Consider the following 49,344-nt stretch of genomic DNA (forward strand, 5'->3'; position numbering starts at 1 on the left):
CCTCCCTTTGTATGACTTGATCCACAGAGATGTGATCAGCAACTGCTCTCAAGCCCCACGGCCTGGGGCAGTTTTTTTATAAAATGTGCCCCCTTCTTGAGGAGATCCCCCCCCCCTCATTTCTCTTGATGACAATCGGTGCGCTTTCCTTGTTCTTTATAGCACCCTCATAAGCATTCCCTCACCTTTTTCTGTATGACTAATCTTCATACGTGTTCACGCGCGCTCGTGGACAAGCGTGGTGTTTATAAGCTGGGGTTTTCGGTGCACTTTTCAGGAGAAAACTTGGGCAGACAAAAAAGACTTTCACCTTATGTAAAAGGCCTTATGTCCATTCCTTCCATACATGTCTTTACGATCTCACAAAAACAAACACCTCTGCCCTTTTTGTGAAACACACTTTTTTCACTCAGTTTGGCGGCTTTTTATTCCTTGTGCCTTCTTAATAAGGCCATAGAGAACTTTCTGAACACCCTGTGTCTTTTAACCACCCGCTCCTATCATCTCATCACATGTGAGGTCACGGAACATACGGAGTTTAAATGGCTTTTTATGAACGCTAATGCATACCTAGCCTTTTGTGAAGCTTGCATAAAAGACCTCATCTTAGGGGAAAATCATTGCCTCAAAAATGCATAAGGGATAGTTGTGACGCGCTTCTCTCTGCCGCCTGTCACGTGCGCGGGCAAAAAATGAGGGGCACATCTGTGCGCTCTCACGTTTTTACAGCAATGGTTATTTTATAACGGTTGTCTCCCTTGGTATCTAATACATCAGACACAAACGGCACAGGGTTTTTGATCACATGGTAGGCCCCACAAAGAGAAACCACATCGTTAATGGCATAGGTAATGTTAACAATGGTGCTTTTTTGCTTGGTGCCGGGAGCCAGCAGCATGGATTGCCCAAAACCACTTTTTTCGTACACAAGATAATCAAAACGGTCAAACATCTCATAGGCTGCGCACACATCCATTGACTGCCAAAGGCCAAGGCCGCCACCAACAAAAAAACCACCCTGACGCAGGGTGCGAAAGCGAGGATGTCCATTGTTTTGGGCACTTTTTGGATCCAGGCCTGACACATAACGTGTATACTGACCCAACACCTGCACCTTATGAACCCACGCGCTGCTATCTACATGCCAGGTCCACAAACCGCCCAACGCCATCACCTGACCGTGGCGCTTACCATCACCAAGGCCATCAACCCACGTTGAACTCACTTTATTATCTTGAATGGAGACAAACACTTCACTCTCCATGGACGAAGGCAGCCACCTCTGGCCATACAGTGACAAACGCGCCGACAACGTAGGCGTGTTATTGCCCTTACATTGTGGGCTTTGGATGCCGCCTAAATAATGGGCATAGCCTTTCATGGGGTGATTGCCCGAAAACACACCCACCGCGCAACCGATCACATCGTGGTGATAGGTATAGGTGACGCCGCTTAACAGGTCCCGCGAAAGCCAATACTGCATGGGGGCAAACTTAGCATCATCTCCCCAGAAAACCTGATGATCATAAAGGCCCACAAGGTTTTTCATCCGCCCCGCGCGCAGTGTGTGACGCCCCATGACATAACCGCCATAAGCCTCCACAATAGGCACATCGCCTAAAAAGTAAACACGGCTCCCGAGATTTTTATACCAATCAAAATAGACGTTCTTACCATTGATATCCCGCCCTTGGCTGTCTTGACCATAAGTCTCATCACCTTTATCTTCACGCCGGATGCTGTCGTAAATGGGCGCAAAATCGACATGAAAAATCCACCGATGACCCCATGTGTTAACGCCTGAGCCGCCCTGGAGCGGAAAGACCAGCTTTGAAAAGTGAAAATTTTGATGTTCAAGCCCAAAAGAGGCATACACACCGTCGTCATGCCATACACCTGCCTCTGTGTCTGTGCCTAAGCGCACAAAGGCACCGTCAGGACCGTAATAGGCGAGTCCATGACGAGAAAGCCCCCACCCCTCATGACCCCACGCTACCGGCATCGCAACAAATAAAAAAAGACAGGCCGCGAAATATCGATACGACATTGACGCTCACCACACACCGTTAGGATTAGCTTCACTCTAAAAGAGTGTGGGCTTCTCGTAAATACAGATGTGCGTATTGTCGTTATAGGGCCAATACAAACAAGATATTTTCAATTCGTTTTTTTTGCAGCATAACCCATCCTCATTCATGCTTTGTTAAGACAAAAAACACCACAATGAAAGTAGGTAAGTTGTGAATATCGTATTGATGTGGTTCCTTTTTTTTCTTATCCTTTCGTGCCCCCCTGTATTGCATGCGTTTCGTGCTGACCTACCTGAAGGTCCTTACAAAGAAAACAAAGCGTGCACATGCAGCGTAGTACGCAGCACGGGGGCGAAAAAAGCAAACCAAACGCTGAAATGCGCATGTGGACCTCAAGGAAATAGAATTCGCAGCTTTCAAGACCTCAGCACCTGCCCACGTCCTTTTCACATTTGCAACAATAAGCTTCATTGCGGCCCCTGCCCACAGCATTCGAATCGTGCACACCAACAGAACACAGCGGTTCATGCAAGCCGTCATGAAAGGCCCCCCAATAAGACCATGCGGTGAATAATGAAGAGATCAAAAAGAGAGAGAAAGCCCCTAAGGAGACTTAGCACGAATCTTACCTGTGAATTGACCTTGCGTCATGACCCCGAGAAAATAAACCTCTTAAAAAGATCCCGCACAGGAGGTAACAAAAAAAAGATTCACCCAAGGAACCATGTGTAAAGTGGCTTCTTAAGAGGTGCCCGTACAGGAAAAAAGCTCATCAGCGGCCTTTCCCTGTGATCTTGCTCAGTGAGTCTTCTCAAAAGGATGCTCATACAAAAAGTCCACATAAGGTAGAGGCTCATCATGGAACCGCACGCTCACTTTTCTTTTGGATTGACCTTGTATGGCAGGACCTCACAATGAGTGTCTTAAAAGAGAGTCTCAAAAGACACAGCGTCTACAACCCCGCACAAAGGGGCCTCTAAGCATGAAGCTTCTTAACATAGGCTCGTGCAAAAAGGGTGCACCCGACAGGGGCACACATGAACGGAGGACAAGCTCGACGGGCCAGCACACAACAGCCCCCTACAAAAACAGCTGTGTTTCAGCAGGTCCATACAAACAGAGGCGTTCAGCAGGATCATAAGATGCGCTCAGCGTGATCGTATCATAAGTGCTTCTTAAAAAATCCATCATCAGGAATCATAGCGGTGCCTGTCACAAGGGGAAAACCAACCTAGCAGCCATCCTAAAGAGCCTAGAGGCCTAAGCCAGCAGGCACCTCACGCCCACCGTCACCACCGCCAGAGTCATACTTCAACGCCTTCTTCGCGCGATTGACCATAATCACCTTGCCCACAATCCGGTGCCAGTTATCACGCGCTCTGCTATGGGACCTTGACCCTGGGCCGCCGCGCCTAGATGAGGACAGGCCCCCCCCACGTTGACCATTCTCAACGTAGTCGTTACCCCGTCGTTCATGGGCATCACACCTATCCGAAGCCCTGAGCTTAACGTTGCCCTTAAGGCTCGTATCAAGGGGTTGATCAAGCGTTCCTTCTTCTGCCAAATCGATAGCCTCTTTTATGGAAAAACCTCGTCTCCCCACATTCCCTGAGCGGGCGGAGTTTACAGCCCGCGCCACAGCTGCCGTGGCTTCACCGCGTTCTAGCGACCCCTCACGCAAAAGAATCTTCGCATCAGTATTAGACATCGGCGTATAGAAAGGTCTCTCACCACGCACCTGGCGGCGACCACGAAGCAAGAGCCTGAGGTTTTTGTGATGAAAGGCATCCCGCTCGCGACCAGGCTGCACACTTTGGTGCGCCATCCCACGACGCCCACCTGTTACAGATGGCGTTGATGAGGGTTGAGGTTTGCGTTGAGAGTGAACCTGAGCTTGTTTTTTGACCTTGCCTGTCGATGTCAGCGGCAACCCTGTCAATACCTGCGCATTCGAGAGCCCCTCTGTGGATGTGTTGGCTGCATCGTCGGCTCCTTTAGCTTCTTCTGCCTCGGCGACACCGTAGGTCACACCCGTTAAGGCAGCGTCTTCAACCACAACCTTTGGTTTTGAATGGCGCTTTGAAACATTCTTCATCACATCATCTAACCATTTCTGAGCGGGCTGGACATTCTTTTGACGGGACCCCTGATGGCCTTGATGACCTTCTTGTGAGGGTGCCTTCTCGGTTTTTGCTTTGTGGTCAAAAGTGTATGTGGGGAGGTAATCCACATCCCCCGGCCGAGGAGAATAGTACACACCCCCAGAAACTGAATGACCCTCACCCTCCACACGGAAAACAAACATATCATCAAGCCCACCTTGAAAGTGCGATTGATTCTGAGACACGGAGCACTCATCACTCAATGAGGTTTGAACTGGAGGTACCGGACTCATACTTGGATCATGCACCAAGGATTCATTCTCATACATGCTTGCTGACTGAGGATGCCCACCTGCTTGTGGCGGCTGAGAAAGGGATGACGATGGCCTCTGTCCTTCTTCGCTGCCATCTTGATGCCGCATCACCACGGGGAAACCGCGATCCATTGTTCCCTGTTGAGGGAGCATGCTAGCACTTGGTGAGGTTGGTGGCGGACCCAGCTCCTCAAGAATAAGGCCACGCCCCCGAGATTCATCCAAAGATTCCCCTTGAGAAGACGATGTTGCAGAATCGTCCAATGAGCGTGACGTACCATATAGCGCGCTGACATCCACGTTATTATGCTCCTCATCATACGCAGAAACAGAGAGCACTTCTCTTTGTGCATCGCTTGGGGCTGGCTGTACTTGTGGAGAGGGTGAGGAAGAACGAAGGTCATCGGAATGACCTGGCCCTTCATTGTCTGGAAGAGGCGCTCTCCTCAAGCATTCTGGAGAGGCGGGCGGGGACATCCGATGTCCTGCAAACGCCCCATATCTGCGCTCTACCTGTGTGCTGGTGTAAATAGGCGGCTCTGTGGAAATACGCGAAGAACAGAAGGTGTTCAAAGAGGTGTCCGGCATGGGGCCCCCTTCATCGTCACTACCATCAGAGAATGAAGATGAGGATGACGTCGGCTCTGAACGCAAAGCATCACCAGCGTTTCTCGTGCTCCCAGACTCTCTGTCTTGATGAGCTGGAGGGGGGGCAATGCTTTCACCGGGTAATTGATCATCCACAGAAAGAACGCTGGACACGCTGGATCTGCCATCCTCACTGCTAAGCAATGTTTCTTCGCGCGTGCCAAGGGCATCATCTGTGCCACGCGTGCTCCCCGGCCCCTTGCCGCGATCAGGAGAACCTGCAAAGGGAGGAGGCATCCCTGCCAAATCTGTAGAAGAGCGTTGTTTATGAGGTGTGCTGGATGCCCGAGGCGGCGTGTTTGAGTTTTGTTTTAGCGCATCTACAAAAGATTCTGGTGACGCCCCCCGTAATGGATCAGGCGATGAGGATCGACTTGGCGCAGGGGAGGCCCTCTCCTCCGCCCTAGGCAACACAGGGGTTGATGGACGTGTGGGCGACGACACAGAAGGCGGGCGGCGGGAAAGCGGCGGTGTTCCGACTTCGTTAGCTCCTCTTGTTTCTGGTTCATCCCCAGACGCAGGCAAAAGCGGCAATGCTTGCTCTGACTGACCCGCAGGAAAAGGCTCCAAAGGCACAGGCCCCACAGGAGAGATACCTTCTGTGAAAGAAGTAGAACGCATACGCTGAAGAGGGCGACGCCGCTCACCAACATGTTCCTGTTCGGGCATAACAACATTTGAAGATGCCCTCGATGACATAACCAAGCCATCAAGGCCCACCGGTGACCTCTGCCTTGTTGCAGGCGAAGGCAAAGCTTGCATCTCAGGGGGGGGTGTGCGAATCGCCAGTGGACTGACTTTAGGTGAACTTGTTGATTTTGAAGCTGAGGCTGTCTGCAATAAACCTACGCGCCCTTCAACCGAAGAGAAGGAGGATGTACGATTTCTTACCCCATCACCACTACCAGACCTCACCCTATCAAAGGTCGACGGTTGCATGTTTGAAAAAGACTGAGCTGAAGCCGGCGTTATAGACACCGCAGTGGGAGGCATAGAAGAGGACGACACAGAGGAAGCCACAGAAGGGGCCGCAACAGATGAATCTACAGAGGGTTGCGCGACAGGTGACGTTGTTGACCTTTCAGGCGAAGCCAGCACAGTCGGAAGTACAGAGGCACCTGTGCGCGACGGTGCCAAGACCGCAGGGGATGACGACAACCCCGCATTTGGAGATGACGTGATGGAAGGCCTCCTAGGTGAATGCATAGGCGTAACTGCCAACTCCCCAGAGCGCACCAGACGAACCACAGGAGAAGGGAGGTTCCTCGTACCCCTATCTCCCCCCACAGCCAATGACGACCGGGCAGCTCTATGCAACAGCAAACCTGGCAACACACGATTGCCCCACCCCTCAGACGCCGTTTCCTGCGCACGCGCAGCGTTCCCCTTCACCCCTGTCGCAAGATCCCTTTCACGAAAACCTCGCAACTCTTGAGGCCCTTTGAGCAGTGACGGTGTACGTAATGGATCAGCCAAACCGTCTAAGGCATAGCGAACACGATCAAGGAAAGACCTTTTTCCCCCTACAGGCAAAGGAGGCAAAACACCTTCCCCCATAGAAGCTTGAGGGTTTTTAATCAGCAGCAAGAAAGGGTGCTTGGCCTCTGCCCATCCAAAATTCACCCCGCACATGCTCAAAAAAAGCGTGAAAAACAAGCGCTTCACGTGTCCCCCCAAAGTTGTGTCAAAAAAAATGCCAAACGATAGAGCACTTTATACATTGTTTTTAATAAAAAATAAACCTTTTTGAACACAAAAGTCCTCAAGGCTTGCTGTCAAAGGCTTTGACAGCACCTCACATAACGATTGAGCTTTTATTTTATTGTTTTTTTGTTCTTTTTAGAGGATTTCATTACCTTTTTTCTAGGCTTTTTTGAAGACACCGTGGCAGGTTTTGGCTCTACTTTTGAAGATGGGTGTACAGAACGTGTTCCCGCTGCGCTCATCTTCTGATGCAGCCAAAGGTGGGCATGTTCAGACAGTGTTTGCATCTTATCAATCTGGTTGACTTCTACGCGGCCCAACAAACGGCTGAGATGGTCTTGAAGCCGCTTCCCCCAGCCAATCATGCCCGAAGAACAAGCCCGCACAAAAAAAGAGATCGCGATGCCCAGCAAAACCCATAGCGGCCAAAAGTACCAACCCGCCCCCACAAGCCACCACACGAGCAACGCCACAAAAACAATCCCTGCATGAAACAGATCGCGATAAAACCTGTACACATGCCCGTCCGTATCTTTCAACGCGCGTTTTTCCTTCACCAACATAGCATCCCTTCTTTATCTGCCCAAGCTCTGGGCGACACTATACAGAATAGCACAAAAAATATTAATCATTTTTTCACATACATCAAAAAATCTTATGCGCGTGGATTTTTCACGCTTGAATGCGACCTTGCGTAAGCACCAGTGTGCGCATTTGCTGACGAGCAATGTCTTGATTGTGGGTCACAATAAACAGAGCCATTTTATTTTCTTCTGCCACCTGGTGGATAAGTGACACAATGGACTGGCTTGTTTTTTCATCCAAGCTGCCTGTGGGCTCATCGGCTAACAACACCTTAGGATAATTGGCCAACGCACGCGCAATGGACACACGCTGTTGCTCGCCCCCTGAAAGCTCGGACGGCTTGTGCTGAAGGCGGTGACCCAGTGCCACACGCTTCAAAAGCTCGTGCGCTCTGATCCGCGCCTCATGAAGCGGAGTATGCGCCAACAGCTGAGGCAAAATCACATTTTCTTCGGCGCTTAACTCAGGCAACAGATGATGAAATTGAAACACAAAACCAAAATGACGCCGTCGCAGCAACGTGCGCTGATAATCGCTGAGGGTGGACACATCGCGGTCTTCGATGAACACGTCACCTGAAAAAGGCACATCTAAGAGCCCCACCAAATGAAGTAATGTGGATTTGCCTGAACCACTATCCCCCGTCAAGGCCACGGATTCACCGTTTTTGATAAAGAAATTCACCTTCTTCAGCACGGGCACGCGCCCACGACCGATGAGATAATGATAGGAAACGTCACGAAACACGCACGCATAGGGCAAAAGCGAGGCTGGTTTCGGTGCTTTGGAAAGGGGTCCTTGTTCCTTCATCATAACCCTCCGGTTCGTTGGCGTAAGGCATCCAGTGCTTCTTGTAGGATCCACGAAGCCGCCACGCTGTCAATGACCTGGCGACGTTTTTCTCGACTGAGATCGGCTTTGTTTTTCAAAAGATCCAGCGAGGCCTTGGTGGATAAACGCTCATCCCACAAAAGGCAGGGGTAATCCTTCAGGGCAAGGATATTCTCAACCGTGTGCCGCGTGCTGTGGCAGCGCCTCGACTCATCCCCATTCATTAGCAACGGCCAGCCTACCACCACCCCCTTCACATGATACGCATCACAGAGGCTGAGCAACGCCGGTGCATCCACTTTCCATCGCGTGCGACGATGTGTCTTCAAAGGAGAAGCCACACGCCACCCCGCATCTGAAATCGCAAGCCCAAAGGTTTTTTGCCCCACATCCATGCCCAACAAGGATCCCTCCTTCAATGACGCGGCAAAATCATCACATGTGAGTATGGGCACGAAACACACCTATCATCCACATCGTATAAAAAGACAAAATACACGCGCACATCGAGCACGAGGCACACACGTCACCATAAACCCGTCACGCAGCCGCTGAAGACCCGTTTGTCTGCGGGCCGTCGTCATCGTCTCCCTGCTCCTCATTCTCTTCAACAAACCTCACCACAGATGTTACATGCTCGTCAGGGGTGGTGCGGAACAAAATCACGCCCTGTGTTTTGCGCCCAGCAATTCTGATTTGTGATGCTGAAAAGCGCATGATTTGACCTTTATCCGTCAACAGAATCAGCTGATCATGTTGCGTCACCGGGAATGCATCCACCACACGTCCCGTTTTTCTGTTGATATCGAGGGTCGCCACCCCCTGCCCGCCGCGCCCAATGCGACGATAGGCATAGGCAGACGTGCGCTTGCCAAACCCGTGCTCGCTGACGGTCAGGATAAATTGCTCTTCGGCTTCCATGGCCTGAAATCTGTCCTCAGACAAAACCAAACCATGCTCACCGTCTTGGGCATCTTCAAGATCATCCCCGTCAGCCAGCTCAAGACGGCGTTTTTGAGACACCATACGCAAATAGGCTTCTCTTTCTTCGGCCGTATATTGCGTGCCTCCCAAAATGGCCATCGATACCACCTCATCCCCAGCCTGCAAACGAATGCCTCGCACACCTGTGGAGCTGCGGCTTTGGAACAAGCGCAACTCAGACACACCAAAACGAATCGCACGGCCATTTTTTGTGGTCAACAACACATCTTGATCCTCTTTGCACATGTGCACAGACACCAGACGCTCACCAGACTCTTCAAGCTTCATGGCAATTTTTCCGTTGGCACGAATGTTTTGAAAATCACTCAAGGCATTCCGCCGGATATGCCCCTTAGAGGTCACAAAAATCACCGAGAATTCTTCCCACAAACTGGGATTTTCAGGCACAGGCAACAGCGTGGCTACCCGGTCATGGGCCTCGAGAGATCCCAGCACCTGTACAATCGGCTTACCGCGGCTTTGTGGCGTTCCTGAGGGAAGTTCATACACCTTGACTTCAAACGCCTTGCCTGATTTAGAGAAAAACAACAACGGCGTGTGGGTAGACGCTACAAACACTTGTGACACCACGTCTTCATCGCGGGTGGCCATGCCCGATCGGCCGCGCCCGCCCCGCTTTTGCTCACGGTATGTGTCCAAAGACACGCGCTTGATATAACCCTTCAGGCTGAAGGTGACCACCATATCCTCACGCTGGATCAAGTCTGCCAAGTCGCTGTTATCTTCTTCGGCAATAAGGGTCGTGCGCCGGGGCGCCGCATAAATGCGCTTAACATCCAAAAGCTCGTTTTTAATCAGTGCCATCAAGGTATCGCGCGAGGCCAAGATGGCCAGCAGATCCGCAATCTCTTTGGCCAAGGCCTTGAGTTCATTTTCCAGCTTTTCATGCTCAAGACCCGTCAGGCGGTGAAGCTTCAAATCTAAGATGCCCTTGACTTGGTTTTCTGACAACACATAGCCATCGCCTTTGATCTGCGCTTCTCCTTCCGACAACAAATCCAGATAAGGTTTAATATCGGCCAAGGGCCACGTGACTGCCAGCAAGGCTTCTGCTGCGGCCTTGGGGTCACGGGCGCTGCGAATCATCGACACAATACGGTCAATATGCACCACAGCCACCAACAACCCTAACACAAGGTGAGCCCGCTCACGGGCTTTACTCAAGAAAAACCGGGTGCGACGCTTGACCACCTCTTCACGAAAGGATAGAAAGACCCGCAGCATCTCTTTGGTGGTCATCATACGTGGTTGAAGGCCACCATCCAGCGCCAAGAAGTTGGTCGAAAACGTTGTTTGCATTTGCGTCATGGTAAACAAACGCTTCAACACCACATCAGGTTCTGCATCACGCTTAAGCTCAATCACCACACGAATGCCGTCACGATCAGATTCATCACGCAGCTCGGCAATCCCCTCCAGCTCTTTGCCCTGCACCAACTCGGCGATGCGCTCCAGCATGCGCGCCTTTTGCACNNGATAAGGCACCTCTGTCACGATGATGGCTTTTCTGTCTTTACGAATCTCTTCAACATGGGTACGGGCACGCACCACAATACTCCCACGACCTTTGTTGAGAGTATCAAGAATGCCCCGCCGACCCATAATCATGCCACCTGTGGGAAAGTCAGGCCCCGGCAACACAGCCAACACATCCTCATCGGACGCCTCTGGCTGATCAATCAGCAAACAACATGCATCAATGGCTTCCCCTAAATTGTGAGGGGGAATATTGGTGGCCATCCCCACCGCAATCCCGCTGGCCCCGTTGACCAACAGGTTGGGGAAACAAGCTGGCAATACCTTCGGCACCTGAAGAGTGTTGTCATAGTTAGGCTCAAAATCAACAGCCTCTTTGTCATAATCTTTGAGCAGCGCATGATCCGCCAGCTTGGCAAGACGCGCCTCGGTATAACGCATGGCGGCCGGCTTATCGCCATCAATAGAGCCAAAATTCCCATAGCTATCAATGAGCAAAGCACCCATGGAAAAATCTTGCCCCATGCGCACCAAAGATTGATAAATCGCCCCGTCACCATGGGGATGAAATTTACCCATCACGTCACCCACAATGCGGGCACACTTTCGGTGGGGCTTATCCGAGGCATACCCCGCCTCAGCCATGGCATAAAGAATACGCCGATGCACAGGTTTCAGACCATCACGAGCATCTGGCAACGCACGGCTCACGATCACGCTCATGGCATAATCAAGATAAGAGCGCTTCATCTCCTCTTCAATAGGGGTGGCCAGAATGTCTGTGCTCTCCTGCTTCATATAAACCCTCGTTAACCTATGGTGATGTCACAAAACGCATGGGCGCTTTTAAAAAGGAATATCGTCATCAAGGGCGGAAAGCTCGGACGATGCCCCACCCGTACCTTGATCAAACTCAGCTCTGCCTTCAGCAACCTGGGCTGCGCTTTTTGAAGCATCGCGATCAAATGACCCACCATCGCCACGGTCAAGCAGCAACAATTCTCCACGATAGCGACCCAGCACCACTTCGGTCGCATAACGATCTTGGCCCGAGGCATCCGTCCACTTACGTGTCTGAAGTTGCCCCTCGACATACACTTTGCGCCCTTTTTTGAGATATTGTTCCGCCACATCAGCTAGACGCTCATTAAAAATCACCACGCGGTGAAACTCGGCACGCTCTTTCTTTTCGCCTGTGTTTTTGTCACGCCACTGCTCAGAGGTAGCCACCGAAAGCGTCACAATCTTCGATCCCTCATTGCTGTGTCTGACATCAGGGTCACGCGCCAGATTCCCCAAAAGTGTAACTTTGTTCATTGATGCGGCCATGATCATCCCCTAGCTAGGCAACAGATGGCTTCAGTCTAAAAAAAATCAAGACAAAAAGCAAACCCTCCCCACACCTTGGCACGGTGCCTACGTCAAAAAACGATTTTTATCTTTTTCTGCTGACAAAATATTCCTTTGGAAAAAACAGGGTTTTGTTACTCCTGTGTTTGAAGTTTGATCTCCCGCAAGTCCAATGGGCGCTATATTTTTGTTGTTTTTGTTGGGTTTTGTGATGTTGCGTCTTTCCTCTTTTCTATTGGCGGCCTCCACGCTTGTTTTCTCTACGGCCTGGGCCCTTAAGCCGCACCCTTTTATTCAAGGGGGATTGGGGCTTTCGACCACTTCTATCAAACATATGTTTGGCGATTTTTGCACCCACTCACGTGAAGGGTATGGCACCCTTGATGACGGACCAAACCTCGATGGACATATCATCATCGGCGCGCGTTTTGCTGAGAAGCGGTTTTTCGTCAGCCCTTATGCAGAAGTGCGCCTCAATGCCTATAATCAAAAATTTACCGTGCCTTTGGTGTCGGAAGCGACCTTTTATGGGAGAGGACCACGCTTGCAATATTCAACGCATCCCTTTTTTCATATCACCGCTAAGCCCAGTTTTTACACTTTTGGGTTTGGCGCTTATATTGGCTATACGTTTGATGCCCTTAAGCCCTATCTTCGTTTAGGGCTGGCTTCGCAAAATATAGGTTATGAATTTTCCCACGGATTGACACGCTATACCGCTGACAAAATGATGCACAGTTTTTGTTGGGGCGTGGGGGCCACCTATGATCTGACACCTAACCTGTCTTTGGATATGGCGTTGCTCACTTCCAATAAGGTACAAAAAGCCACCGCCCTTCAGCATAAATCGGGGGAGGTGGCACCAGGAAAAATCGAAACAGCGCCTTTCCGCCGCGTCTCTACAGATTTTTCTGTGGGCCTTCGCTATACCTTTGGCGGCTAAGCGCTCACAAGCGAAACGTATCTTTAACTGTTGAGGCACCTTGACGAAGGTGCCTTTTTTTAACCTTCCTTGCCGTTGACGCGGGGCATCCCTTAACAGCTGGGCAAGCCTATGCTTTTTGGTTAAGATAAGCTCAAGATCTGTTATCCCCCCAACACTATGTCCACAGCCTTTCCTTCCCACCAAGAACGTGTGCGCACGTTTTTGAGCACCTTTTTTCAAGACGCTGGCTATCGCCTGGCCTATATGGTGACCTCTTCGAACCAAGGCACACCCAAACTTCATGTCGCTTTCGAACACCCCGACGGCACAGCGCCGTCCCTTGATCTGTGTGTGCGTTTTCATAAACAACTTCGCTTGTTGCTCACCCAAGAAGAGCTCTTTACAGACACCTTGAATCTTGAAGTGTCCTCGCCAGGGCTGGATCGCCCTTTGTTTAGTGTGGAAGACTTTAAACGCTTTCAAGGCCGGGATGTGCAGTTGGTGCTCAAAGCCCCTATTGAGGGCAAAAAACGATTCAACGCCCGCCTTGACAGGGTGGATGACACGTCGATCCACGCGTTGGTTCACCACGAGTCGCTTGAGGTGGCGATAGAGAATATTCACCATTGTAAATTAATTCCAATCTTATAGAATGGAAGGGACAATCCGGAAAATCCCCGAAAAAGGAATCACGTTGACACAAGGTTTGATACGGCAAGAAGTCTTAGTTGCTGCGCAAGAAATCGCCCGCGAAAAGGGCATCGACAAAGACCGCATTATTGCGTCTATAGAAGAAGCCCTTGTGAAAGTGGCGCATCTCAAATATGGGGAAGAAACGCCCATTCGTGCTGCTATTCATCAAAAAACGGGGGAAATTTCGCTCCTTCATGTACGCACGGTGGTGGATGACGTGACAAACCCTCTTGAGGAAATTTCTCTTGTCGAAGCTCAGGCTCAAAAACCTTCTGTGCAGCTTGGCGATACTTTTGAAGAACCCCTGCCTCATATGGATTTTGAGCGCGTTTCTGCGCAGGTGATGCGTCAGGTCATCACGCGGCTCATCAAAGAAGCGTCGCGGGAAAAAGAGTATGCTGAATATCATGACAAAGCCGGAGAAATCGTAAGTGGCACCGTCAAAAGCATTGACTTTGGCAACGTCATCATCGATCTGGGGCAAGCCGAAGGGGTGTTGCTTCCTGAGGACACGATCTCAAGGGAACGGTTTCACCCTGGCGATCGCATTCGTGCCTATGTGCGCGAAGTGAAGCAAGATCCAAAGGGATTCCAAATCTTTCTCTCACGCTCTTGCTCTGAATTTATGATAGCCCTTTTCAAGCAAGAGGTGCCTGAAGTTTATAATGGCGTGATCGAAATCAAAGCTGTGGCCCGTGACCCCGGAAGCCGTGCCAAGATTGGGGTGTTTTCTCTTGATTCATCCCTTGACCCTGTGGGCGCTTGTGTGGGCGTGCGGGGCAATCGTGTTCAAGCTGTGACGGCTGAGCTGCGGGATGAGCGCATTGATGTGATTCGGTGGTCTGACGACCCTTTTACGTTTTTGGTGAACGCCCTCACCCCGGCCAGTGTCACCAAAATTGTCACCGGAGATAAGGAAAATGCTGTGCAAGTGGTGGTACCGGATGATCAGCAAAGTTTAGCCATTGGGCGACGGGGACAAAATGTGCGCCTTGCCTCCACCCTCACGGGCCTGCACATTGATATCGTCACAGAATCTGACGATAATACCCAGCGCACACAATTCACCAATGCCCTTTCTGAGAAGTTTGTGAACGTCCTTGATATTGATGACGTCATGGCACGCTTTCTCATTGCCGAAGGCTTTGAATCCATCGAAGATGTGGCCATGGTGAATGTGAGCGAGCTTGAATCCCTTGAAGGGTTCACAGAAACCCTGGCGCAAGAGCTTCAAAAACGAGCACGTCGCTTTTGTGATGAGGAGATGCAGAAAAAAATAGATACATGGATATCTATGGGGGGGCAACAAGATCTTCAGGAATTAAGCGATCTTTTGTCGCCTGACATGCTCATCAAGTTGGCACAGAACAAAGTGTTAACTCTTCATGATTTTGCTGACCTTGCGAATGATGAGCTTTTGGATATTCTTAAAGAAGGGTTGACTCGTGAGCAGGCTGATCAGCTGATTCTCGAAGCACGCGATAAAACACACGCCTATGATGCACAAAAAGACATAACAAACCACACACCTTAAGGGGAACAGGAATTCATGACCAAAGACGACTCGGAAAGCACGTTGAAAGAGCGGGCCAAGTCACTCACCCTTGAGCTCTCTCCTAAAACCAGAAAACGTCTTGATACCCTGCAAGGTGCCCAAGGCGCCCGGTCAAGAAACGTTGTGGTGGAAGTGAAAAGACGACGCAGTCGTTCAGCACCGCCGCCACCTGCCTCTGAACCTTTGGCCAAAGCACCTTCTTCGGAGGGGCCGGCCGGCCGTCTGACGGATCAAGAAAAAGATGCCCGTCAAAAAGCCTTAAAAACAGCATTGGCCCAAGAGAAAGAAAAAGAAAAAGCCCCAGAGGTGGCGGAAAAACCGATACCTCAAGAAGAGGTTGCACACGGCCCACGCAGTAAAGACAAGAAAAGCGTTCGGCACCATACCTCCCCAAAAACGGATAATGAGGATGCTGATTCTTTTAGCAAAAAACCTGCCCGCAAAAAATGGGAAGAAAAAACCGCAAAACATAACCTTGCCCGTCTTTATGAAGTTGAAGATACTTTGCCCACTTCTGGGGAGGATGAACCGAAAAAAGTGATGCGCACACCCTTGCGCAGCCACACCAGGCGTCAGAAGGTCAAAACAGTGCAACACGTGTTGCTGCCTGAAAAAATCACGGCACGTGAGCTGGCCGGCCTGATGTCAGAAAAGTTGTCCGCTGTGTTAAGGGCAGCATCGACCTTAGATCTCACCCTCACAGACGGCCAATCTTTGGATGCGCACACTGCAGAATTGATTGTGCTGGAAATGGGGCACACCTGTGCGCGCAAAAAAACCCAGGAAGAAGAGCTGATGGATCTTGAAGCCCAAGCCTTGGCGGCATCTTCACACACCCTGTCAAAGCGCCCACCTGTTGTCACCATCATGGGACATGTGGATCACGGGAAAACGTCCCTTCTTGATGCGATGCGCAAAACCAACGTTGCAGATAAAGAGGCGGGGGGCATTACCCAAAGCATTGGTGCCTATCAGATCACCCTCACGTCAGGGGAAAAAATCACCTTTATTGACACACCAGGACACGAAGCGTTCACCCACATGCGTGCACGCGGTGCCCATGTTACAGACATCATTATCCTCCTGGTGGCGGCGGATGATGGGATTATGGCCCAAACCATCGAAGCTATTAACCACGCTAAGGCCTCACAGGCCCCCATTATTGTGGCCATCAATAAAATGGACAAACCAGGCGCAGCGCCTGACCAAGTGAAGCAAGCTCTGCTTTCCCATGACATTGTGGTGGAAAGCCTTGGCGGCGATGTGTTGGATGTGGAGATTTCGGCGAAGACAGGCCAAAATTTAGACACACTGCAAGAAGCCATTTTAGGCCAAGCTGAACTTCTTGAGCTTAGTGGGTCTTTAGATGCACCCGCCAAAGGTGCTGTATTAGAATGCCGACAAGATAAAAAACGAGGCACACTCGCGACTGTTTTAGTTCAAAATGGCACCCTCACCAAAGGTGACACATTTGTGGCCGGCCAAGTATGGGGTCGTGTACGCTGGCTGGCGGATGATCAGGGCAAAAGCATCACCGCCACCTCATTGTCACAGCCGGTAGAAATCTTAGGACTCAGTGAGCCGGCCATGGCAGGCGACGATTTTTTTGTGGTCAAAGATGAGGCCCAAGCTCGTGACATCACACGACTACGCATAGCGCAAAACGAAGAGCAAGAAAGTGCCACTGGCCCTTTGTCACTGGAGCAATTGATCAAAGGGGACAACGCGCAAAAAGAGCTGACGGTGATCTTAAAAGCTGATACCCAAGGCTCGCTTGAGGCTGTGTATACAGCGCTCACCCGCACGGAACACCCTGAGGTGAAGGTAAAAGTTTTGCATAAAGGGGTCGGCGCCCTCACAGAAAGTGATGCGTTATTGGCAAAGACATCTCAGGCCCTTTTGCTTGGGTTTCATATGAAACCGAGCAATGCCTTGCTTGATATGGCACAAAAGCTCGGTGTGGAAGTTCAGACCTATGATGTGATTTATCACCTGATTGAAAACGTCCAAGACCTTATGAGCGGCTTGCTCTCTCCGGAAAAGAAAGAGGTCATCTTGGGCCATGCTCAGATTCGCCAAGTCTTTGTGGTGAAAAAAGCTAATCAAATTGCGGGCTGTTATGTGACAGATGGCATTGTGAAACGCGATGCCCATGTGCGTGTCAAGCGGGGAGACACTGTGCTCCACCAAGGCGTCATTCAATCTTTGCGGCGTGATAAAAATGACGTCAAAGACGTGCGCGAAAAATATGAGTGCGGCATCTGTATCAAAAATTACAATGCGTTTGAGATCGGCGATGTGTTGGAGGTCTTTGAATTCAAAAACGTGAAACGCACCCTTGATCTGTAGCAATCCATGTGCTGACCCTTGGCACCAAAGGCTTTCCACGCGATAAGACCGGCATAAAACGCTGCCCTAGATAAGCTTTGCGTTTTAGAGGAAGACGCGCCATACTTTGAAGAAATCTATCGCTGTTTGATGCTCCTGTTATGACCACTGATGAAAAATCAACCCACCTTAAATCATTGATTGAAAAAATCGAATCTCTTGAAAGTGAGAAAACCGAGCTTCTCAGCCTCATTCGTGACGCATTTGCCGAAGCCAAGTTTGCAGGCTATGACCCTAAAATCATGAAGCAGGTCATCAAGTGTCGCAAGATGGGGAAGGACGCGTATTTAGAGCAAGAGCAACTTCTTGGCACCTATTTAGCCGCCTTAGATCCTTCTTAATGGACGCCATCTTCGTCTGACATGTGTGTATATGACGAACTTATCGGGCATTGTTCACCTCTCTCTCACCAATTTTCGCTCTCATCAAACCTTTGAATGGAGCCAAGAAAACCCTGGCCCCGTATGCATTGTGGGGCCCAACGGCGCAGGCAAAACCAACATCCTTGAGGCGCTGTCGCTTCTATCACCGGGCCGCGGCCTTCGTTATGCTTCATCTGCGGATGTTCAAAACCAAACGCGCTCCGACCCATGGGGCCTTTTTGCTAAGCTCCACAGCCCTCACGGCCCTGTTCATGTCGGCATGACCGCCAACCTTCAAGGAGCCGGACGAACCATTCATATCAATGACGTGCCCCTTCACAAACAGCTTGACCTGCATGATTATTGCCAGGTGCTGTGGATCACGCCCTCTATGGACCTGCTATTTAAAGAGAGCATGTCCACGCGAAGACGTTTTCTTGATCGCCTGGTGATGACCTATGACAAAGCCTATGTCCCACTCTTGCTGGCCTATGAAAAAATTCTGCGCCAGTGGCGCCACCTTGTCAGCCGTGCCTCTCCTCACCCAAGCTGGCTTGAGAGTCTTGAAAAGCTGTTGGCTGAAAAAGGCACGTTGATTCATAAAAAACGCACCACGTTTGTGGCCAGCCTTAATGCCATGCTCCCTGCCTACACTGCAGAAAGTGCTCCCCTTGTGGTAAACCTTACGGGTGAATCAGATGATCTTTATCAAGCAAACCCCACGCACTGGGAAGATGCGTGCCAAGCGCGTTTTGCGGCCGCACGGCACACCTATCAAAAAGGCAAGCCCTTAACCTTCGGCCCGCAGGCAACAAAAATGCATATCACCTTCAACCATGCCCCCATTGAGCAGGGATCGACAGGCCAGCAAAAAGGAGCGCTTTTCTCTCTTGTGCTCAGCGCCTGCCGTCTGCAACTGGATCGCTTTCCTGATAAACCCTGTCTTCTTTTGCTGGATGAGTTGTCGGCTCATTTAGACGCTCATCACACCGCTACCGTGCTCAAGCGCATTGAAAACACCCATCTTCAGATGTGGGTCACAGGCACACAGGCCTTGCCTTACCTCCCCCAAGGCGCTCACACCATCGATCTTACCTCGTTTTCTCGTTCTGCGTGAGGCCCACATGCCCACCTTCATTTTGGCCCTGTGCTGATCTTTTCCGGCCTGGACTTTGACACGTCAGGCGTTAAAAAAAATCACGGCTGTGCTCACCCCCAAAGGGCAAACGCACATGATGCTGGGCGCGGGCCGCCGCTACCCATCCAAAACCCACCATAAATGTCATCAGCGATGTCCCGCCATAAGACATCAAAGGCAACGGAATGCCCACAATGGGCAACACGCCCAGCACCATGCCCACATTCATAAAAATGTGAAAGAAAAACATGGACATCACGCCCACCACCACCAATTTGGTGAACAGGGCGTTGCAGCGAAACGCTGTCCAATACCCATAAACCAAGAGGCCCATGAACAGCACAAACAGCAAGAGCGCCCCCATAAGGCCCCATTCTTCACACAGCAGCGTAAAAATAAAATCGGTCTGCTTTTCGGGCAAAAAATCAAGCTGAGACTGCGTGCCTTGCCCCAATCCTTTACCAAAAACCCCCCCTGAGCCCACGGCAATCTTAGATTGCAGCAAGTGATACCCACCACCTAACGGATCAGAATCAGGGTTAAGAAAGGTGAGGATACGTCGTTTTTGATAGGCCCTTAAAAAGGTCCACGCCACAGGTAAGCTTAAGAGGAACGTGAACCCCCCCGTCACAAACACCCCCCACCATGTGCCGGCCGCAAACAACATGCTCACCCCCACCGCCACGAGGATGAGGGCCGTGCCCAAGTCAGGCTGACGGAGCACCAAAAAAGAGGACGCAACAATAGCCAATACGGGAATCACCAGATTGTCGAGCTTGGGCGCTTTTTCTCCCAGAAAATGAAAATGCGAAGCCACCAACAAAATGAGCGACAGCTTTGTGAGTTCAGACGGTTGAACCTGAAAAAGGTAGAGGTGAATCCACCGCTTCGCGCCCATACCGATAAATCCTAAAAGCTCAACAGCGATCAACAAAGCCAGCGTTAACCCAAAAAGCAACGTGGCGTGGGTAAGCCAAAAACGAAGATCGATATAACTGATCACCACAAAAAGCACAAACCCCACCCCCATATGCACCATTTGTCGCGATGCCCATGGATGCAACCCATTCCCAGCTGAATACAGCATCAACAGGCCCAACGCACACACCGAAAGCAAAAGCAGGCTCAAAATAAAAGGATAGTGGCCGCGCCCAATAAAGCGAAAAAATGGCAGCATAGACATCGTGCATAAAAAGGGTGATCTATAAATAACAGAAAGTCTTTTCTTTTTGCTATATAAAAATCCTTCAACGGGACCACGCCATGCATGAAAGGTGCCTAACCCTTGTGGAAAACGCGTGGTGATCCTTTGCTTTCACCGTCAAAAACTGCTAGCGTGACCCTATGATTGTGTACCTCAAAGGCTCTGTAAAAAAAGCCACGGCTGAAGGCATTGTACTTGACGTACAAGGTGTGGGCTATCTTGCGTTGTGCCCCACGCCCTTAATCCACAAAGCAGGGGCAATGCTGGGTGAGCTGATGGAGCTGTGGTGCGTCATGCAAACCCGTGACGATGCCACCACCCTTTATGGCCTTGAAAGTTTTGAAGCGCGCACCCTGTTTCTTACCATCACACGCATTCCTGGCGTGGGCGGGCGCCTGGCGTTGAACCTTTTCTCACATTTGGGGTTCCAAGGCCTTATAGACGCAGGGGTAAGCGGCGATCATGATGCGTTTCGTCAAGCAGAAGGTGTGGGGCCCAAAATGGCCAGACGCTTATCCTTGGAACTCAAAGGGCAAGAGAAAAAGCTGCTGGAGATGACTGCCGCTTCTGACCCCTTTCATGACGCGTCGGCCTCAGGCGTGCTGACCACCCTTTTGCCTCACCTTCACGATGCGCTCAACGCTTTGGTGGGTCTTGGCTATACCCAGGAAGAAACGCGCCCGCTTGTGACGCATTTGCTTAAAGAAACCCCTGACCTGCCCTTAGAAGCACTTCTGCAAAAAGCCCTGCAACGCTTGGCCACAAAAGTGGGGCGTGCATGACACATCCATCGCTGGCACAGCCCACCTTCACCCCGCTTGATCAAAAGGAAGCACAGCTAAGGCCTTTGGCTTTTGAGGATTTTGTAGGGCAAGCAGCTCTTTGCCGCAACCTCAAAACCTTTATTCAAGCGGCCCACAAAAAAGCGGCGCCTCTGGATCACGTGCTCTTATCGGGGCCGCCAGGTTTGGGAAAAACCACCTTGGGACAAATTATTGCCCACACGCTGGGCACAAAATTTCACATGACATCCGGCGCTGTGATCGCCCGGTCGGGAGAGCTGGCAGCCTTGCTCACCAATCTGGCCCCTCAAGATGTTTTATTTATTGATGAAATTCACCGCCTGAACAAAACCATTGAAGAAGTGCTCTACCCCGCCCTTGAGGACGGCAAGCTTGACCTGATGGTGGGCGAAGGCCCGGCAGCCCGTTCTGTGCGCCTCACCCTCTCTCCTTTCACTCTGGTGGGGGCCACCACACGGCAAGGCCTGTTATCAAGACCTTTACGTGACAGATTCGGCATTGTAGGGCAAATGACATTTTATTCCCCGCAAGACCTCACCAACATCTTGACCCACGCCGCCCATAAGCTGGACACATCCTTTGACGGTGAGGCCGCTCTCTATTTGGCAGAACGGGCGCGCGGCACACCCCGCATTGCCCTCAGGCTGTTGCGACGCGTCCATGATTTTGCTTTGGTGGCAGGGCACTCAACACTCACACAACCATTTCTTGAAAAAGCACTTTGTGAGCTAGGCATCGACAATGAGGGACTCGACACGTTGGATAAACGTTACTTAAGCTATCTCGCGCATCAGTTTGCCGGTGGCCCTGTGGGCATTGAAACTCTGTCTTCCCTTTTGTTTGAGGAAAAACAAACCCTTGAAGATGTGGTGGAGCCTTTTTTAATGCAAAAAGGGTTAATTCAACGCACCCCCCGCGGCCGTACCCTCACCGATGCAGGCTATCGCCACCTTAATCTGTCCCCACCCATGCAGGAAGATAGCTTATGACGGTGTGGGCAGCATTGATCAAAACCTTTGTGACGAAAAGCCTGCGTGCTTTGGCGTGGTTTACCAAAACCTTGGGCAGTGTTGTCGTAGCCTTGGCTATTGCCTCTTATCATCCCCATGACCCCACCCCTAACATGGCCACCCAAGGAGAAACGCTCAATTTGTTGGGCCCCTGGGGCGCCCTTATGGCAGATATGTTCATACAAACCATGGGGTGGGCCACCTATGTGTTAGCAACCCTGTGGCTGTTGTGGACCCTTCAACGTCTTATCAGGGCCGCTGTCTACCCCCCTTTTCTCAGGTGGGCGGCTTTGATGGCCATGATTGCAAGCCTCACATGGTTGAGCGCTTCCCAAAAGGCCTTTGCTGGCGGCGTGTTGGGTGAATGGATGATCCATCTCTGTCCCCCGGATATCTGGATAATCAGGTTATTGATGATGGCCATCACCCTTATCTCTGGCGTGTATGTGGTGTCATTGCGTATGAGGCATCTTGAACGGGCGTTCACCCATATGCGCGTGCTTTATGACTTTATGGGAGTCATCTTAACACATTATGGGAAAAAAATGTGGGGGGTGCTCAAGACCTGGAAAAACCATCTTTCGTTGTTGATTGAGACATACATTCACGTTTCCCCCCCTCCCAGCATCACAGAGAATGTGGCACCTTCAGCTCTTAGCGAACCTACCCCTTCCTTATCTGAAGTGCGCGAAACAGCGCCGCCCCCCAAGGCCACGGTTTTGCCTCATACCCCCCCCAAAACCCGTGAACCAAGCCTTAAGAAGGAGGAGCCGGAAGAAACACTCTCGCTTTCTGACTCTTTTTTGGCCATTAAAAAGCGTCATCATGGATCTGACCCTGCGCCCTGTGTGCCCCATGCAGATAACCTCCCCTCTTTAGATTTACTACATGATGCCGCGGCCCACTTAACGCCCCCCCCTGCCACAGAGCTTGAAGAACAGGTCAAAGCCTTGATGGGCGTTTTGAAGGATTTTGGCATTGCAGGACAAATTCAAAAAGCGCGACCGGGCCCTGTGGTGACGCTTTATGAACTTGAGCTCGCGCCAGGCATCAAATCGTCACGGGTTGTGAGTTTGGCTGACGACATTGCCCGCTCTATGAGCGCCCTGGCCACACGCGTGTCTGTGATTCCCGGACGCAACATCATCGGCATTGAGCTGCCAAACAAAGAACGGGAAACCGTTTTTTTGAAAGAGGTGTTGTCACACAAAACCTTTGTCACCAACAAGGCGCGCCTGCCCCTGGCGTTGGGCAAAAACATTGCCGGCGCCCCTGTGACTGTTGATTTGGCGCAAATGCCCCACCTGTTGGTGGCGGGCACCACAGGGTCGGGCAAGTCTGTGGGAATCAACACCATGATTCTCTCCCTTCTGTTTCGTTTACCGCCTGAAAGTTGTCAACTGTTGATGATTGATCCAAAAATGCTCGAACTTTCTGTGTATAACGATATCCCTCACCTCATCACACCCGTGATTGTGGATCCGAAAAAAGCCGTCCAGGCCTTGAAATGGGCAGTGCATGAAATGGAGCAACGCTATAAATCTATGTCAGCCATTGGCGTACGCAACATTGATAGCTATAACAAGAAAATTGAGGAAGCACGCCGGCAAAACAAACGCCTGACACAGCGCGTGAAAACAGGGTTTGATGAAGACGGCATGCCCATTGTGGAAGAACGGGAACTGCCCGAAACGCCTCTGCCTTATATCGTCATTGTGGTGGATGAAATGGCTGACCTGATGCTGGTGGCAGGCAAAGAGATCGAAGGGGCCATCCAGCGGCTGGCTCAGATGGCACGTGCGGCGGGCATTCACTTGATTATGGCGACGCAAAGGCCCTCTGTGGATGTGTTGACGGGCACCATCAAAGCCAACTTTCCCACGCGCCTCAGCTTCCAAGTCACCTCCAAGATTGACAGCCGCACCATTTTAGGCGAACAAGGAGCTGAGCAACTTCTGGGGCGAGGTGATATGTTATATATGCCCCCCGGCGATCGCATGCAACGCGTCCACGGCCCCTTTGTGAGCGATGCTGAAGTTGAAGCGGTGGTATCCTTTCTCAAATCGACGCAGGCCGATCATCCCGCTTCGGTGGTGTTTGCCCCTGACGATTCAGAAAAAGAGATGGGTGGAGACAGCGCTGATGAGAATGACGATCTTTTTCAAGAGGCGGTGAGATTGGTGCTGCGCGACAAAAAGGCCTCAACTAGCTATATCCAGCGACGCTTTCAAATTGGCTATAACAGGGCGGCGCGCCTCATGGAAGACATGGAGGCACAGGGCATTGTCTCGCCCCCAAATCATGCAGGCAAGCGCACCATTTTGAGGGAGGAAAGCGCATGAAACATATGTGGGCCTTAGGTATCATGATGGTGATGTGGGGTTTGCACGCTTTGGCGCCTGCTCAGGCAGCCGTTGTGATGCCGCAGAATATGCGTAAACCCGGGCAGCCGATGCCCGTCTCCTCTCAAGGGCCTTCTCGAGGAAAATCGCCCGCTCAGCGCCCCACACAAAACACGGCACCCCTCCCTGGGCGCCACACACCGTCTGTCAGAAAAGATGCACGCACCCAATGCCTGGCCAGCCTTAACCGCATTCACACCCTGCAGGCCTTGTTTTTTGAAACACAGAAAACGCGGGCCGCGCAAGGCACGGTGGCCCTTAAGCGTCCCCAAAAGGGTGAACAAGGGTTTGGCGCCTTAAGGCTTACCTACACACGCCCGTCATCGCTTGATATTCTCAGCCGCGGACGTACGCTGACCGTGCACAATAAGCAAACCAACACCACAGAGACCCTGCCCGTCACCTCGACACCGCTTTCGCTTATTTTGCGCAAAGAGCTCAAGCTGGGCCATTTTGTGAAAGAACGGTCTTTTGTGCAGGAAGGTGACCAGCTTTTTTGGACCCTGGAAGAGCCCCGTCAAAACCATGGAGGCTATGTCACGCTTATTTTTCATGCCCACAGCTTTGCCTTTGAGGGGTGGCACATTCGTGATGTTTATGGCAACCTCATTAAAGTGCGACTTGGTAATATTTGTCTCAACAAGCCCATTCATCCAAAACAGTTTGCCAACATAGGAGCGACCCGTGCTTTACGATGATGCCAACATCTTTGCGCGCATTTTGCGCCGAGACATCCCTGCCAAGGTAATTTATGAAAATGACGTAGCGCTCTCTTTTTATGATGTGGCGCCTCAGGCTCCTGTGCATGCATTGGTGATTCCTAAAGGCCCTTTTATCTGTGTCTCCCATTTTTTAGCGCAAGCCGCTTCTGAAGAAATCGCAGGGTTTTGGGACGCCGTATCCGAAACTGTAAAAAAGTTGAATCTTACCCCTGACGGCTTTCGTTTGATCACGAATGAGGGCGCCCATGGCGGGCAAGAGGTGCCGCATTTTCATGTGCATATTCTGGGTGGCGCACCGCTTGGGCCCATGCTGCACACACCCTCATGACACACGTGGGGATTTTTGCAGCTCACACGTTTGAAGGCACCTTATTAGCGGCTCAGCTTCCTGGGTCAGTACTTTACAAAACCCATGACGAGATGGCACGCGCCTTTGAAAAAAAGGCATGCTGGGCCACCATCACACTTGATCGTCACGGTGCAACACTCACCACGGCGCTCTCCACGCATGATGTCAAAAAACCGCTGGTCTTGCCCCATGTGCTGTCTATGATTGAGGAAATGGGGACACATGTGAGCAAAAGCTATACCGTGGGTGATTATCTTTTTGATCCTGAAACCCAGCGCCTTATTGGCCCCAGATCCTGCACCTTATCCGCCAAAGAAACGGCTCTTTTGTTGTGCCTTATTCACGCGCCTTCAGGATGTATGCGCCGCGAAGCCTTGCTGAAAAACATTTGGCAATACACCCCCGATTTTGAAACCAAAACCCTTGAAACCCACATCTATCACCTGCGGCAAAAAGTGGAGACGACCCCGTCAAAGCCTCAGGTTCTTCTGAGCACGCCGTTAGGGTATAAAATTCTCGTTGAAAGAACACCAAAAGTGCCTTACAACAAAGACAGTGATAGTGTAAGGACACCTCGTTATGGCCTCTGATTTCTTCTTTGATCCCACGTCTTCGGCAGGAATATTTCTTCTCGTTGCCGCCTTCAGTGCTTTGCTTTACAGCCTGTGGGTCACCCGCAAAATTATGGCCTTGCCCCAAGGGCTGGCCCGCATGAAAGAAATCGCTGGCGCCATTCAAGAGGGAGCTGAGGCCTATTTGCGCCGTCAATACAGAGCCATTGCTGTGGTGGGCGTGTGTGCGGCCCTGCTTCTTTTTTGGTGGCTCAGCGCTGCGGTAGCGGCAGGCTTTGTTTTGGGCGCTGTACTTTCGGGCAGCGCAGGGTATGCCGGCATGTATATCTCAGTCAGGGCCAATGTCCGCACCACAGAATCTGCGCGGTTAGGCTTGGCGGAAGCGCTGAATGTGGCGTTTCAAGCCGGCAGCGTGACGGGTTTTTTGGTGACCGGCCTGGGACTTTTGGGCATTGTGGGTTTCTTTATGCTACTTTCGTCCATGGGCGTTCCCATGCGTCAAACCATAGAAGGATTGATGGGACTCAGCTTTGGGGCTTCGCTCATTTCCATTTTTGCACGCCTTGGCGGCGGGATTTTCACCAAAGGGGCCGACGTGGGCGCCGACCTTGTGGGTAAGATTGAAGCGGGCATTCCTGAAGATGATCCTCGCAACCCGGCTGTCATTGCCGATAACGTGGGTGACAATGTGGGGGACTGTGCTGGCATGGCAGCTGACCTCTTTGAAACCTATGTGGTGACCATCGTGGCCAATATGCAAATCGCCTTTATTCTCTTTCAAAGCTATGCCTATGACATGATGCTTTACCCGCTGCTGTTGGCGGGGGGGTGTATTCTTGGCTCCCTTGTGGGCACAACCTTTGTGCGCCTGGGAAAGAAACGTCACATCATGGGGGCGCTTTACAAGGGCGTGATTGCTACAGGTTTGGTGTCAGCCCTTTTGGGATTCTTTATCACACGCTCATTCCTTGGCCTGGATAGCCTCATTTCTGTGGGTGATCTGCAGGTCACAGGATTAGATATGTTTATGGCCTCGTTGGTGGGCCTGTTGACCACGGGTCTGTTGGTTTGGGTGACCGAATATTACACGTCTACGCACTATCGCCCCGTCAAAAGCATCGCTCTGGCCTCCAAGACAGGGCACGCCACCAACATTATTCAAGGCTTGGCCATTTCGATGGAAGCGTGTGCAATCCCTGTGTTGGTCATTTGTGCGGGCATTTTGTCGGCCTATGCGTATGCGGGCCTTTATGGCATTTCCTTGGCAGCCACCACCATGTTGGCTTTGTCAGGGATGATCATTGCCCTTGACGCCTATGGACCCATCACGGACAACGCGGGCGGCATTGCTGAGATGGCGGGGTTACCCCCTGATGTGCGTAAGGTCACCGATGCCTTGGATGCTGTGGGCAACACCACGAAAGCCGTGACGAAAGGCTATGCCATTGGTTCCGCAGCGCTGGCAGCCATTGTGCTGTTTTCCTCTTATACGGCGGATTTAAAGGTCTATTTGCCTGATCTGGTGCTTGAGTTTCACCTCAGTGATCCTTATGTGCTGGTGGGGTTGTTTGTGGGCGGGCTCCTTCCTTATCTGTTTGGCGCGTTTTGCATGACGGCCGTGGGCAAAGCCGCTGGCGCTGTGGTGGATGAAGTGCGCCGACAGTTTAAAGAGATTCCGGGCATCATGGAAGGCAAGGCCAAACCTGATTATGGGCGGGCTGTGGATATGTTGACCAAATCAGCGATCTACAAGATGATTGTGCCCTCCTTGCTGCCGGTTACCGCGCCTTTTGTGGTGTATTTTGTGATGGCGTCCTTTGCAACACAAAGCCAAGCGTTGCTGGCCGTGGGCGGTACCTTGCTGGGCACCATCATCACAGGCCTGTTTGTGGCTATTTCCATGACATCTGGTGGAGGCGCTTGGGATAACGCCAAGAAATATATTGAAGACGGTCACCATGGCGGCAAGGGCGGCGAAGCACACAAAGCCGCTGTCACGGGCGATACGGTGGGGGATCCTTACAAAGACACCGCCGGACCAGCCATTAACCCCATGATCAAGATCATCAATATTGTGGCCTTATTGTTGCTGGTGTTTTTGGGGCGTTAATGGGGAAAGGGCCTTTGTGAGGCTCAAGCAAAAAAGCCTTTAGGAACGTCTCTCACCTTCCATCATGATGGGAGAGCAGTGCCCCCGAAAAGGACAAGGAGAGGACATGTTGTGCGTCTTCCTTCCGCCTATAAAATATACACCATCGCCCAAGACGTTGTGCAGCCCCCCTGTTCGTCTATCTTGCCTCCCGCTTTGGCGCCTTTTCTTGACTCATATCCACCTTGATTGTGCACACCTTCTTTTTTAAAGCCTCCACCTCACTTTTGTTGGCAGAAAACGACACCCCCAGTGCGACACACAAAAAGGTCCCAGCCACAAAAAGCATGGAGAACGTGAGACACACGCGCTTACCGGCGCTTGCTCACCATATGACCGTGTTCTTGACACACATCAAACAAGCTTGCATGAAGAAACGTGATGAGATGCGCGAGAAACCAGGTAACCACAAAAAAGCAGGAAACAAAACGCCCGCACGTGTCTGCTCACGCACCAAGCGCAAGCTGAAAGAACCCATGGGAACAGCCTACCTTATGAAGCGTTTCGGCAGTAAGTGCCAGCGGCTGAATGTATGATCAACAGCTCGCCAAGGCCCAGAAAACCAAAAGGCCTTCCGGGGGGCAAGCCTACTGAACCAAGATCTCTAAGCTAAACCTTCTAAAGAAAGTTTGACGGAAGGACCCATGGTGGACGACACGTACGCACTTTTGATGTACACCCCCTTCACAGAGGCAGGCTTGGCTTTGACCAGCGCATCCATAAAGGCTTCCATGTTTTGAACCAACACGTCCCCATCAAAGCTGGCTTTCCCAATACCGGCATGGACTACGCCTGTTTTGTCTGTTTTATACTCAATCTGACCACCTTTCGCGGCCTGCACAGCTTTCGCCACATCCATAGTCACAGTGCCTAAACGCGGATTGGGCATCAGCCCCCGCGGCCCCAAAAAACGCCCCAAACGACCCACAAGCGCCATCATGTCAGGCGTGGCAATACAGCGATCAAAATTCGCCTCGCCCTTTTCAATACGTTCCACCAAATTTTCTGCACCCACAATATCAGCGCCGGCTTCTGTGGCTTCTTTGGCTTTATCAGCACGGGCAAACACAGCCACACGCACAGATTTACCCGTACCGCCAGGTAAGTTCACCACACCCCGGGGCGCTTGGCCACTTTTGGTGTCCACCAAAAGCCTCACCGCCACATCCACCGTTTCATCAAATTTGGCTGATGACGTTTTTTTCACAAGGGTCATGCCCTCTTTAAAAGACACAGCGCCATCCACAGATTCAAGGTGTTGACGCATATGACGCATACGCTTTGACATTTATGCACCCTCCGCTATGTTAATGCCCATAGACACCGCAGAGCCACGCACCATCTGATAGGCGGCCTCCGGGGTGTGGGCGTTCATGTCCTGGATTTTCTCCGTCGCAATCTTCTTAATTTGCTCAGGCGTAATCGTGGCCACGGGCTTATCGCGCCCCGTGGCGGAAGAACCTTTTTGAAGACCTAAGGCTTTTTTAATAAAATAACTCGTAGGGGGCTGTTTAAGAATAAAGGTAAACGTGCGGTCTGCATAGGCCGTGATCACCACAGGGATCGGCATACCGGCCTCCATACTTTGCGTCTTGGCGTTGAAAGCCTTACAAAATTCCATAATGTTCAGCCCCTTTTGGCTGAGTGCAGGACCAATGGGGGGTGCTGGATTCGCTTTGCCGGCAGGCACCTGCAGCTTAATCTCACCAATCACTTTCTTTGCCATACTTACGGTCCTTCTGTTTTTTCAATCTGAGAAAAATCTAAATCTACTGGCGTCAGACGCCCAAAAATGGCCACAGACACCTTCACACGCTTTTTGTCTGCATCCACATTTTCTATCAACCCAGAAAACGAAGCAAAAGGCCCATCTGTCACCTGCACATATTCACCCACAGAAAAGTGATGCGCCTCTTTCGAAGCATCTATCATTTTTTCCACAGAGCTAAGCGCCCGCTCGACATCTGTTTTAGATAGAGGTGTGGGTTTTTCTTTGCCGCCCAAAAACCCTGATACATGATGGACGCTGCGCACCAAGTGCCACGTATCATCCCGCAGCATCATGTTCACCAAGATATACCCAGGGTACACAGATTTCGCCACATTCTTTTTAACCCCCCGCTTAACCTCAACTGATTCTTTTTTGGGGGCCACAATGTCAAAGAAGCACTCCGAAAGAGATTCTTTGCCCGCCTTCTCCCATATAGATTGGATGACTTTGTCTTCAAAGCCTGAATGGACATTCACCACATACCACTGAGATGCCTGGGGCTTTGTGTCTTTATTCATCGAATTAACCACTGCACGGCTGAAGAAACAAGGCTATCCACGGCCAAAAAAAACAAAGAAAAAAGAGCCACCATGATGAAAACAAAGATGGTTGTGGTCACCACTTCTTGGCGCGACGGCCACATTACCCGTGATGCCTCAAGCCGCACCTGCCTCACAAAGGTCAACCAGGATGTTTTCGCTTTCTCTGTTGTCATCTTTCTTAACAAACCCCCTCAAATCTGGCAGGAGCGGAGGGACTCGAACCCACAACCACCGGTTTTGGAGACCGGTGCTCTACCAATTGAGCTACGCTCCTAAATTCTCCCAACATGGTCTTAAGGCGCACCTTAACGGAGAGACGGGAAGCACGCTCTGTCCTATTCATCAAAAACCTTATCTATTCTTACGAAAAATCACCTCAGAACACAAGGGGGGAACGTACTTTTATTCCCAAAAACCCACACGCCGCAGCCCCAAAAGCCGAAAACAAAGGAGTTTTACAAACGCATCGCCAACCCAAAATACCCTTAACGCTTAGATCGTTGAAAACGCTTGCGCGCCTTAGGCTGACCATATTTTTTACGCTCTACCACCCGCGAGTCAAGGGTGAGAAACCCTTCCCTTTTAAGCGCACCGCGCACCTCAGGCTTGTACAGCGCCAAGGCCTTGGATAGGGCATGACGGACAGCGCCGCCTTGACCAAAGGTGCCGCTTCCCTTTACAGTGCACATGACATCAAAACGCCCCACAGCCTCTACAAGGGTTAACGGACGCATCACCAGTGCATGCACCTGCTTGGGAAAATAATCCGCCAAGGATTGGCCATTAATGGTGATATTGCCCTTGCCTGCACAAAGCCACAACCGCGCCACGGCCGTCTTACGCTTACCTGTGGCATAGGCTCGACCCTGCGCATCCAACACAGGGGTGCCCCCTGAAGAGGCATCACCACCACCTGCAGGCGCTTTGCCCACCAATGAGGGTTCGGGTGAAGAAGCCTCCTCGGACGAGGCTTCCAATGATGCTTTGAGTTCGGATAACTCCGTCATACGCTCTGTCATGATTGTTTTTCCTTCAGCTGTTCACCTTGGGTGCCCCTATGAGAAGGACGCACGGCTTTATTTTTTTCATTCATGTCCCCAATGTCCCACAACGCCGGTGCCTGGGCTTCATGAGGGTGCGTTTCCCCCGCATAGATCTTGAGGTTTTTCATTTGTTGACGCCCTAACGGGTTGCGCGAAATCATCCGCTCCACTGCTTTGCGCACCACACGCTCAGGGTTTTTTCCTTCCACAATTTCGGTCATCGTGCGCGACTTAATCCCACCTGGATACCCTGTGTGCCAATGAAACTTTTTTTGATCCCACTTGCTGCCCGTCAAGTGAACTTTGTCAGCATTAATCACCACCACACAATCACCACAGTCCATATGCGGCGTAAACGTAGGCTTATGCTTGCCCCGCAGGCGAAAAGCAATTTGGCTGGCCATACGCCCCAAAACCAAATCCTTCGCATCCACAAGCCACCACGATTTTTCAATGGCAGACGCTTTCAGTGTAAATGTCTTCATATCATTCAATTCCCATCCATTAACACCATAGTGAAAGACCTGCGCGCCCATGTCAACGCCTCTTGCACAAAAGCGCCTTTTCTGATGGTCTATGCGCCCCCAAAAGGGCCTAGCACGCTTTGAAAAACACATCAGCCTCGCGCTGACAGGGGATAAAAAAGGGTTAACGCACAAGAAATCGTGAGAACAATTGACAGTATAGAAAGGTTTTTTGGCTAGCATAGTTCCTTACGTCTCACGCTTATGGAAACCACAGTATGCATCGCCTCACACATCTTCTCTTGTCAGCCGCCGTGCTGTCGGCCTCTCTGACCGCGCCTTTGTATGCAGCCAAAAAGGGGACGTCTTCTGTGCTAGCTGCTGAAACACAACTAAAAAAAGACATTGATGAATGGAAAGCACGCGTGCAAGAAATAATGAAAGGAAGAGATTTCAGTGGCGCCGCTCAGATTTATCGTGACGCAAATGCATTATGCCGAAGGTGCGATACTGCTAAGCGGACAGAGTGGAAAAATGAAATCAGACAAAAAGAAGAAGACCTCAAACAATATCGAGCAAGGGTGAATCAATAATTTTTAGGTAACCAGCAATAGATTAAAAGGCTAAGAAAATGAAAAAAATTGTGTGTGCGCTTATTCTGGGTGGGGCTTTTACAGGTGCCTTGGCTGAAACGCCTTCGGGGATGTATGGCAGCTTGAATGTGGGCGGCATCTATATGAATGGGACACAGAGATTCATGTTTGACTATCCCGGTGCTGATGATTTTTTTCTCTACGGGAGCAACAAAGGAAAAGGGGGGTTTGCACTGGATGCTGTTTTTGGTTCACGCTTTAAAAGTGATGCCTTTCTTTCAGGTGTAGAAGGCTTTATCGGCTACACACCTTGCGAACAAACACTCTCTGGTGCCTTGGGACCCCCAGCAAACATGACAGAAGAAGCAAAAAGTAAGGTTAAAAGGGATCTTGAGTTCGGTATCGTCGGCCTTGTGGGCTTTGATATGCAGGATGTCAACTTGTCGCTCAAACTTGGCTTGGGCGGCGCCCAGTTCACCCATCGCTATAGTGATGAGGACACAGCTGAGATGAAAAAATCAAAGATCTCCCCTTCTTTTATCACAGGTTTGATGCTTGAAATGCCTGTGGCCAAGGATTTGAGTGTGCGCTTTGACTATACTCTATCCTTTCACAAAACTGTCGAGACACGGCTTCAAGAGCCTGACAATCCTGGACTTGACCATGTACAAACCTTTGTGGCACCGAAAGTCCACGCCTTCACCGCGGGGGTGTCGTGGTATTTTTAACCGCTTAACCTAAACACATCTCACACCTGTGGGGCCTTCGCGCGCGTGAGGGCCCTTTTTTTAAAGGCATGCTTAGGTGGCGCGCTTTGAATAGCCGAGGTCTGAAATAAGTGGCCTTAACCCTCACCCCTAACATCCCCACTCTGCGGCATGCCACCCACACCTTCCCTTCCCCACGGCCCTCACTGATAGCCCGCCTGGCCTTATGAATGTGACCTTGCCTCATGAAGCTGCGCCTTTGGGCGCGCCGCACAACATGATAATGAAAAAATATTGACGATATGTCACTTTTTTCTTGACTTATGGATATTTTTCGTGAAAAGTGCCTATGACCTTTCTCCTGGATGATAGGGGGGAAATAACATGCTGCACCCGCATGTGGTTTATAAAGGGTCTCTTTGGGCCCGACATTGGCGCCAGGGGAGTAGGCTTTGGCGCCAACGCTTTTTATCCCACCCACACCTCAATTGTGAAGGAGACACTTATGTCTGAACGCCTTTTTTCATGCCTTGCTGTCTTCATGCTCACCCTTAACACAGCCCACAGCACTGGAGATAACACCCAAAACGTTCTCTTTGAGCCTTATGACAACAATGCACACCTCATACCTGCTAACGCAGCAACATCTCCCCCCACCGATGAAAGAAAGCGGGCTACAAAAGAACAGCTCATAAAGGAGAGAGAGCCACGCCAAAAACAGGGGGATCAAGAAAAAAAGAAATACGAGGAAGAGGTGAAGGCCCTTCAAGCGAAAGTGGCAAACCTTGAAGAACGCCATCAACGAGATCAACGGCAACTTAAAATGCTGAATACCCTGCTCATGCACTGGCAACCAGGAGGCCCCATTCCTTCCCTGACGACCGATGCCCCGAACCTGACAGGGATTGTCACCCGTTGTTTTGTGGGGAACATCAATAATCCCTCAGTGACAGAGCGCTTAGGGGAAGCGATGCAAGATGGAGATCATCTTGCCAACCCACAAGAAAAGAGCCCCTCTTCTCCTTGGGTGACGCCATCGGAAGAGGCTGTTTCGGACGAAAAAGAGGGGTTTGACGCTTTTTATTTTGTGGAAAGACCGGAGAATGGCGACTTGACAACCCATAGACAAGAGGCCCTAGAGGAAGCCTCATGATCAGAAGGCACGTAAGAGAGGGGCGTGCGCCCTAAGAGAGACACAGCCAGAACAGGCTTTAGAGGCGCCTGATGCGCTTTTTTAATCAATAAAAGATAAAAAAATAGCCTGCATCTGACACAAAATAGATCTTTTTTTGCGTCAATGTTTTCATAAAAATAAAATATTTTTTCTATGGTTGACTTTTACACGTAATCACCCCAATAGTGCCACTGTGACATTTTTTGACATAAGGACAATATTTTTATGAAAAGATCCCTTTTGCTCACCACCACCCTTTTCTGCACACTGGGTGTATGCGCTTCATCTCTTTATGCAGCTAGAAACGGAACAACAGAAGCTTGCCAAGACCAAATCAGAGCAAAAGCGACCCAGGCTGAAGAGGCTGCCCCGGTCAACGCAAGTGTGGATGAGGGTGCGTTATCCTCTTTTATGCGTGAGAATGCGGTGCTTGAGTGTTTTCCCATAGACGCACAGACAGACATTGAGGCCGAGCCAGGGATCCTGCGCGAAAAGGTGTTAAGAGTGGCGACAGTGGTTACATTCGGCGCTAATGCTGCGCACATAGGCTTTGAAGATATGGAGCCATCTGAATATGGAGAGCGTCGGGCACAGATAGATAGATTTGTCGGCATGATTGGTAAGGTACGCCCTTTGGTGTATGACTATCACAGGCTATCTGAGGGGCACGTCACAAAGGCGCTCCTTAAGGCGGCCTTTCCTGGGGCCAATGTGGATGATCTTGTGAAGGAAGACTATGCAGTCCCCACCGTGATCATGCCCGGACACCGCGCATGGTTTGAGCCTTTCTTAGAGAAAAACTTCAAAAGAGCTGCAGCCAATTATGCAGAACATGTCATGTCGGTGCACCCCGATCTTGTGTCTGTTTACCACGAAATGATACAGATGCAAACAAGCATGGATGAGCGTGAAGCAATGGGCAAAGAGTATCGAGGGATGGCTGGCTTTATCCAAGCGTTTTACGATCGTTTTGATAGAAACCAAGAGATCAAAGAGCAAGCAGAGCAAGTGATCCCAGGCATTTTTGAGATGTGTAAAGCGTCATACAGCTTGTTAGACGCGTTTAATGAGCAAAACATAGAAAAGTCGTTCCACAACTTCATGGAGAAACACGAACAGATCCTGGCGGCCGCCAAAAAGGAAGTTGATGCTGAGGAAGTGTTCGAAGCCTCTCGTGAACGAAGGGAAAGCATAATGGAACGTTTTGAAGGCGAGATTGAAGAGCGCACTGAGGCCTTTAGCGAAGCTATGCAGGAAAGCAAAGGTGAGAATAGAGAATCATTTAATACCGTGATTAGCAACGGGGGGTTACCGGCAAAAGCTGAACAAGCTGCGCAGGATCTTGTGAACAGCTTCAAAACATATAAAAAAGACATGGAGCCTTCACCTCTGTCTGTCACACCATCGATGGTTTCGTTGGCCAAAATGGAAGATTGTGCCAAAAAATTGATGCACATCAATAAAGAGCTTGACCTTAAGATAGAAGTGCATGACCTCGATGAGGAAGGCGCGTATCTCGATGAGGAAGACGCGTATATCTTCGATTCCTATAGAAGAACGGAGCCGAGTGAAAAGGAAGCAAGGCGTAAAGAGATCATCCCTTACCAGGCTTGGCTTGCTTTTGTTAGGCAGGATATGAAGCTTTTTCAATACCAACCCAAAAAACAACAAACAGAAGAAACAGGAGACGGTAGCGGAGTCACAAGCTGGGTGCCCAATGGTCCTCTTTCTTGGAAAGGCCTTGAGAAGCAGCAGGCATTTTCACCAGAAAGCGTGGCGCATATAGCGAAGCTCATTGAACCATTTTTTCAGAACGTTAACAAAACTTTTTCTGAGATAGGAAAGGAGCTTACGAAGAGGGAAAACGGAAGATCCTTCTTAACGTGGATAAAAGACCCTGAAGTGAAAGCGCTCTTAAGCGCGTCAGCAGCAGAGGTGCCTCCTAAAGAGGCGCTGCCAGAGGCAGATGACGAAGACAAGGCAGGCCCCGCAGAAAATAGTAACGCACAGCCACCGGAAGGCGAGAGCGATTCAGAAAATGTGCGGAGGGATCCTGCAGCAGAACCGGGTAGACTGCAAACCGTGGAAGAAGGTGTGGAGCCCTCCCCCACCCCTGTAAATGACGAAACGGAGAGCGAGAAAGAAGAGTCGTATTGATGGTGGAGCAAGGCCTTTGGGGGCCTTGTTTTGCGTGACGTTACCCAAAGATGGAGGGCGCTTTGTGAGGGCGCCCTTTGTCTTTTCTCCATGGGGGCCACGGGTAAACGATCGCCAAGGCTTCATCACAGCAGGTGTGCCGTCATGGTCAGGCTGTTAGGTGACAGAAAGGTTTCACGGCCAAACCTCATGCATAGCAGGGGCTCATCACAGCCAAGCTTCCATCACCGCAAGGGTTGATTCTGGGCCGCGGGCTTCATAGAATAGAGCCAGGAATCCTCAATGAGCCATGTTATGCCCACACCCCCTGCTTTAGAGACGCCTTCTGTTAAGCCTCGATCTTCAAGGCCCCCTGCAGAAACGCCCTCAAAAAGGCAGCCCTCAAAAACACATTCTGTTTATATTAAAACCTATGGCTGTCAGATGAATGTCTATGACGCCACGCGTATGGCTGATGTGCTCAAAACCGTGGGTTATGAGGTGGCACCCGGACCTGAAGAGGCCGACCTTGTGTTGCTCAACACCTGTCATATTCGTGAAAAGGCTTCAGAAAAAGTGTTCTCTGAATTGGGGCGCTTGCACCAGCTGCAAAAAAAGCGCACACGGCCCATGATGTTGGGCGTGGCTGGGTGTGTTGCCCAGGCTGAGGGCAAAGAAATCCAAAGGCGTGCACCCTATGTCAATCTGGTTTTTGGCCCGCAAACCTATCACCTGTTGCCCTCTATGCTCAAAGAGGTGGAAGCCCATGGCCCGTCTCATAAAGTGTTGATGCTGGATTTTCCTTCCACCTCTAAATTTGATTTTCTGCCTGAAGAAACCCTGGATAAAGGCCCTGTGTCGTTTCTGACCATTCAGGAGGGGTGCGACAAATTCTGCACCTATTGCGTGGTGCCCTACACCCGCGGCATCGAAGTGTCGCGGCCTGTGGATGATGTGATGGCGGAAGCCGTGCGTTTGGTGGAAGGCGGGGCCCAGGAAATTGTGGTGCTGGGGCAAAACGTCAGCGCCTATCACGGCCAGGGACCTGAAGGCACCCATTATGGGTTGGGCGACTTGCTGCGGGGCTTGGCGATGCGCCTTGAAAAGGCCGGGCTGAAGCGGCTGCGTTACACCACCTCCCACCCACGCGACACGCAAAGCGATTTGATCAAAGCCCATGGTGAGCTGGACATGCTGATGCCCTTTTTGCACCTGCCCGTTCAATCAGGCTCAGACCGGGTGCTGAAAGCCATGAACCGGCAACACCCCCGGGCACGTTATCTTGATGTGATTCAGCGTTTTCGCCAGGCACGCCCCGATATCGCGCTGTCGTCAGATTTTATTGTGGGCTTTCCCGGTGAAACAGAGGAAGATTTTGAAGACACCCTTTCTCTCGTGCGTGAGGTTGGCTATGCCCAGGCCTATTCGTTTAAGTATAGCCCGCGGCCAGGCACCCCCGGCGCGTTGCGGGAGGATCAAATCCCTGAAGAGGTGAAGGCCGAACGCCTGGCACGCCTGCAAGCCTTGTTGAACGCGCAGCAGCTTGCGTTTAATCAGAGGTTTGAAGGTCAAACGGTGGAGGTGTTGATTGAGCGTCAAGGACGCCTGCCCCACCAATGGATCGGCCGCACACCGTATATGCAGTCTGTGCACATCACCACCGAAGGGCTGCACAAGGGCGCCATGGTGAAGGCCCACATCACCAAAGGACTGGCCAATAGCCTTGAAGGCACATGGGTGAGGCACGCCGCCTAACCCCATGGTCATGGAAAAAATAGCGGGGTTTCCTTCAGGCACAGAGGTGTTTTGGCTGATAGACCGCCTCGCCTCTCTCCCGGCAGCCCACACTGAGCGTGATCCACACACACCCTTGCCCACCTGGATTCATGTAGCGGAAACAGATGACGCATGCGCGCACACACAGGCCCTATTTGCCACGCTGGCGCCCCAGGTGCCCTCTGTGCATCTGCCCAGCTTAGGTGCACTGGACACCACGCTGCCCCTGCCACTGGAGAGCTTGTTGCCGTATGGCGAAGCTTTTGCCCCACACACAGCTCATCCCTTGTCTGTAACCGCGCAGCTCATTGTGTGCACACCTTCTGTATTGCGCCGCTCATTGGGCCAGGCCCTGATCAAGCCACGCTGCCTCACGGTGAGTGTAGGGCTCACCTACGACAAGCTGTTAACGGCACTGCCTTCCTTAGGCTATCGCCGCACCGATGTGGCGCATAGGCCCGGTGATTATGCCGTGCGCGGCAGTTTGATTGACATCTTCCCCCCACAAGGTCAGCCCAAACGCATTGACTTTTTCGGTGATGATATTGACACGATCACCTCGTTTGATCCGCTCTCCCAAAGGCGCACAGACGCGTGCAATGCCTTTACCCTTGCCCCGGCTCATCCCTTTTGCGGCGCTGAAGATAAGGACCCTCACGCGCACGACAATCCTGCGTGCAAAGACCATCTTACATCGCTGATCGCTGCCATCGATCACAGCGTGCCAGCCGATCTTGTGCGTATGTGGCCCCTTGTGGACACCCCGCTCTTGTGGCCGCGCCATCTTCCTGTGTTGGGTCTGAGTTTGGCTTCACCTCAGTGCCTTGACGCGCCTCTCACAGATGAAACCCGTTACGCCGCAAGCGCCCTGCTAGCCGCACTGCCTGGGCAACTCTCCTTAGCGGATCTGTGGTATGACGGCCCCTTAGAAACCCTGGTGACAAATGCGCCAACTTATTGTTTGACCCCCCACGCAGCCTTAATGAAGGTGCGGCTTCTGCCACCCTTAGGTTTTAAAACCACCATGCGTACACAAGAGGCCCTGGACACGTTGCTCACGCACAGCCAAACCAAACGCCTGTTGCTCACCGCCCACACAGATCAAGGATGCGCCCGCTGGGCCACGTTTCTCAAAGCCCATAACCAAGCCTTTCAGCGCGTCTCGTCATGGGAAACCTTTTGTGCCCTTTCCCGCAAAAAATGGGGATTGCTTCAGACGCCGCTAACCCACAACCTGACAGGCGATGATTGGTGCCTCATCACCGAAAAAGGATTTTGGCCCACCCCGCTGAAAAAGACCCGCAAAGCCAAACGGGGCGATCTTGTGTTGTCTGATTTTGCTGCCCTTCACACAGGGGATTATGTCACCCACGAAAACCATGGCATCGGCCGCTATGAAGGCCTGGAAACCCTCACGGTGAACGGCGTGTCCCATGATTGCCTCAAGCTCAGCTATGCCGAAGGGGACCGTTTGTTTGTGCCGGTGGAAAACATGCGCGCTGTGATGCGTTATGGCGCCGAGGCGTCTCACCCGCCCCTGGATCGCTTGGGCTCTCACGTGTGGCACAACCGCAAAGCGCGCGCCGCCAAAAAGGCGGCAGAGGTGGCTGAATATCTCCTCACCACCGCAGCCCAAAGAAGCCTGTGCACCACAAAAGGGTTGTCTCTTGATGACCCGACGCCTCTGCAGCGTTTTGAGGAAGGCTTTCCCTTCCTAGCCACGCAAGATCAACAACAAGCCATTGACGACACCCTCAAAGATCTAGCCCGCCCTGTGCCCATGGATCGTCTTGTGTGCGGCGATGTGGGGTTTGGCAAAACCGAGGTGGCCTTAAGGGCCGCGTTTATGGCCGCCTCTTCCGGCATGCAAGTCGCTGTGGTGGTGCCCACCACCCTGTTGGCCCGTCAACATGCGCGCAATTTTGAGCGCCGCTTTGCCCAGACAGGGTTTTCGGTGGGTCAGCTCTCCCGCCTTGTCTCCCCGCGCGAGGCAGCACGCGTCAAAAAAGAGCTGGCCGAGGGGCGCCTTGATATTGTGGTGGCCACCCACGCGCTGTTGTCAGACACCGTGACGTTTCGGCGCCTGGGGCTTTTGATTATTGATGAGGAACAACATTTTGGGGTGGCGCACAAGGAAAAGCTCAAAACCCTCAAGGCCAATCTCCACGTGCTGACCCTCACTGCCACGCCCATCCCGCGCACCTTGAATATGGCCCTGTCTGACATCAAATCTCTCAGCCTCATCACCACCCCCCCTGCTGACCGCAAGGCCGTGCAAACCACTGTGGCCACGTTTGCCCCCAAGATGCTGAAAGAAATTTTATCCCATGAAAAAAAGCGAGACGGGCAAAGTTTTGTCATTTGCCCCCGCATTGCCCACATTCAAAAACTGGCTGCCCTCATCCAAGATTTTGATCCCCCGCTGCGGCTGGGCATCGCCCATGGCGAGCTGTCTCGCAGTGCCCTTGAATCGGTGATGAAAGATTTTGAAGATGGCGCCTTTGACATCTTGCTCTCCACCAACATTGTGGAATCAGGCATTGATATCGAACGGGTCAACACCTTGGCCATCTATCGCGCCGATTTGTTTGGCTTGGCCAACCTCTACCAGCTGCGCGGGCGCGTGGGGCGCGGGAAAACCCAAGGTCTGGCCTATCTGTTTCTTGATGAACACAAACAGACCACACCCACCGCCCAAAAACGGCTGGAGATCATGCAATCCCTTGATTACCTTGGAGCTGGTTTTGCGGTGGCCAGCCATGATATGGACATTCGCGGCACCGGCAACCTTGTGGGCGAAGAACAATCGGGGCACATCCGTGAGGTGGGCGTGTCTTATTATCAAAAACTCTTATGTGACGCCATTGCGGCTTTAAAAAAAGACGATGCACCCCACGATCGGCAGCCCCCTGCCAAGGAAGAGCCAAAAGTGTCGTTCCCTCGCTCTGTGCTCTTGCCGCCTTCGTATGTGGCATCCTTAGATGTGCGCTTGGGGCTCTATGGCCGCCTGGCCGGCCTTGAGGGGCTTGATGAGGTGGATGATATGGGCGAAGAGTGGCGCGACCGTTTCGGCCCTGTGCCAGAAGAAGCCCGCAACCTGTTGGTGGTGACCAAGCTCAAAATTGCAGCCCGGCGCGCCTGGGTCACCAAAGTGGAGATGGGCCAAGAGAGCACGGCGCTCAGCTTTTTGTCTCCGTTCCCCTATCCTGAGCGTCTTTTAGGTTGGATTCGTACAGGGCCTTTTATGGGCAAACTCACTTCAGACCAGCGCTGGGTGCTGCCCATTCATGGAGACCTCGATCGCCACATCCACGATCTTCACCGCCTGTTGGCCCACATTGCGGGGTTTGGCGCAGCGTCTTAACCGTTGTCTGCACTTGTTCTGAACCTCACCCCCCTAAAATAAAGCGAACCCCAGGCATAAAAAAACGCAAAGGGCCTTTATAAGCCCCGTGCGTTCACGGTTACCACCTCCAAGAGGGACGGCAAGAATCAGCTCGCAGCTTTTTCTTTGGCAGTCGCAATCTCAGCTTTCATGGCGCGCAAGGCATCCATCATGGGAAGTGTGATTTTCTGTGTAATAAACTCGGATGTTTCCAAACGGCAGTTTTTCAACCGTGCATAAAGTGTGCGGTCGTATGGGCTCATGACGACACTATTCTCGGAAAAGAGGAGCGCTTCTGTGATGTCCACAAATCCTGACCCCCGAGTGGACTCACATGCATGTTCCCTCAGGTGGTCCAGCAAATAAGCATCTTTATGACCGGAAGGCGCTTTGACAGGAAATATGCGCTTATCATGAGGAATGAACTCTTCTATGTCCTTAAGATCATTGTTGGCAGGGAGTGTAAAAGCATCGGGGTTCTTTTCCAGAGATAATCCCAAATTGGCAATAAAAGCTGGCAAAGATGCTAATGATTTCATCTGAAAATCACGCACCAGACACACTTGTTTTGACCAGAAAGATGCTTTTGCTTCTTGTGCAATCCATGCTAATGATTGGTTCACATAAATCTCACTGGTCTTTTGCTCTTCAGGCGTTTCCTGAATAAGGTTCAGCCTTTCTTTAGTCAGCTTTTCATTGCCACCAACACCGTGAAGGCTTTCTATCTCCTTTGCCACAGCTTCGGTTTGAGGCAGAACTTCTTCGACAAGCTTGTCTAAGGGTTTAGAAATTTTAGGAACCACATATTTTGCGGTGAGGGAATCATCGGGCACATCAACGCCGTGAAAGTCCACAGCCTTGGCCTGAACGGCGCCCAAGGCCACGGTGCATAAACACACCAAGGTTTTGACAGAGAACTTCATAAATATACCTCTTTGCGATAAAAAATGTTTGACATATTGTCACACTGCAAGTCTTTATGGGCATATCTTTTTGCTTTTGCAAGGTTTTTTAAGAAAAAATGCTTTTTTTATATTTTGTGTCACGCAACAATGGTGTGTTCCACAGTGGATGTAAGATATCTCTCCACGCCTCGTTCATATCCCCGACACGGCGGCCCAGACAAGGCAAAAAGCGCGGGCAGACTTTGCCCATAGCCAACAGTTGATTTTTCGGGTAAAACTGAGGAAAGATCATCCATACCTTCTTTTGGCGTTGCGCTGGCTATGACTCCCTCTTCAGAAAAAACCTATGGTGCCCATTCGATTAAAGTCTTGCGGGGGCTGGCGGCCGTGCGCAAACGCCCGGGCATGTATATCGGCAACACCGAAGATGGCTCGGGCCTGCATCACATGGTGTATGAGGTGGTGGACAACGCGGTGGATGAGGCGCTGGCCGGTCATTGCACACGCATTCATGTGACGCTTCACCCCAATGGCTCTGTCACGGTAAAAGATGACGGCCGCGGCGTGCCTGTGGACATTCATGCGGAAGAAGGCGTGTCCGCGGCCCAGGTGATCATGACCCACCTACATGCAGGGGGTAAGTTTGACGAAAACAGCTATAAGGTGTCAGGCGGGCTGCACGGCGTGGGTGTGTCGGTGGTCAACGCGCTGTCCACGTGGCTGGAGATGCGCATTTGGCGGGCCGGCAAAGAACATGTTATACGATTTGAAAACGGTGAGCCCGTGGCCCCGTTGGCGGTGGTGGGCGATGCGGAACCGGGGCAAACCGGCACACAAGTCACCTTTTTGCCTTCGCCCAAGACCTTTCAGATTACCAAATTTTCTTTTGACACCTTAGAAAATCGCTTTCGCGAGCTTGCGTTTTTGAACCCCGGCATCACCATTGTGCTGACGGATAAGCGGGATGAGCCTAAGGAAAGCACCCTGCATTATGAGGGCGGTGTGGCCTCGTTTGTGGCCTATCTGAATCGCGCGCGCACGGCCCTGCACACCCCCTGCATCCATCTTCATGGGGTGAAGGACGATATTGTGCTGGATGTGGCTATGGAATGGACCGACACCTACCATGAAAGCCTCTTGTGCTTTACCAACAACATTCCCCAGCGTGACGGCGGCACCCACTTGTCAGGGCTTAAGGCATCTCTTACCCGGGTGGTGGGTGGCTTTGTGGCCAAAAGCAATATTCCTAAAAAAGACAAGGTGGCCACCACGGGCGAAGATGTGCGCGAAGGGCTGACGTGCGTGTTGTCGGTAAAGGTGCCGGATCCGAAATTTTCGTCTCAGACCAAAGACAAGTTGGTGTCTTCTGAGGTGCGCAGCGTGGTAGAACAACTGGTGACCGAAAAGCTGGAGCAATGGTTTGAAGAAAACCCCGTTGAGGCCAAAAAAATCATCACCCGCGTGTTTGATGCGGCCCTGGCCCGAGAAGCGGCCCGCAAAGCCCGCGAGCTAACACGCCGAAAAGGCGCGCTCGATATTGCCTCTCTTCCCGGAAAATTGGCAGATTGTAGCGAAAAAGACCCCGCCAAAACAGAGTTGTTCGTGGTGGAGGGAGATAGCGCCGGTGGCCCGGCCAAACAAGCCCGCACGCGACAAACCCAAGCCATTTTACCCTTAAGAGGCAAGGTGCTCAATGTGGAGCGCGTACGCTTTGATCGCATGCTCAGCTCAGAACAAATTGGCACCCTCATCACGGCCCTGGGCACCAGCATTGGCTCGGACGAATTTAACCCTGACAAGGTGCGTTATCATAAAATTATCTTGATGACAGATGCCGACGTGGATGGCAGCCATATCCGCACCTTGCTTCTTACGTTTTTTTTCCGGCACATGCGTCCGCTGATTGAGCGCGGCTATCTTTATATTGCCCAGCCCCCCCTTTATGGCATCAAGCGGGGCAATAAGGTCATCTATGCCAAAAATGACAAAGAGCTGGAAACCTTTTTGGTGAACCATGCCCTGGAGGATCTGCGGCTCATCACCCATGACGGGGGGCATATTGTGGGCCAGGATTTGAGAGCGTGGCTTGACAAGGCGGCCCGCTTTTCACAAACCCTTGATAATCTGAAGGGCTCGTTTGGCTCTGAAGCTGTCTTGGCGCAAGCTGTTTTCGTGCCGTCCTTCACCCTGGAGGCGTTTCAACAAGATCCCAGCGCGTTGGGTGAAGCGCTGGTGGCGCGTTTTTCAAAAAACCTGTCGGGTCAATGGTCTTTTTCCTTTGATGCGCCGTTGCGTCGTTTGGTGATGGTGCGTCTCTTGCAAGGTGTGCGCGAAGAATATGTGTTTGATGAATCGTTGCTTGAAAAAAGCGATACCCAGCTGTTAACCACCCTGGCCCAGGAATTGGGGGAACTTTTCATAGATGCCCCCACCCTTGTTCATAAAAAAGAAGAACGTGTGATGAACAATCCTTATGATTTGTGGCAACGTGTGCTTGCCTTGGGGCGACATGGCTATCATATTCAGCGTTACAAAGGGCTTGGTGAAATGCAAACCGAAGAATTATGGACCACCACCATGGACCCTGATTCACGTGTGCTTTTACAGGTCAATATTGATCACATGGACAACGCCCATGAAACATTTTCTGTGCTCATGGGGGATGCGGTCGAGCCCAGGCGGGAGTTTATTCAGAAAAATGCATTTAAGGTTTCAAGTCTTGACACCTAAGGGTGAGACCTTGGTTTGGTTTGGTTTGAGAGTGTATTCTGTGTATGTCTTATAGACGTTCTTCACAAAAACATACGCGGTCCTCTTTTGTGGGGCGCATGATGTTTTCTTTTCTAGAGGCACTCAAACGCCTGACGCGTTTTTTCCTTGTAATGATGATTGTGGGTCTTTTTGCGGGCATCACCATCATTTGGTATTTCTCTCGAGACTTACCCCGCATTGACGAGCTATTTCATTCTTATCGCAGACCTTGCATCCGCATCTTTGATAAAGATAACACCTTGCTGGCCACCTATGGCGATGTTTATGGCGACATGATCTCTGTCAACGATTTGCCCGAACATGTCAGCCATGCCCTTATGGCCGTGGAAGATAAACGCTTTTATTCACACTTTGGGATCGATTTTACCGGCATCTTGCGGGCCTTTTGGACCAACTATCAATCAGGGCGCGTGGTGCAAGGTGGTAGCACCATCACCCAGCAGCTGGGCAAAAATATTCTGCAAGCCCACAAAATTTATGGCCCCACCGACAGATCCCTGCGCCGGAAAATTCAAGAAACCATTCTGGCCCTGTTGTTGGAAACAAAGCTCACCAAAACACAGATCATGACGCTCTATCTCAACCGTGTTTATTTTGGAGCTGGCGCTTTTGGCGTGGACGCGGCTGCCAAACGCTATTTTGGTCGCTCAGCTAAAACGCTGACATTATATGAATCGGCTATGCTCATGGGCCTGTTGAAGGCGCCATCTCGTTACTCGCCTGCACAAAACCCCCATAAATCAGAAAACAGAACACGACAAGTGCTGCTCAAAATGGTCGAGGCCGGTTTTATCAACGAAGCTGGCATGAAAACCGCGCTCCTGATGGCCTCACCGCCGCCCGATGTGACAAACACAAGCTCAATACACTATTTCACAGATTGGGTGGTGGATCATTTGCGTGACGTGGTGTCACTTAACCAAGATCTCAATGTATGGACCACCATTGATTTAAAGCTGCAAGCGTTGGCGGAAAAAACCATGCAGGACACGATGAAAAAATGGGGCAAGAAATGGGGCGCTGACCAAATGGCCTTGCTGTCTATCACGCCCGATGGTGCGGTCAAAGCGATGCTCGGCGGCATGGATTATGCAAAAACAAAATTCAACCGCGTCACGCAAGCTTTGCGACAGCCGGGCTCTTTATTTAAGTTCTTCACATATCTCACGGCCCTGAAAGAAGGGTTGGCGCCCGATCACCACATCAGTGATGGCCCTGTCTCCGTGGGCCACTGGTCACCTAAAAACTATCGCTACACAGCCCAAGGCATGGTCACATTACGCGATGGATTTGCCAAATCTATTAATACCATGGCCGTGCGTCTGGCCATGATGCTGGGGATCACGCGCGTCATCGAAACAGCCCGGCTTTTGGGTGTGACCTCACCCATTCCGCACAACCTCTCTATTGCGTTGGGCAGCAGTGAAATGACCCTTCTCGAGCTTACGGGGGCCTTTGCCACCATTGCTAACCAAGGTTTACCGGCCCAACCGTATGGCATTCAAAAAATCACCGACCGACAAGGGCACGTGCTTTATCAACACCAACGTCCACGCATTCCGATTTTGGCGCCCTCACTGGTAGATGATATGACTGACCTACTTGTCAGGGTAGTCACGAACGGCACAGGCCGGCGCACCCAACTGGATCGTCCCTCAGCGTGCAAAACGGGGACATCTCAAAATTACCGTGACCTGTGGCTGATTGGGTTTACCCCTGAACTTGTCACCGGCACTTGGACAGGGCGTGATTCAGATCAGCCTATGAACCGTCAGGGTGGCGGCAGCCCCTCAAGCCATTTGTGGCGTGAATTTATGAAGGCAGCCTTGGCCAAAACACCCAAACGCGTGTTTAAAAATATGCATGACGATCAGGGGCCTGTTGAAACCATTGCAGCCGATGCCTCTGCTGTTAGCCGCCCTGATCAACCCCAACAGCACAACAAAACCCTTGACGATTTGTTGAACCAAAGCGCGTTACGTGCCCCAGCACGCACCCCACCCAAAGCGCCACCTGCTTCATCAGATCAAAGTGAATTTGGGGGGTGGGAAACACCTTCTGCGAGCAGCGAGCGCTCAGATGAAGATGTCACACATTTCGATGCCATCGGTCATATCCTAGAAAAATAAGGAAAGCAGCCGCCGGACGCTTTGGACGTTATCTCTTTTCACCCTACACAAGGGCGTGCTGCCTCTAGACGCGCTATGGGTTAGGTTGTGTGCTTCGCGCTTAACGTGATATTTGAATAAATCACAACCCCCAATGTGAAAGCATGATGAACCATGGGCGACAGACTGCTTTGAAAGTCAAATACACCTACGCTACTCTTAGCTCTGGAAGAAAACCCGGGATAGACCGACGCGCTATAGGTTGCACGCACACCTAGTGTTTTCCAATTTTTCTCTAGCCCAATGCCCCCCGCAAAACCCACACAATGTTTTTCATCAAGGCCACGATCCAAAAGCCCTACATGAAAAATTTGTATTTTCTGTTGAAGGTGCACCCATGATACACCCGCTTTGACAAAGGGGTTGCCCCATGGCAACACATACCCCCAGCGCCCCTCTAAACTTACATGCTGCCTTTGCTTTAAGTTGCAAACAACTGTCATAGCGCCATCTTCTGTCTTTTGAGAAATGCGATGAGAGCTTGGGTAAACATTCCACCCTAACTCCACACCCAGAACGTTGGCCCTCCACCCATCTTGATAGCCAACCACAGCCTGGACCAAAGCAGATTTTCTTAACTCATGATGGCAGAATGTTTCTTGTCCACCGTTCACCATCATCGTGTGTTTTGCCATCAACCCACTCATACCACCTGCAACTCCTGTGTAAAATCCTTTAGGAGTCAAGGGTTTTTCGTACAGACCCCACAGAGGCCCACCTAAGATACACCAGGTGCTTAATGCCATCAAAACTAGCTTCATCATCACCATCCTTTTCCTTTTTTTCAACACACAAAGAGGCATCCCCTCAAGAAAGCCAGAAAAATCAACCTTAATCCCAGTCATCATCAGTGACGTTTCCTGAGTCTGAATCTGATGAGTCACTGTCAGATACTTCAAAAGCAAAACGCCTCTGTAAAATAGTGGCGATACCAACACTGTCGTACTCATCAGAAGATCTTCTTGCCTCTGACGTTCCAGGACGAGGAATAAGATTTCCACTATCATCCCTTGTACTACGCAAACTCCCTCCACTATTTCGGAATGACGTGATTTCCTGTAAAAGCTGGCTTCTTGGGTCACCGTTTTGAGCCTGCCGCTGTGGGGGTACAACCACAGAGGCTACATTTTGTTGTTGTGACTGATTCCCACCGGGTTCCTGAGACATCGGTGGCGGTGGTGGTGGGGGCGGTGGTGGTGGGGGCGGTGGTGGTGTTATAACCACAGAGGCTGCATTTTGCTGTTGTGACTGATCCACACCGGGTGCATGGTGCAGCGGTGGGGGTGGCGTTAGATTGTAAGGTGTGGTGACAGGAGTACCCTCTTCTGTGATTGGCGGTGGGGGCGGATAGTTTGGCGTGGAAAGATCCATCTCTTCTGTGATTGGCGTTGGGGGCGGATAGTTTGGCGTGGAAAGATCCATGCTTATATCACATGGTCGACTGCTGGAGAAAACACACGTCAACGCTAACGTTTGAGGACGGGCTCGAGGTGAAGCATGAGAACCTGCTGTCGTCAACATGCTGGCCGCACGCTGGTGTTCCTCACCAACCTCTAAAGAAATTGGTGCTTCTCTATGCAGTGGTTCTTCT

At 51.3% G+C, this 49,344-nt stretch carries 37 protein-coding genes, 1 tRNA gene and 2 pseudogenes; 21 read left to right on the top strand and 19 right to left on the bottom strand.

Annotated features, from left to right (window positions below):
- Positions 1 to 715: 715 nt before the first annotated feature.
- The 8 genes and pseudogenes from IG82_RS0102460 to ssb form a co-directional block, all read right to left on the bottom strand.
- Positions 716 to 2,047: a hypothetical protein gene (locus IG82_RS0102460; protein ID WP_172642863.1), complete on the bottom strand. Its 1,332-nt coding sequence runs from the start codon at positions 2,045 to 2,047 to the stop codon at positions 716 to 718.
- A 1,235-nt stretch (positions 2,048 to 3,282) separates the two neighbouring features.
- On the bottom strand, positions 3,283 to 6,759 hold the full coding sequence (locus tag IG82_RS0102485) for a hypothetical protein (protein WP_031934059.1): 3,477 nt from the start codon (positions 6,757 to 6,759) through the stop codon (positions 3,283 to 3,285).
- Between the two features lie 149 nt (positions 6,760 to 6,908).
- A complete protein-coding gene (locus IG82_RS0102495; protein ID WP_135958006.1) occupies positions 6,909 to 7,361 on the bottom strand; it encodes a 2TM domain-containing protein in 453 nt (150 codons plus the stop codon).
- Between the two features lie 109 nt (positions 7,362 to 7,470).
- The gene (locus IG82_RS0102500; protein WP_216476130.1) at positions 7,471 to 8,196 is read right to left on the bottom strand and encodes an ABC transporter ATP-binding protein; all 726 of its coding nucleotides are present in this window, start codon (positions 8,194 to 8,196) and stop codon (positions 7,471 to 7,473) included.
- Positions 8,193 to 8,669 carry a Holliday junction resolvase RuvX gene (gene ruvX, locus IG82_RS0102505; RefSeq protein ID WP_031934062.1) on the bottom strand — a complete coding sequence of 159 codons (477 nt, stop codon included), beginning with the start codon at positions 8,667 to 8,669 and terminating at the stop codon, positions 8,193 to 8,195. The genes IG82_RS0102500 and ruvX overlap by 4 nt, the downstream gene beginning before the upstream one ends.
- A gap of 85 nt (positions 8,670 to 8,754) precedes the next feature.
- Positions 8,755 to 10,692: DNA gyrase C-terminal beta-propeller domain-containing protein (locus tag IG82_RS06605; protein WP_245591054.1), on the bottom strand; the 1,938-nt coding region annotated here is incomplete at its 5' end.
- A gap of 2 nt (positions 10,693 to 10,694) precedes the next feature.
- Positions 10,695 to 11,493 (bottom strand): annotated as a pseudogene (locus tag IG82_RS07385) (DNA gyrase subunit A); the annotation flags it as partial.
- 48 nt (positions 11,494 to 11,541) lie between these two features.
- A complete protein-coding gene (gene ssb / locus IG82_RS0102515) occupies positions 11,542 to 12,024 on the bottom strand; it encodes a single-stranded DNA-binding protein (protein ID WP_031934063.1) in 483 nt (160 codons plus the stop codon).
- Between the two features lie 208 nt (positions 12,025 to 12,232).
- On the opposite strand from ssb, the gene IG82_RS0102520 reads away from it, so the two are divergent.
- From IG82_RS0102520 to recF, 6 genes are all read left to right on the top strand, one after another.
- Positions 12,233 to 12,988 (top strand): outer membrane protein, encoded by a 756-nt coding sequence (locus IG82_RS0102520; protein ID WP_156095327.1) that lies wholly within the window; start codon positions 12,233 to 12,235, stop codon positions 12,986 to 12,988.
- Between the two features lie 159 nt (positions 12,989 to 13,147).
- Positions 13,148 to 13,621 carry a ribosome maturation factor RimP gene (rimP, locus tag IG82_RS06895; RefSeq protein WP_052545617.1) on the top strand — a complete coding sequence of 158 codons (474 nt, stop codon included), beginning with the start codon at positions 13,148 to 13,150 and terminating at the stop codon, positions 13,619 to 13,621.
- A 43-nt stretch (positions 13,622 to 13,664) separates the two neighbouring features.
- Positions 13,665 to 15,197, top strand: coding sequence for a transcription termination factor NusA (nusA, locus tag IG82_RS0102530; RefSeq protein ID WP_216476131.1), 1,533 nt, complete (start codon positions 13,665 to 13,667; stop codon positions 15,195 to 15,197).
- Between the two features lie 15 nt (positions 15,198 to 15,212).
- On the top strand, positions 15,213 to 17,567 hold the full coding sequence (gene infB, locus IG82_RS0102535) for a translation initiation factor IF-2 (RefSeq protein ID WP_052545619.1): 2,355 nt from the start codon (positions 15,213 to 15,215) through the stop codon (positions 17,565 to 17,567).
- 140 nt (positions 17,568 to 17,707) lie between these two features.
- Positions 17,708 to 17,947 (top strand): DUF2312 domain-containing protein, encoded by a 240-nt coding sequence (locus tag IG82_RS0102540; protein ID WP_031934068.1) that lies wholly within the window; start codon positions 17,708 to 17,710, stop codon positions 17,945 to 17,947.
- Between the two features lie 31 nt (positions 17,948 to 17,978).
- Positions 17,979 to 19,085, top strand: a complete 1,107-nt coding sequence (gene recF, locus IG82_RS0102545; RefSeq protein WP_031934069.1) for a DNA replication/repair protein RecF — start codon at positions 17,979 to 17,981, stop codon at positions 19,083 to 19,085.
- A gap of 70 nt (positions 19,086 to 19,155) precedes the next feature.
- On the opposite strand, the gene rodA is transcribed toward recF, so the two are convergent.
- A complete protein-coding gene (gene rodA / locus IG82_RS0102550) occupies positions 19,156 to 20,283 on the bottom strand; it encodes a rod shape-determining protein RodA (protein ID WP_168338519.1) in 1,128 nt (375 codons plus the stop codon).
- Positions 20,284 to 20,450: 167 nt separating this feature from the next.
- Here rodA and ruvA point away from each other — a divergent pair, with 167 nt between their 5' ends.
- From ruvA to IG82_RS0102585, 7 genes are read left to right on the top strand one after another with little or no spacing between them, the layout of a single operon-like run.
- The gene (gene ruvA, locus IG82_RS0102555; protein ID WP_031934071.1) at positions 20,451 to 21,092 is read left to right on the top strand and encodes a Holliday junction branch migration protein RuvA; all 642 of its coding nucleotides are present in this window, start codon (positions 20,451 to 20,453) and stop codon (positions 21,090 to 21,092) included.
- The gene (gene ruvB, locus IG82_RS0102560; RefSeq protein WP_031934072.1) at positions 21,089 to 22,102 is read left to right on the top strand and encodes a Holliday junction branch migration DNA helicase RuvB; all 1,014 of its coding nucleotides are present in this window, start codon (positions 21,089 to 21,091) and stop codon (positions 22,100 to 22,102) included. Before ruvA ends, ruvB begins: the two co-directional genes overlap by 4 nt.
- A complete protein-coding gene (locus tag IG82_RS06610) occupies positions 22,099 to 24,465 on the top strand; it encodes an FtsK/SpoIIIE family DNA translocase (protein ID WP_052545620.1) in 2,367 nt (788 codons plus the stop codon). Before ruvB ends, IG82_RS06610 begins: the two co-directional genes overlap by 4 nt.
- A gap of 5 nt (positions 24,466 to 24,470) precedes the next feature.
- Positions 24,471 to 25,223 (top strand): outer membrane lipoprotein carrier protein LolA, encoded by a 753-nt coding sequence (locus tag IG82_RS0102570; RefSeq protein WP_172642865.1) that lies wholly within the window; start codon positions 24,471 to 24,473, stop codon positions 25,221 to 25,223.
- Positions 25,210 to 25,575 carry an HIT domain-containing protein gene (locus IG82_RS0102575; RefSeq protein WP_031934075.1) on the top strand — a complete coding sequence of 122 codons (366 nt, stop codon included), beginning with the start codon at positions 25,210 to 25,212 and terminating at the stop codon, positions 25,573 to 25,575. The genes IG82_RS0102570 and IG82_RS0102575 overlap by 14 nt, the downstream gene beginning before the upstream one ends.
- Positions 25,572 to 26,186 carry a winged helix-turn-helix domain-containing protein gene (locus IG82_RS06900; RefSeq protein ID WP_052545621.1) on the top strand — a complete coding sequence of 205 codons (615 nt, stop codon included), beginning with the start codon at positions 25,572 to 25,574 and terminating at the stop codon, positions 26,184 to 26,186. The genes IG82_RS0102575 and IG82_RS06900 overlap by 4 nt, the downstream gene beginning before the upstream one ends.
- Positions 26,176 to 28,278: a sodium-translocating pyrophosphatase gene (locus tag IG82_RS0102585; RefSeq protein WP_031934077.1), complete on the top strand. Its 2,103-nt coding sequence runs from the start codon at positions 26,176 to 26,178 to the stop codon at positions 28,276 to 28,278. The genes IG82_RS06900 and IG82_RS0102585 overlap by 11 nt, the downstream gene beginning before the upstream one ends.
- Before the next feature lie 643 nt (positions 28,279 to 28,921).
- Here IG82_RS0102585 and rplA read toward each other — a convergent pair.
- The 7 genes from rplA to rplM all read right to left on the bottom strand — a co-directional run bounded on the left by rplA (position 28,922) and on the right by rplM (position 32,158).
- Complete coding sequence (gene rplA, locus IG82_RS0102595) at positions 28,922 to 29,605, bottom strand: 50S ribosomal protein L1 (RefSeq protein WP_031934079.1); 684 nt, start codon at positions 29,603 to 29,605, stop codon at positions 28,922 to 28,924.
- Complete coding sequence (gene rplK / locus IG82_RS0102600; protein WP_031934080.1) at positions 29,606 to 30,043, bottom strand: 50S ribosomal protein L11; 438 nt, start codon at positions 30,041 to 30,043, stop codon at positions 29,606 to 29,608. It abuts the gene before it with no gap.
- 2 nt (positions 30,044 to 30,045) lie between these two features.
- Complete coding sequence (nusG, locus tag IG82_RS0102605; RefSeq protein ID WP_031934081.1) at positions 30,046 to 30,606, bottom strand: transcription termination/antitermination protein NusG; 561 nt, start codon at positions 30,604 to 30,606, stop codon at positions 30,046 to 30,048.
- Positions 30,603 to 30,803 carry a preprotein translocase subunit SecE gene (gene secE, locus IG82_RS0102610; protein ID WP_031934082.1) on the bottom strand — a complete coding sequence of 67 codons (201 nt, stop codon included), beginning with the start codon at positions 30,801 to 30,803 and terminating at the stop codon, positions 30,603 to 30,605. The genes nusG and secE overlap by 4 nt, the downstream gene beginning before the upstream one ends.
- 25 nt (positions 30,804 to 30,828) lie before the next feature.
- Positions 30,829 to 30,904, bottom strand: a tRNA-Trp gene (locus tag IG82_RS0102615).
- A gap of 211 nt (positions 30,905 to 31,115) precedes the next feature.
- Positions 31,116 to 31,649, bottom strand: a complete 534-nt coding sequence (gene rpsI / locus IG82_RS0102620; protein ID WP_040333092.1) for a 30S ribosomal protein S9 — start codon at positions 31,647 to 31,649, stop codon at positions 31,116 to 31,118.
- On the bottom strand, positions 31,646 to 32,158 hold the full coding sequence (gene rplM / locus IG82_RS0102625; protein WP_052545696.1) for a 50S ribosomal protein L13: 513 nt from the start codon (positions 32,156 to 32,158) through the stop codon (positions 31,646 to 31,648). Before rplM ends, rpsI begins: the two co-directional genes overlap by 4 nt.
- Before the next feature lie 350 nt (positions 32,159 to 32,508).
- On the opposite strand from rplM, the gene IG82_RS0102635 reads away from it, so the two are divergent.
- The 6 genes from IG82_RS0102635 to mfd all read left to right on the top strand — a co-directional run bounded on the left by IG82_RS0102635 (position 32,509) and on the right by mfd (position 41,887).
- Positions 32,509 to 32,730 carry a hypothetical protein gene (locus IG82_RS0102635; protein WP_156095328.1) on the top strand — a complete coding sequence of 74 codons (222 nt, stop codon included), beginning with the start codon at positions 32,509 to 32,511 and terminating at the stop codon, positions 32,728 to 32,730.
- Positions 32,731 to 32,768: 38 nt separating this feature from the next.
- Entirely contained in the window at positions 32,769 to 33,458 is a 690-nt protein-coding gene (locus tag IG82_RS0102640) for an outer membrane beta-barrel protein (RefSeq protein ID WP_031934086.1), read from the top strand.
- A gap of 484 nt (positions 33,459 to 33,942) precedes the next feature.
- On the top strand, positions 33,943 to 34,590 hold the full coding sequence (locus tag IG82_RS0102650) for a hypothetical protein (protein WP_156095329.1): 648 nt from the start codon (positions 33,943 to 33,945) through the stop codon (positions 34,588 to 34,590).
- A gap of 246 nt (positions 34,591 to 34,836) precedes the next feature.
- A complete protein-coding gene (locus tag IG82_RS0102655; protein WP_031934089.1) occupies positions 34,837 to 36,768 on the top strand; it encodes a hypothetical protein in 1,932 nt (643 codons plus the stop codon).
- 294 nt (positions 36,769 to 37,062) lie between these two features.
- On the top strand, positions 37,063 to 38,502 hold the full coding sequence (miaB, locus tag IG82_RS0102665) for a tRNA (N6-isopentenyl adenosine(37)-C2)-methylthiotransferase MiaB (RefSeq protein WP_082192017.1): 1,440 nt from the start codon (positions 37,063 to 37,065) through the stop codon (positions 38,500 to 38,502).
- A 10-nt stretch (positions 38,503 to 38,512) separates the two neighbouring features.
- Positions 38,513 to 41,887, top strand: a complete 3,375-nt coding sequence (gene mfd, locus IG82_RS06905) for a transcription-repair coupling factor (RefSeq protein WP_172642866.1) — start codon at positions 38,513 to 38,515, stop codon at positions 41,885 to 41,887.
- 128 nt (positions 41,888 to 42,015) lie between these two features.
- On the opposite strand, the gene IG82_RS0102675 is transcribed toward mfd, so the two are convergent.
- Positions 42,016 to 42,831 (bottom strand): hypothetical protein, encoded by an 816-nt coding sequence (locus IG82_RS0102675; protein WP_031934092.1) that lies wholly within the window; start codon positions 42,829 to 42,831, stop codon positions 42,016 to 42,018.
- A 303-nt stretch (positions 42,832 to 43,134) separates the two neighbouring features.
- On the opposite strand from IG82_RS0102675, the gene gyrB reads away from it, so the two are divergent.
- Together gyrB and IG82_RS0102690 are read left to right on the top strand one after the other, a co-directional pair.
- The gene (gene gyrB / locus IG82_RS0102685; protein WP_031934094.1) at positions 43,135 to 45,543 is read left to right on the top strand and encodes a DNA topoisomerase (ATP-hydrolyzing) subunit B; all 2,409 of its coding nucleotides are present in this window, start codon (positions 43,135 to 43,137) and stop codon (positions 45,541 to 45,543) included.
- A gap of 44 nt (positions 45,544 to 45,587) precedes the next feature.
- Positions 45,588 to 47,714, top strand: coding sequence for a transglycosylase domain-containing protein (locus IG82_RS0102690; protein ID WP_052545623.1), 2,127 nt, complete (start codon positions 45,588 to 45,590; stop codon positions 47,712 to 47,714).
- Positions 47,715 to 47,794: 80 nt separating this feature from the next.
- On the opposite strand, the gene IG82_RS0102695 is transcribed toward IG82_RS0102690, so the two are convergent.
- Both IG82_RS0102695 and IG82_RS07055 read right to left on the bottom strand, forming a co-directional pair.
- Positions 47,795 to 48,400, bottom strand: a complete 606-nt coding sequence (locus tag IG82_RS0102695; RefSeq protein ID WP_031934096.1) for a hypothetical protein — start codon at positions 48,398 to 48,400, stop codon at positions 47,795 to 47,797.
- A gap of 184 nt (positions 48,401 to 48,584) precedes the next feature.
- A pseudogene (locus IG82_RS07055) lies at positions 48,585 to 49,344 on the bottom strand (hypothetical protein); the annotation flags it as partial.

The sequence above is a fragment of the Candidatus Hepatobacter penaei genome (assembly GCF_000742475.1).
Lineage (GTDB): Bacteria > Pseudomonadota > Alphaproteobacteria > Holosporales > Hepatobacteraceae > Hepatobacter > Hepatobacter penaei.

Bases quoted from the DNA above. Each gene is read 5' to 3' on its own strand.
- IG82_RS0102570 (WP_172642865.1), top strand. From the start codon at position 24,471: ATGTGGGCCTTAGGTATCATGATGGTGATGTGGGGTTTGCACGCTTTG.
- IG82_RS0102650 (WP_156095329.1), top strand. From the start codon at position 33,943: ATGTCTGAACGCCTTTTTTCATGCCTTGCTGTCTTCATGCTCACCCTT.
- IG82_RS0102540 (WP_031934068.1), top strand. From the start codon at position 17,708: ATGACCACTGATGAAAAATCAACCCACCTTAAATCATTGATTGAAAAA.
- nusG (WP_031934081.1), bottom strand. From the start codon at position 30,606: ATGAATAAAGACACAAAGCCCCAGGCATCTCAGTGGTATGTGGTGAAT.
- infB (WP_052545619.1), top strand. From the start codon at position 15,213: ATGACCAAAGACGACTCGGAAAGCACGTTGAAAGAGCGGGCCAAGTCA.
- secE (WP_031934082.1), bottom strand. From the start codon at position 30,803: ATGACAACAGAGAAAGCGAAAACATCCTGGTTGACCTTTGTGAGGCAG.
- mfd (WP_172642866.1), top strand. From the start codon at position 38,513: ATGGAAAAAATAGCGGGGTTTCCTTCAGGCACAGAGGTGTTTTGGCTG.
- rplA (WP_031934079.1), bottom strand. From the start codon at position 29,605: ATGTCAAAGCGTATGCGTCATATGCGTCAACACCTTGAATCTGTGGAT.
- IG82_RS0102690 (WP_052545623.1), top strand. From the start codon at position 45,588: ATGTCTTATAGACGTTCTTCACAAAAACATACGCGGTCCTCTTTTGTG.
- IG82_RS06900 (WP_052545621.1), top strand. From the start codon at position 25,572: ATGACACACGTGGGGATTTTTGCAGCTCACACGTTTGAAGGCACCTTA.
- IG82_RS0102675 (WP_031934092.1), bottom strand. From the start codon at position 42,831: ATGAAGTTCTCTGTCAAAACCTTGGTGTGTTTATGCACCGTGGCCTTG.
- IG82_RS0102460 (WP_172642863.1), bottom strand. From the start codon at position 2,047: ATGTCGTATCGATATTTCGCGGCCTGTCTTTTTTTATTTGTTGCGATG.
- IG82_RS0102495 (WP_135958006.1), bottom strand. From the start codon at position 7,361: ATGTTGGTGAAGGAAAAACGCGCGTTGAAAGATACGGACGGGCATGTG.
- IG82_RS0102500 (WP_216476130.1), bottom strand. From the start codon at position 8,196: ATGATGAAGGAACAAGGACCCCTTTCCAAAGCACCGAAACCAGCCTCG.
- rodA (WP_168338519.1), bottom strand. From the start codon at position 20,283: ATGCTGCCATTTTTTCGCTTTATTGGGCGCGGCCACTATCCTTTTATT.
- rplM (WP_052545696.1), bottom strand. From the start codon at position 32,158: ATGAAGACATTTACACTGAAAGCGTCTGCCATTGAAAAATCGTGGTGG.
- rpsI (WP_040333092.1), bottom strand. From the start codon at position 31,649: ATGACAGAGCGTATGACGGAGTTATCCGAACTCAAAGCATCATTGGAA.
- ruvB (WP_031934072.1), top strand. From the start codon at position 21,089: ATGACACATCCATCGCTGGCACAGCCCACCTTCACCCCGCTTGATCAA.
- rimP (WP_052545617.1), top strand. From the start codon at position 13,148: ATGTCCACAGCCTTTCCTTCCCACCAAGAACGTGTGCGCACGTTTTTG.
- IG82_RS0102640 (WP_031934086.1), top strand. From the start codon at position 32,769: ATGAAAAAAATTGTGTGTGCGCTTATTCTGGGTGGGGCTTTTACAGGT.
- ssb (WP_031934063.1), bottom strand. From the start codon at position 12,024: ATGGCCGCATCAATGAACAAAGTTACACTTTTGGGGAATCTGGCGCGT.
- IG82_RS06610 (WP_052545620.1), top strand. From the start codon at position 22,099: ATGACGGTGTGGGCAGCATTGATCAAAACCTTTGTGACGAAAAGCCTG.
- recF (WP_031934069.1), top strand. From the start codon at position 17,979: ATGACGAACTTATCGGGCATTGTTCACCTCTCTCTCACCAATTTTCGC.
- IG82_RS0102695 (WP_031934096.1), bottom strand. From the start codon at position 48,400: ATGAGTGGGTTGATGGCAAAACACACGATGATGGTGAACGGTGGACAA.
- gyrB (WP_031934094.1), top strand. From the start codon at position 43,135: ATGACTCCCTCTTCAGAAAAAACCTATGGTGCCCATTCGATTAAAGTC.
- ruvA (WP_031934071.1), top strand. From the start codon at position 20,451: ATGATTGTGTACCTCAAAGGCTCTGTAAAAAAAGCCACGGCTGAAGGC.
- IG82_RS0102655 (WP_031934089.1), top strand. From the start codon at position 34,837: ATGAAAAGATCCCTTTTGCTCACCACCACCCTTTTCTGCACACTGGGT.
- miaB (WP_082192017.1), top strand. From the start codon at position 37,063: ATGCCCACACCCCCTGCTTTAGAGACGCCTTCTGTTAAGCCTCGATCT.
- IG82_RS0102585 (WP_031934077.1), top strand. From the start codon at position 26,176: ATGGCCTCTGATTTCTTCTTTGATCCCACGTCTTCGGCAGGAATATTT.
- rplK (WP_031934080.1), bottom strand. From the start codon at position 30,043: ATGGCAAAGAAAGTGATTGGTGAGATTAAGCTGCAGGTGCCTGCCGGC.